At 35.5% G+C, this 57,671-nt stretch carries 47 protein-coding genes (1 of these 47 running past the window's edge); 20 read left to right on the forward strand and 27 right to left on the reverse strand.

What is annotated here, in order from left to right; translation table 11 throughout:
- The first annotated feature begins 142 nt into the window (after positions 1 to 142).
- On the forward strand, positions 143 to 1,759 hold the full coding sequence (pafA, locus tag FLB_RS00575) for an alkaline phosphatase PafA (RefSeq protein ID WP_064714028.1): 1,617 nt from the start codon (positions 143 to 145) through the stop codon (positions 1,757 to 1,759).
- Positions 1,760 to 1,817: 58 nt separating this feature from the next.
- On the opposite strand, the gene lysA is transcribed toward pafA, so the two are convergent.
- The 3 genes from lysA to gltB all read right to left on the reverse strand — a co-directional run bounded on the left by lysA (position 1,818) and on the right by gltB (position 9,202).
- The gene (gene lysA / locus FLB_RS00580; RefSeq protein ID WP_064714029.1) at positions 1,818 to 3,035 is read right to left on the reverse strand and encodes a diaminopimelate decarboxylase; all 1,218 of its coding nucleotides are present in this window, start codon (positions 3,033 to 3,035) and stop codon (positions 1,818 to 1,820) included.
- Between the two features lie 192 nt (positions 3,036 to 3,227).
- Entirely contained in the window at positions 3,228 to 4,682 is a 1,455-nt protein-coding gene (locus tag FLB_RS00585; RefSeq protein WP_064714030.1) for a glutamate synthase subunit beta, read from the reverse strand.
- Between the two features lie 2 nt (positions 4,683 to 4,684).
- Positions 4,685 to 9,202 (reverse strand): glutamate synthase large subunit, encoded by a 4,518-nt coding sequence (gltB, locus tag FLB_RS00590; RefSeq protein WP_064714031.1) that lies wholly within the window; start codon positions 9,200 to 9,202, stop codon positions 4,685 to 4,687.
- A gap of 405 nt (positions 9,203 to 9,607) precedes the next feature.
- Here gltB and sucC point away from each other — a divergent pair, with 405 nt between their 5' ends.
- The gene (gene sucC, locus FLB_RS00595) at positions 9,608 to 10,801 is read left to right on the forward strand and encodes an ADP-forming succinate--CoA ligase subunit beta (RefSeq protein ID WP_024982632.1); all 1,194 of its coding nucleotides are present in this window, start codon (positions 9,608 to 9,610) and stop codon (positions 10,799 to 10,801) included.
- A 221-nt stretch (positions 10,802 to 11,022) separates the two neighbouring features.
- Here the strand turns inward: sucC and FLB_RS00600 are convergent, their stop codons facing one another.
- The 5 genes from FLB_RS00600 to FLB_RS00620 all read right to left on the reverse strand — a co-directional run bounded on the left by FLB_RS00600 (position 11,023) and on the right by FLB_RS00620 (position 15,226).
- Positions 11,023 to 11,679 carry an oxidoreductase gene (locus FLB_RS00600; RefSeq protein ID WP_197488918.1) on the reverse strand — a complete coding sequence of 219 codons (657 nt, stop codon included), beginning with the start codon at positions 11,677 to 11,679 and terminating at the stop codon, positions 11,023 to 11,025.
- A complete protein-coding gene (locus tag FLB_RS00605; protein WP_064714033.1) occupies positions 11,679 to 12,131 on the reverse strand; it encodes a DUF1456 family protein in 453 nt (150 codons plus the stop codon). The genes FLB_RS00600 and FLB_RS00605 overlap by 1 nt, the downstream gene beginning before the upstream one ends.
- 207 nt (positions 12,132 to 12,338) lie before the next feature.
- Positions 12,339 to 13,367: an aminotransferase class I/II-fold pyridoxal phosphate-dependent enzyme gene (locus FLB_RS00610; protein WP_064714034.1), complete on the reverse strand. Its 1,029-nt coding sequence runs from the start codon at positions 13,365 to 13,367 to the stop codon at positions 12,339 to 12,341.
- Between the two features lie 5 nt (positions 13,368 to 13,372).
- Positions 13,373 to 14,383 carry a dipeptide epimerase gene (locus tag FLB_RS00615; RefSeq protein ID WP_064714035.1) on the reverse strand — a complete coding sequence of 337 codons (1,011 nt, stop codon included), beginning with the start codon at positions 14,381 to 14,383 and terminating at the stop codon, positions 13,373 to 13,375.
- 30 nt (positions 14,384 to 14,413) lie between these two features.
- On the reverse strand, positions 14,414 to 15,226 hold the full coding sequence (locus FLB_RS00620) for an alpha/beta hydrolase (protein ID WP_064714036.1): 813 nt from the start codon (positions 15,224 to 15,226) through the stop codon (positions 14,414 to 14,416).
- An 11-nt stretch (positions 15,227 to 15,237) separates the two neighbouring features.
- Between FLB_RS00620 and FLB_RS00625 the strand changes: the two genes are divergently transcribed.
- Positions 15,238 to 15,684, forward strand: a complete 447-nt coding sequence (locus tag FLB_RS00625) for an excinuclease ABC subunit B (RefSeq protein ID WP_317038974.1) — start codon at positions 15,238 to 15,240, stop codon at positions 15,682 to 15,684.
- Here the strand turns inward: FLB_RS00625 and uvrB are convergent.
- From uvrB to FLB_RS00645, 4 genes are all read right to left on the reverse strand, one after another.
- Positions 15,681 to 17,672: an excinuclease ABC subunit UvrB gene (uvrB, locus tag FLB_RS00630; protein ID WP_064714037.1), complete on the reverse strand. Its 1,992-nt coding sequence runs from the start codon at positions 17,670 to 17,672 to the stop codon at positions 15,681 to 15,683. The two genes, FLB_RS00625 and uvrB, sit on opposite strands and share 4 nt — an antisense overlap.
- Before the next feature lie 126 nt (positions 17,673 to 17,798).
- Positions 17,799 to 21,173, reverse strand: a complete 3,375-nt coding sequence (locus tag FLB_RS00635; RefSeq protein WP_231891021.1) for a TonB-dependent receptor — start codon at positions 21,171 to 21,173, stop codon at positions 17,799 to 17,801.
- A gap of 156 nt (positions 21,174 to 21,329) precedes the next feature.
- Positions 21,330 to 22,472, reverse strand: coding sequence for a FecR family protein (locus FLB_RS00640; protein WP_231891022.1), 1,143 nt, complete (start codon positions 22,470 to 22,472; stop codon positions 21,330 to 21,332).
- A 46-nt stretch (positions 22,473 to 22,518) separates the two neighbouring features.
- Positions 22,519 to 23,130 carry an RNA polymerase sigma factor gene (locus FLB_RS00645; RefSeq protein ID WP_064714038.1) on the reverse strand — a complete coding sequence of 204 codons (612 nt, stop codon included), beginning with the start codon at positions 23,128 to 23,130 and terminating at the stop codon, positions 22,519 to 22,521.
- A 559-nt stretch (positions 23,131 to 23,689) separates the two neighbouring features.
- On the opposite strand from FLB_RS00645, the gene FLB_RS00650 reads away from it, so the two are divergent.
- Positions 23,690 to 24,466: a class I SAM-dependent methyltransferase gene (locus FLB_RS00650; protein WP_064714039.1), complete on the forward strand. Its 777-nt coding sequence runs from the start codon at positions 23,690 to 23,692 to the stop codon at positions 24,464 to 24,466.
- Positions 24,467 to 24,487: 21 nt separating this feature from the next.
- Here FLB_RS00650 and rlmF read toward each other — a convergent pair whose 3' ends face one another.
- The 9 genes from rlmF to FLB_RS00695 all read right to left on the reverse strand — a co-directional run bounded on the left by rlmF (position 24,488) and on the right by FLB_RS00695 (position 34,633).
- The gene (gene rlmF / locus FLB_RS00655) at positions 24,488 to 25,435 is read right to left on the reverse strand and encodes a 23S rRNA (adenine(1618)-N(6))-methyltransferase RlmF (RefSeq protein WP_064714040.1); all 948 of its coding nucleotides are present in this window, start codon (positions 25,433 to 25,435) and stop codon (positions 24,488 to 24,490) included.
- Between the two features lie 43 nt (positions 25,436 to 25,478).
- Positions 25,479 to 26,141, reverse strand: a complete 663-nt coding sequence (locus FLB_RS00660; RefSeq protein WP_064714041.1) for a thiamine diphosphokinase — start codon at positions 26,139 to 26,141, stop codon at positions 25,479 to 25,481.
- 66 nt (positions 26,142 to 26,207) lie between these two features.
- Entirely contained in the window at positions 26,208 to 26,654 is a 447-nt protein-coding gene (locus FLB_RS00665; protein ID WP_064714042.1) for a DinB family protein, read from the reverse strand.
- A 232-nt stretch (positions 26,655 to 26,886) separates the two neighbouring features.
- Positions 26,887 to 27,708, reverse strand: coding sequence for a DUF4249 domain-containing protein (locus FLB_RS00670; RefSeq protein ID WP_064714043.1), 822 nt, complete (start codon positions 27,706 to 27,708; stop codon positions 26,887 to 26,889).
- 5 nt (positions 27,709 to 27,713) lie between these two features.
- A complete protein-coding gene (locus tag FLB_RS00675; protein ID WP_064714044.1) occupies positions 27,714 to 30,086 on the reverse strand; it encodes a TonB-dependent receptor in 2,373 nt (790 codons plus the stop codon).
- A gap of 170 nt (positions 30,087 to 30,256) precedes the next feature.
- On the reverse strand, positions 30,257 to 32,479 hold the full coding sequence (locus tag FLB_RS00680) for an NADP-dependent isocitrate dehydrogenase (protein WP_064714045.1): 2,223 nt from the start codon (positions 32,477 to 32,479) through the stop codon (positions 30,257 to 30,259).
- 266 nt (positions 32,480 to 32,745) lie between these two features.
- Positions 32,746 to 33,096 carry a 50S ribosomal protein L19 gene (gene rplS / locus FLB_RS00685; RefSeq protein WP_064714046.1) on the reverse strand — a complete coding sequence of 117 codons (351 nt, stop codon included), beginning with the start codon at positions 33,094 to 33,096 and terminating at the stop codon, positions 32,746 to 32,748.
- A 186-nt stretch (positions 33,097 to 33,282) separates the two neighbouring features.
- Positions 33,283 to 33,960 carry a tRNA (guanosine(37)-N1)-methyltransferase TrmD gene (gene trmD, locus FLB_RS00690; RefSeq protein ID WP_064714047.1) on the reverse strand — a complete coding sequence of 226 codons (678 nt, stop codon included), beginning with the start codon at positions 33,958 to 33,960 and terminating at the stop codon, positions 33,283 to 33,285.
- A 229-nt stretch (positions 33,961 to 34,189) separates the two neighbouring features.
- Positions 34,190 to 34,633 (reverse strand): DUF1569 domain-containing protein, encoded by a 444-nt coding sequence (locus FLB_RS00695; RefSeq protein WP_064714048.1) that lies wholly within the window; start codon positions 34,631 to 34,633, stop codon positions 34,190 to 34,192.
- A 189-nt stretch (positions 34,634 to 34,822) separates the two neighbouring features.
- Here FLB_RS00695 and FLB_RS00700 point away from each other — a divergent pair, with 189 nt between their 5' ends.
- The 8 genes from FLB_RS00700 to FLB_RS00735 all read left to right on the forward strand — a co-directional run bounded on the left by FLB_RS00700 (position 34,823) and on the right by FLB_RS00735 (position 41,733).
- Complete coding sequence (locus FLB_RS00700; protein ID WP_064714049.1) at positions 34,823 to 36,946, forward strand: M3 family metallopeptidase; 2,124 nt, start codon at positions 34,823 to 34,825, stop codon at positions 36,944 to 36,946.
- Between the two features lie 170 nt (positions 36,947 to 37,116).
- Complete coding sequence (locus FLB_RS00705) at positions 37,117 to 37,911, forward strand: polysaccharide deacetylase family protein (protein ID WP_064714050.1); 795 nt, start codon at positions 37,117 to 37,119, stop codon at positions 37,909 to 37,911.
- Between the two features lie 40 nt (positions 37,912 to 37,951).
- On the forward strand, positions 37,952 to 38,518 hold the full coding sequence (locus tag FLB_RS00710; RefSeq protein ID WP_064714051.1) for a PepSY domain-containing protein: 567 nt from the start codon (positions 37,952 to 37,954) through the stop codon (positions 38,516 to 38,518).
- Between the two features lie 151 nt (positions 38,519 to 38,669).
- Entirely contained in the window at positions 38,670 to 39,389 is a 720-nt protein-coding gene (locus FLB_RS00715) for a hypothetical protein (RefSeq protein ID WP_064714052.1), read from the forward strand.
- Between the two features lie 62 nt (positions 39,390 to 39,451).
- A complete protein-coding gene (locus tag FLB_RS00720) occupies positions 39,452 to 39,910 on the forward strand; it encodes a hypothetical protein (protein ID WP_064714053.1) in 459 nt (152 codons plus the stop codon).
- A gap of 18 nt (positions 39,911 to 39,928) precedes the next feature.
- Complete coding sequence (locus FLB_RS00725) at positions 39,929 to 40,279, forward strand: cupin domain-containing protein (protein ID WP_064714054.1); 351 nt, start codon at positions 39,929 to 39,931, stop codon at positions 40,277 to 40,279.
- Between the two features lie 71 nt (positions 40,280 to 40,350).
- Positions 40,351 to 41,283 carry a peptidylprolyl isomerase gene (locus FLB_RS00730; RefSeq protein WP_064714055.1) on the forward strand — a complete coding sequence of 311 codons (933 nt, stop codon included), beginning with the start codon at positions 40,351 to 40,353 and terminating at the stop codon, positions 41,281 to 41,283.
- A 96-nt stretch (positions 41,284 to 41,379) separates the two neighbouring features.
- Positions 41,380 to 41,733 (forward strand): tRNA-binding protein, encoded by a 354-nt coding sequence (locus tag FLB_RS00735; protein WP_064714056.1) that lies wholly within the window; start codon positions 41,380 to 41,382, stop codon positions 41,731 to 41,733.
- On the opposite strand, the gene FLB_RS00740 is transcribed toward FLB_RS00735, so the two are convergent.
- The 3 genes from FLB_RS00740 to FLB_RS00750 form a co-directional block, all read right to left on the reverse strand.
- Positions 41,730 to 42,275, reverse strand: a complete 546-nt coding sequence (locus FLB_RS00740; RefSeq protein ID WP_064714057.1) for an RBBP9/YdeN family alpha/beta hydrolase — start codon at positions 42,273 to 42,275, stop codon at positions 41,730 to 41,732. The two genes, FLB_RS00735 and FLB_RS00740, sit on opposite strands and share 4 nt — an antisense overlap.
- A gap of 319 nt (positions 42,276 to 42,594) precedes the next feature.
- Entirely contained in the window at positions 42,595 to 42,975 is a 381-nt protein-coding gene (locus tag FLB_RS00745) for a PUR family DNA/RNA-binding protein (RefSeq protein WP_064714058.1), read from the reverse strand.
- 64 nt (positions 42,976 to 43,039) lie between these two features.
- Positions 43,040 to 44,818 carry an ABC transporter ATP-binding protein gene (locus FLB_RS00750; protein WP_064714059.1) on the reverse strand — a complete coding sequence of 593 codons (1,779 nt, stop codon included), beginning with the start codon at positions 44,816 to 44,818 and terminating at the stop codon, positions 43,040 to 43,042.
- A gap of 197 nt (positions 44,819 to 45,015) precedes the next feature.
- On the opposite strand from FLB_RS00750, the gene FLB_RS00755 reads away from it, so the two are divergent.
- From FLB_RS00755 to yajC, 3 genes are all read left to right on the forward strand, one after another.
- A complete protein-coding gene (locus FLB_RS00755; protein ID WP_064714060.1) occupies positions 45,016 to 46,119 on the forward strand; it encodes a Glu/Leu/Phe/Val family dehydrogenase in 1,104 nt (367 codons plus the stop codon).
- A 195-nt stretch (positions 46,120 to 46,314) separates the two neighbouring features.
- Complete coding sequence (gene nusB / locus FLB_RS00760) at positions 46,315 to 47,226, forward strand: transcription antitermination factor NusB (RefSeq protein WP_064714072.1); 912 nt, start codon at positions 46,315 to 46,317, stop codon at positions 47,224 to 47,226.
- Positions 47,227 to 47,293: 67 nt separating this feature from the next.
- Entirely contained in the window at positions 47,294 to 47,566 is a 273-nt protein-coding gene (gene yajC, locus FLB_RS00765; RefSeq protein WP_064714061.1) for a preprotein translocase subunit YajC, read from the forward strand.
- An 81-nt stretch (positions 47,567 to 47,647) separates the two neighbouring features.
- On the opposite strand, the gene FLB_RS00770 is transcribed toward yajC, so the two are convergent.
- Together FLB_RS00770 and pepT are read right to left on the reverse strand one after the other, a co-directional pair.
- Positions 47,648 to 48,178, reverse strand: a complete 531-nt coding sequence (locus FLB_RS00770) for a hypothetical protein (RefSeq protein ID WP_064714062.1) — start codon at positions 48,176 to 48,178, stop codon at positions 47,648 to 47,650.
- A gap of 249 nt (positions 48,179 to 48,427) precedes the next feature.
- Positions 48,428 to 49,705, reverse strand: coding sequence for a peptidase T (pepT, locus tag FLB_RS00775; protein WP_064714063.1), 1,278 nt, complete (start codon positions 49,703 to 49,705; stop codon positions 48,428 to 48,430).
- A 129-nt stretch (positions 49,706 to 49,834) separates the two neighbouring features.
- Here pepT and FLB_RS00780 point away from each other — a divergent pair, with 129 nt between their 5' ends.
- The 4 genes from FLB_RS00780 to FLB_RS00795 all read left to right on the forward strand — a co-directional run bounded on the left by FLB_RS00780 (position 49,835) and on the right by FLB_RS00795 (position 53,868).
- Positions 49,835 to 50,857, forward strand: coding sequence for a quinone-dependent dihydroorotate dehydrogenase (locus FLB_RS00780; protein ID WP_064714064.1), 1,023 nt, complete (start codon positions 49,835 to 49,837; stop codon positions 50,855 to 50,857).
- A gap of 145 nt (positions 50,858 to 51,002) precedes the next feature.
- Entirely contained in the window at positions 51,003 to 51,866 is an 864-nt protein-coding gene (locus FLB_RS00785; protein ID WP_064714065.1) for a hydroxymethylglutaryl-CoA lyase, read from the forward strand.
- A 59-nt stretch (positions 51,867 to 51,925) separates the two neighbouring features.
- Positions 51,926 to 52,468 carry a hypothetical protein gene (locus tag FLB_RS00790; RefSeq protein WP_064714073.1) on the forward strand — a complete coding sequence of 181 codons (543 nt, stop codon included), beginning with the start codon at positions 51,926 to 51,928 and terminating at the stop codon, positions 52,466 to 52,468.
- Positions 52,465 to 53,868, forward strand: a complete 1,404-nt coding sequence (locus tag FLB_RS00795; RefSeq protein WP_064714066.1) for a DUF5723 family protein — start codon at positions 52,465 to 52,467, stop codon at positions 53,866 to 53,868. The genes FLB_RS00790 and FLB_RS00795 overlap by 4 nt, the downstream gene beginning before the upstream one ends.
- A gap of 111 nt (positions 53,869 to 53,979) precedes the next feature.
- On the opposite strand, the gene FLB_RS00800 is transcribed toward FLB_RS00795, so the two are convergent.
- Positions 53,980 to 56,490 (reverse strand): cation-translocating P-type ATPase, encoded by a 2,511-nt coding sequence (locus FLB_RS00800; RefSeq protein ID WP_064714067.1) that lies wholly within the window; start codon positions 56,488 to 56,490, stop codon positions 53,980 to 53,982.
- 148 nt (positions 56,491 to 56,638) lie between these two features.
- Between FLB_RS00800 and guaB the strand changes: the two genes are divergently transcribed.
- Positions 56,639 to 57,671, forward strand: partial view of an IMP dehydrogenase gene (gene guaB, locus FLB_RS00805; RefSeq protein WP_064714068.1) — the 5' portion only. 440 nt of this gene lie beyond the right edge of the window; only the first 1,033 of its 1,473 coding nucleotides appear in the window; the start codon lies at positions 56,639 to 56,641; its stop codon lies off the right edge, out of view.

Genomic DNA, 57,671 nt, shown 5'->3' on the forward strand with positions numbered 1-57,671 from the left:
ATGTCGCCGCCTTTCTTTAGTAAAACCCCTTCATCTTATGATGAAGGGGTTTTTTTTATTTTATGTAAATTCAGTATACGAAAATGCTATTTATTGCGATTTTGTTGATTATATCCTTTAAATTTGTCTAAAATATTTATCTATGAAAAAAATAATTGCCTTATCATTTCTGTTTGTTTTCTTTAGTTCTTTTGGTCAGCAAAGACCAAAACTTGTTATTGGAATTGTGGTAGATCAAATGAAAGCTGAATATCTAGATCGGTTTTATGATGATTATTCACAAGATGGTTTTAAACGTTTGATGAGTAATGGTTTTGCTTATTACAATATGAACTATAATTATGTACCAACTTATACGGCTCCTGGACATGCTTCAATTTATACAGGGACTACACCTGCCACTCATGGTATAATTGGTAATGATTGGTATATTCGTGAAACTGGTAAAAGCAGATATTGTACCGACGATGATTCTGTAAGTACACTTGTTGTTGGAACTGAAAAAGAAGGCATGATGTCTCCTAAAAATCTATTTGCAACTACTGTGACGGATGAGTTGCGAATGTCAACAAATTTTAAAGGTAAAGTTATAGGTCTTAGCATTAAAGATAGAGGAGCAATTTTACCTGCAGGGCATTTCGCAAATTGGGCATTTTGGTTTAGTAAATCTGGTGATTTTATTTCAAGTTCTTTTTATGGTGATAAAATGCCTGATTGGGTTACTAAATTCAATAGTGAAAAACGTTATATGAACTACATTCAGAAAGGATGGAGTTTGTTAAAACCAGCTAGTGATTATAATGAGAGTCTTCCTGATGATAATCCTTATGAAGGAAAAATTGATAAATCAAAGGCTCCGGTTTTTCCGTATGATTTGAATAAATTATACAAAGAATCTGGCGCAGATATTCTTAGAACTACTCCTTTTGGTAATGACTTGTTAGCAGATATTGCTTTGCGAGCAATAGAAAGTGAAAATTTAGGAAAAGATAATGACACCGACTTTTTGACGGTTAGTTTTTCTTCAACGGATTACGTAGGCCATACTTTTGGTCCTAGATCAATGGAGATTCAGGATACTTATTTACGTTTGGATTTGACCTTGGCTAGAATGTTTGATTATCTTGATAAAAACATTGGAAAAGATAATTATCTATTGTTTTTAACAGCAGATCACGCTGCTGCTGAGAATCCTATTTTTTTAAAAGATAATAAATATAATGTTACAAATGTACCTTCAAAAGAGACTAGTAAGTCACTTGAAAAGTTTTCGATGGCAACTTATGGAATAAATTTAATTTCAAATTATTCAAATTATAATATTTATTTGAATAGAGATTTAATTAAAACTAAAGGACTTGATTTAAATGCTGTTAAAGGCGCTTTTAAAACTTTTGTTTTAGATTTAGCTCATGTAAAAAGAGTATATACTGATGATGAAATTTTAGCGTCGTCAGGCGGAGATTATTATTTAGATTTTATTTTTAAAGGATTTGACCCTAAACAGAATGGCGATTTAGTTTTAGTTCAAAAAACTGGATTTATGGAGTATAATGAAACAGGAACTACTCATGGTACCCCAAATAGTTATGATACCAATGTGCCATTATTGTTTTATGGTTGGCATGTTCCTAAAGGCGAATCTTATAAGAAAGTCTACATTACCTCAATAGCTCCTACTTTGTCCAAATTACTTAAAATTACTTTTCCAAATGGCACGGAGGCAGAAGTACTCGAAGAACTTTTGAAGAAAAATTAAATACTGTAATGCAAAATTGGCTGTCCAAAAAATGTTTTTTTAGACAGCCAATTTAACTTTAGATAGCAACTTCTATCTGTAGTGGAATTTGATTTTGAAGCAAATCTTCAAATTTTTCGTGAGCACGAATCAAATGTCCTTTTCCATTTAACCACAAAACCTCTGCGGGTTTATATCGTGAATTGTAATTTGAAGACATTGAGAAGCAATAAGCTCCAGCGTTGTGGAATGAAAGAATATCTCCTTCTTTAATTTCAGCGATTCTTCTATTATTTGCAAAAGTATCCGTTTCGCAAATGTATCCTACCACCGAATAGAAGCGTTCTTTTCCTTTTGGATTAGAAATGTTTTCTATATGATGTTGTGATCCATATAGCATTGGACGAATTAAGTGGTTAAATCCGCTATCAATTCCTGCAAAAACAGTTGATGTAGTTTGCTTCACCACATTTACTTTTGTCAAAAAGAATCCCGCTTCACTTACTAAGAATTTTCCTGGTTCGAAAATGAGGGTCAAATCTTTACCATATTCACTACAGAAAGCATTGAATCTTTTAGATAATTTTTTGCCTAATTCTTCAATATCTGTTTCGATGTCGTCTTTTTTATAAGGAACTTTAAATCCGCTTCCAAAATCTAAGAATTCTAAGTTTTTAAAGTTTCTTGCCGCATCAAAAAGAATTTCAGCAGCATATAAGAATACTTCAATATCCAAAATATCAGATCCTGTGTGCATGTGGATGCCCACTATGTTCATTTTTGTGTTTTCTACAATTCGAACAATGTGGGGTAATTGATGAATTGAAATTCCGAACTTACTATCAATGTGGCCTACAGATATGTTTGTATTGCCTCCAGCCATTACGTGAGGATTGATTCGTATACAAACGGGAACATTTGGATGCTTGGTGCCAAATTGCTCTAAGATAGATAGGTTGTCGATATTGATTTGTACTCCTAAAGCGTTTACTTCTTCGATTTCTTCTAAAGAGACACCATTGGGAGTATAAAATATTTTTTCTGGAGCATATCCTGCATGTAATCCAAGAAGTACTTCTTGAATTGAAACGGTGTCTAAACCTGAACCCATATCTTTTAACAACTGAAGTATAGATACGTTTGACAATGCTTTCATCGCATAATTAATGCGCAGTTTTTCAACCTTTGAAAAAGCTTTGGTTAATCTATTGAATTGAGATTGAATTTTTTCAGCATCATACACATAGAGTGGAGTACCAAATTGTTCGGCTAATTGAAGTAAGTCTTTTCCTTGCATTGTGATTTATTTTTTTACAAATTTATTACAGTTTCTATCTTCGACCAAATAAAAAACAAAATATAACAAAATATAACAAAATGTTATTATTAAAACTTTTTATTCTTAAAAAATTATTTTTATAACAATACAAAAAAAATCCCTTGACTTAAAATAATAAAGACAAGGGATTTAAAAAAAAAAATGGTTTGTTTATAAGCTAGGTAAATCGCCATTACCTTTTGTAGGTAAATTGGTGTACCCCATTAAAAATAAATCAACTTCTCTTGCAGCCTCACGACCTTCAGAAATAGCCCAAACAATCAATGATTGTCCTCTTCTCATATCACCAGCGGTAAAAATATGAGGAACATTAGTTTGGTAGTTATTGGCTTTGAAGTTACTTCTCATATCCAATTCTAGACCAAGTTGTTCTGCTAAAGTTTTTTCAGGTCCAGTAAATCCAAGAGCTAGTAAAGCTAAATCACACGGCCATATTTTTTCAGAACCTTCTTTTTCAATTAGTTCAGGACGTTGTCCAGGCACAATTTTCCAAGCTACTTCAACGGTTTTCAAAGCTGTTAGTTCTCCTTTTTCGTTAGCAATGAATTCTTTAGTATTGATTAACCAGTTTCTGTTACAACCTTCTTCGTGTGAAGAAGAAGTTTTTAATTGTAACGGCCAAAAGGGCCATGGTGTAGTTTCACTACGACCAACGGGTGGTTTTGGCATAATCTCAAAATTGGTAACCGATTTAGCACCTTGCCTATTTGAAGTTCCAATACAGTCAGATCCTGTATCTCCGCCACCAATAACGATAACATCTTTTCCAGTTGCTTTAATTTGATTTTGGATTTCTTCACCATACAATACTTTTGTTTGTTGGGTTAGGAAATCCATAGCTTGAACGACTCCTTTGCTATCAGCTCCTTTGGTAGGTAAACCTCTTCTTTCTGTGGCTCCACCACAAAGAACAATTGAATCAAATTCATTTAATTCTTCTACTGAAAAGTTGACACCAACATTTACATTGGTTTTAAAAACGATACCTTCAGCTTCTAAAATAGCAACACGACGATCGATTATTCCTTTCTCTAATTTGAAATTTGGAATTCCGTATCGTAACAATCCTCCAATTGCGTTGTCCCTTTCAAAAACAGTTACTGTATGTCCGGCACGATTGAGTTGTTGTGCGGCCGCTAAACCAGCTGGTCCAGAGCCTACTACAGCAACTTTTTTGCCAGTTCTAACAACAGGTGGTTGTGGTTTAATCCAACCTTCGGCAAAACCTCTTTCAATAATATTTTTCTCGATATTTTCGATGGCAACAGGTTCTTTGATAATACCTAGAACGCATGATTTTTCACATGGTGCAGGGCATAATCTTCCTGTGAATTCAGGAAAATTATTCGTTGATTGCAATATTTCTAATGCACTTTGCCATTCTTCTTGATGTACCATATCATTAAAATCAGGAATTAAATTCCCTAATGGACATGAGCTGTGGCAAAAAGGTATGCCGCAATCCATACATCTTGAACCTTGTTCTTTTATTTTATCTTTTGGTAATGCAATTGTGAATTCATTATAATTGGCAACGCGTTCAACAACAGCTATGTTACCTTCGTCGGTTCTATTAAATTCTTTAAATCCTCCTATTTTTCCCATGACTATTGTGCTATTAATTCTTCAACTTCCTTTTCTGCTGCAATACGTTGTAATGCTTTTTTGTAATCTGTAGGCATTACTTTTACAAAATGCTTGACTTGGTTGTCCCAATCTGCTAAAATTCTCTTAGCTAATGGACTACTTGTGTATAAGGAATGATTTTTTATCAAACGTTTCATTTTTGCGATATCTTCTGTTTCTAATGGGTCAAAAGCTACCATTTCCATATTGCAAAGGGTTTGGTCGAATTTTTTATTTGGATCATAAACATAAGCGATACCTCCACTCATACCAGCAGCGAAGTTTCTTCCAGTTTTGCCTAGTACTACTACAGTTCCTCCAGTCATGTATTCACAACCGTGGTCACCAATTCCTTCAACCACTGCAGTTGCTCCTGAGTTTCTAACACAGAAACGTTCTCCTGCCATTCCATTAATATACGCTTCACCAGTAATGGCTCCATAAAGAGCAACGTTACCTATAATAATATTCTCCTCGGGCTTGAATGTTGCTGTTGGGGGAACTTTTATAATTAATTTACCTCCAGAAAGTCCTTTACCAAGATAATCATTACAGTTTCCGTGGATTTTGAAAGACAATCCATTGGTAGCAAAAGCGCCAAAACTTTGTCCTGCAGACCCTGTAAAATCTACTAGAATAGTATCATCTGGTAGCCCTTGTGCACCGTATATTTTTGAAATTTCGTTACTCAAAATTGCTCCAACTGAACGATCCGTATTTTTGATGTCAAAGGTTACTCTTGTTCTTTCTTTTCTATAAATAGAAGGAATAGCAGCTTTGATAATATCAAAATCTAATACATGCTCTAGTTCATGATCTTGAGGCATTGTATTGTGGTTAGGAACTGTTTTTGCTTTTTCTGGTTTATAAAGAATAGTTGACAAATCTAATCCCATCGCTTTGTAATGTTGAATCGCTTTATTCACGTTCAATTTTTGAGATTGTCCCACCATTTCTTTTAAAGTTCTAAAGCCAAGTTGTGCCATAATTTGTCTTAATTCCTCTGCAATGAAATACATGAAATTAATCACATGTTCTGGTGTTCCTTTGAAGTTTTTTCGCAATTCAGGATCTTGAGTGGCGATACCTACAGGACAAGTATTCAAGTGACAAGCACGCATCATAATACAACCTGAAGCTACTAATGGAGCAGTGGCAAAACCAAATTCTTCAGCTCCAAGCAAAGCGGCAATAGCAACGTCACGACCTGTTTTTAACTGTCCATCACACTCTAAAACAACACGGCTTCTCAAATCATTTAGGATTAAAGTTTGTTGGGCTTCAGCCAAACCTAATTCCCACGGGATTCCAGTATGAGTTAAGGACGTTAATGGTGCAGCACCTGTTCCTCCATCGTAACCTGAAATTAGGATGACATCAGCTTTTGCCTTAGCAACACCAGCAGCGATGGTTCCAACTCCAACTTCTGATACTAATTTTACATTTACTCTAGCTTCACGGTTGGCATTTTTTAAATCGAAAATTAATTGTGATAAGTCTTCAATAGAATAAATATCGTGGTGTGGAGGCGGAGAAATTAATCCAACATAAGGTGTAGAATTTCTGGTAGCAGCAATCCAAGGCACTACTTTTTCACCTGGTAATTGTCCACCTTCACCTGGTTTAGCTCCTTGAGCCATTTTTATTTGAATCTCTTTGGCATTAGTCAAATAATTAATAGATACTCCAAAACGACCTGAAGCCACTTGTTTTATGGCACTATTTCTTGAGTCACCATTCAATTCTTTTTGGAAACGTCTTGAATCTTCACCACCTTCTCCAGAATTACTTTTTCCACCAATTCTGTTCATAGCAATCGCTAGATTTTCATGTGCTTCTTGACTTATAGAACCATATGACATGGCACCTGTTTTGAATTTTTTTACAATTTCAGTCCAAGGCTCTACTTCGTCAATTGAAATTGGATCCAAATTATTGAATTCAAATAATCCACGAATAGTCATCAAATTAGCGCTTTGTTCGTTGACCATTTTAGAATATTCGGCATAACTTTCAGGGCTATTCAAACGAACGGCTTGTTGTAATTTTGAAATGGTTGTTGGATTAAACATATGTTTTTCACCATTTCTTCTCCATCTGTAAATCCCTCCAATTTCGAGCGGTAGCAAGTTGGCTACTTTTGAATTTGGGAATGCTTTTTGGAAACGCTTTTTCACTTCTTTTTCTACTTCCATTAATCCAATACCTTCAATTCTAGATGGAGTGTATGGGAAATATTTGGTTGAGAATGCTTTATTTAATCCTAAAATCTCAAAAATTTGTGCAGCTCTATAGGAATGCAACGTTGAGATTCCGATTTTATTCATGATTTTCAGAATTCCTTTTCCGATAGCTTTATTGTAATTTTTAATGGCATATTCGGCAGTTATTCCAGTAATGTGACCTTTTTTAACTTGGTTATGAATAATTTCATTGACCATATACGGATTGATGGCGCTAGCACCATATCCAAATAAAAGAGCAAAATGATGAGGCTCACGAGGTTCGGCAGATTCAATAACAATTCCAAACTTAGAGCGTACTTTAAGTTGGTTTAAAGTGTGATGAATATAAGAACAAGCTAAAAGCATAGGAATTGGTGCCAAAGTTTCACTTACACCGCGATCTGAAAGAATCACAATATTGCTTCCTTCTGAAACCGCTTTGAAAGTCGCTTGAACACATTTTTCTAAGGCACGCTCTAAACCATTGGCTCCTTTTTCTATTTTGTACAACGTAGAAATAGTAACTGATTTGAAATCTTCGTGCTGAATGTTTCTTATTTTATCCAAATCTTCATTAGAAATGATTGGGTTTTGGATTTTTAATTTTTTGCATTGTTTTGCTTCAATGTCAAATATATTGTAATCTCCACCAATAGCTAAACTAATATCTGTGATGATTTCTTCACGAATTCCATCCAAAGGAGGATTGGTAACTTGAGCAAATAATTGTTTGAAGTAGTTATACAATAATTGTGGTTGATCTGATAATACTGCTAATGGAGTATCATTACCCATAGAACTAATGGCCTCGTTTCCGCTACCGCCCATTGGATTAATTATTGTTTTTAAATCTTCTATTGTATAGCCAAACATACGTTGTCTGGTTTCAAAATCAAGATTCTCAACTGGAATAGGGTTGTCAGTATAAGGAATACAAGCTAATTGTAAAAGATTTTCATCCAACCATTTTTGGTAAGGACGTTTAGTAACTATTGAATGTTTTACTTCGTCATCTTCGATTATTCTTCCTTCGTTCATATCAACCAAGAACATTTTTCCGGGTTCTAATCGACCATGTTGAATTACATCTTCTGGGTTGATGTCAAGTACACCAATTTCTGAAGACATAATTACAAAACCACTTTTGGTCAATGTATATCTTGAAGGGCGCAAACCATTTCTATCCAATAGCGCTCCAATAACATTTCCGTCAGTAAATGGTATAGAAGCAGGGCCGTCCCAAGGTTCCATAATACAAGAATTGTACTCATAGAATGCCTTTTTCTCAGCACTCATCGTTTGATGTTTTTCCCATGCTTCTGGAACTACCATCATCATAACTTCAGGAAGTGTTCTTCCCGTCATTAGTAATAATTCTACAACCATATCCATAGAAGCAGAATCGGATTTGCCTTCTAAAATGATTGGGAATAATTTTTTTAAATCTTCACCAAAAACATCACTTTTCATCAGTTCTTCACGAGCTCTCATTCGGCTCACGTTTCCTCTTAATGTGTTTATTTCACCATTGTGACACATATAGCGGAAAGGTTGTGCTAAATCCCATGAAGGGAAGGTATTTGTAGAGAAGCGTTGGTGTACTAATGCTAATCGAGTAACTAAGTCGTCGTCTAATAAGTCAGTATAATAACGGCTAATGTCTTCTGGCATTAGCAGTCCTTTATATATAATAGTTGTGGTAGAAAAACTTGAGAAGTAAAACATATGACTTTCCGAAGTTTTTGAGCCCCTAACAGCATGTTCTGCTATCTTTCTAGCAGCAAACATTTTGGCATTGAATTGTTGTTCTGTTAAGTCCAAACCATTTTTGCCAACAAAAACTTGTTTTACTGTAGGTTCTTTCTCAGCTGCGATTTGTCCTAGATTGCTAACATCAACAGGAACGTCTCTCCATCCAAGAATTTCTAATTTTTGATCTATAATTGCTTTTTCGAAAGTAGTTTTACAAAAATCAACTTGATTACTACTTTTAGGCATGAATACCATACCAACAGCATATTCTCTAGGCTCAGGAATAGAAAATTCACAAACTTTCTTAAAAAAGGTGTGCGGAATGTCAAAAAGGATTCCCGCTCCATCACCAGTTCTGCCATCAGAGCTGACAGCACCGCGATGCTCTAATTTAATTAAAATATCTAATGCTTTGTGAATGATGTCATTAGATTTTATACCGTTCAGATTACAAATGAATCCTGCACCGCAATTGTCGTGTTCAAATTCGGGCAAGTAAAGGCCTTGTTCTTCAATTTTCATGCTTGCTTTTTTTTTACAAAATTATGTATTTCATGAGATAAACGGGCTAATTGCGGTGTTTGGTTGTTATTTTTGTTATAAAATTAAATTTTGCTTACAAAAATGACAATTGCAAAATTTCGTCCCTAACTAATTATGATTTTCATAATATTTAAGATTGAAAAAAGTAGAAATTACTTTCAAAAAGTACCTTTTTTACTTCCAAAAGCAACAACAAAAAAAAATATCACAAATTTTCGACTAACTTTTATTTTTTTACTAAAATTTATTTGTTTTGTAAGGTTATTTTTAAGTTAAGCTTCTCTTTTTTTAAGAAAAAAAAATAATTCTATTTGAGTTTAATTTTCTATTTTTGTCGCACTTTATTCTGAAACGTTTTCAGAGTTCGGTCAAATATTATATACTATGAACATACACGAATATCAAGGAAAAGAAATTTTAGCAAGCTACGGCGTACGAATTCAACGCGGAATTGTAGCGAATAGCCCTGTAGAAGCTGTTGCTGCTGCAAAACAATTAACTGCCGAAACAGGTACAAGTTGGTATGTTGTTAAAGCTCAAATTCACGCCGGTGGACGTGGAAAAGGTGGTGGTGTAAAACTTGCCAAAGGCTTAGACAAAGTAGAAGGAATTGCAAGCGAAATCATCGGGATGCAATTGATTACGCCTCAAACTTCTGCCGAAGGTAAAAAAGTACACAAAGTGTTAATCGCTGAAGATGTATATTATCCAGGTGAAAGCGAAACTTCTGAGTTTTATGTTTCTGTTTTATTGAACAGAGCTACTGGACGTAATATGATTATGTATTCTACAGAAGGTGGAATGGATATCGAAGAAGTAGCTGAGCATACTCCACATTTAATTTTTACTGAAGAAGTAGATCCAGCGGTTGGTTTGCAAGGTTTTCAAGCAAGAAGAATTGCTTTTAACTTAGGACTTTCTGGAAACGCTTTCAAAGAAATGGTGAAATTCATCGATTCTTTATATAATGCTTACATTGGTTCAGATGCTTCGATGTTCGAAATCAACCCTGTGTTAAAAACATCTGATAATAAAATTATGGCTGTTGATGCTAAAGTAAATATCGATGATAATGCTTTGTACAGACAAGCTAAATATGCAGATATGCGCGACATTCGTGAGGAGAACCCAATCGAAGTAGAAGCAAAAGAAGTAGGATTGAACTATGTAGATCTTGACGGAACTGTTGGATGTATGGTAAACGGAGCTGGTTTGGCTATGGCAACTATGGATTTGATTAAGTATGCTGGTTTTGAGCCTGCTAACTTCTTAGACGTAGGAGGAACAGCTGATGCAAAACGTGTAGAAACTGCGTTCCGTATCATCTTAAAAGATCCAAACGTAAAAGCAATTTTAATCAATATTTTTGGTGGAATTGTTCGTTGTGACCGTGTGGCTCAAGGTGTTGTAGATGCTTACAAAAATATGGGTGACGCTATAAAAGTGCCAATCATTGTACGTTTACAAGGAACTAATGCTGCTATAGCAAAAGAATTAATTGATAATTCTGGAATGCCAATTCTTTCTGCAGTTGAGTTTCAAGAAGCTGCCGACCAAGTTAAAGCGGCTTTGTCTTAATTTACAATCTAGTTATATATTCAAAAGCCTGTTCAGTTATGAACAGGCTTTTTTATTGGTTTTAAATTGAACTCAAAACTATGAACTTTCAGTATATTTTCCTTTAGCTTCTATGTATTACCGCAAATTCGCAAATTTTAAAATAGTCATAATTGAAGTAATTTGCGAATTTGCGGTAAAAATTTGGAGTCCAATCTTTTTGAATTTCAGTTTGTTGTGGTTTAGCTTCCTATGTTTTGAAGTTCATCCGATTCGTAAATGGTGTAGCCTTTTACGTTCGATTGTGCCAAATGATAAATGGCTCTGGCGACAGTAGAACTTTCGATAGGGTGGTATTTTTTTAAGCTTCCAAATAGTAGAAAAGAAAATCCTTTTGAGAAAAAAGCACCTATTTTTTCTCCTAATCTAAACTCAGAGCGATGTCCTAGTAATAATGAAGGTCTAACAATGACAGCGGTTTCAAAATTAGCTTTGGTTAATGCTGCTTCCATTTCTCCTTTGGTTTTTAAATAGAAGTTGTTCGAGTCTTTGTTGGCGCCCAAAGAGGAAACAATCAGGAATTGTTTTATGTTATTCGTCTTTGCAATTTTTGAAAATGCAATTGGATATTCGTAATCTACTTTTCGAAAGGCGGATTGGCTTCCTGCTTTTTTAATTGTGGTACCGATGGTGCAAAATAAATCATCGCCTTTCACCAAATGCTGATAAGTTTCGGGAGCATCAAAGTTGATGATGTGTTGCTCTAGTTTGGGATGTGATTTTCCAGATTCTCTTTTTACAAAAATGACAACTTTTTGATAGTGTTCACTTTCTAAGAGTACATCTACTAGTTGCGAACCAATAAGCCCCGTACTGCCAATAACTAGAGCTGTTTTCATTATGATTTTTTATGCTTGCCGTTGTTAAATTTTACTTTTTCTACCACTTGAATTTTTGGAGCAGCTGATTTATTACTTTTTTTGAAAGGTTTTTTGCTCGCTGGCTTTTTGTCTCCTCGACTTTGTTCTGCATCTTTTGGTTTGGCTTTGAACTCTGGTCGTTTTGCAGTTCCGTCTTTTGCTGGGATTTCAGCTCTGTGTTTGGCTAAAACTTCAGTAGGTACTTTTGGGCTTTCTTTGGTGCCACGTAAGTGAATTACTAATCCGTTAAGGAAATTACGCAATACTTGGTCGCCACATTCCATGTAGTTTTCGTGTTTTTCATCTCGAAAGAAAGCGCCCAATTCGGATTTTGAGATTCTGAAATCTACTAGTTCTAGGATTTCTACTATTTGATCGTCACGCAACATTAAGGCTACGCGTAATTTTTTGAAAATATCGTTGTTGGTCATATTCTTTTAATTTTTTACAAAGGTACAGTTTAAAAATAGAGAGACGTTATATTCGAGTCTGAATTTGATGTTTACAAAGAGGCTAGATGTTTCCCTTTAGCCCCGGTAGTAGCGGCATCCTTTGCTTTTTTTTCTTTAAAAAAGCAAAGATATAGCGGATGACGGGTTCTATGATGGCATAAAAGCTTTTTTTTCTGCTCCTAAAACCTATGAAAAGGAATTTAAAACTTGAACTAGCTGGTCAAGGTCTTCTTTTTGATGATTGGCCGAAATGACGATTCGGTTCAAGGTTTTTTGGTCTGAAGGATAATCAAAATGGGTGATTACGATTTTGTTTTGCAACAATATATCGTAGCTCTTGTTCCAATCTAAGTAAATGGAAGGATAGTTTGCGGTGAAATTGATTTTGGGATTGGGTTGTAAATGTTGAGTGAGATAGTTTAAGTTGTCTTGTAATTTTTGACGTTGCTTTTGCACTAAATGCCCAGTTTCGGCAAGGGTTTGTACATAGGCAGGATTCATTCCAGCGGCCGCGACAAAGGTGTCATAATTTTTGATTTGCTGAATAAAATTGGAGTCACTAGCAGTTACCCCGCCTGTTAATCCAAAAGCTTTGCCAAGTGAGGCGACCAAAATTTTGCGTTTGATGTTAGGATTGGGGATACTCGAATAAATTCCTGACCCGTTTTTGCCTAGGATTCCGATAGAATGTGATTCGTCTATGACCAAAGTGATTTCTTTGTGAGAAGGGATGCTATCGAGAATTTTTAGGTTTATGGGTTGGGTTTCTAATGATGGTACGGCATCTGTGAGCAGGGTAATTTTTTCTTTTTTTGCATCTAAAATTCTAGGGTTTAATTGATTGTTTATAAATAGAGGCAGACTGTCTTTTCTTTGAATAGCAGGATGCGAATTTGGGAAATGGTAAAAAACATCGGTGCTTGTGCTTAAAAAATCTATAGTTATTTTTCCTGCCAGCATTCCTGATGAAGCGGTAAGTACTGCTTCGGATTGAATAAAATTTGCCAGAAAGGTTTCTCCCGTTTCGTAGGCGCTTAATTGGACGTTTGCGTTTCTTGAACTTCCGTATGCGGTGCCCCAACGCTGGATATTTTTGAAGATAATTTCTTGAAATTCGGGTAAAGTTGGTAAACCAAGATAAGCCGTTCCTCCAAAATAAAGGAACGTTTCTTGGTTGATTTCGATTACGCGATTGGGAAATTGATTGACTTTCATAGGAATTATAAAAGTGTCACTCCAGTTCCGTTTCCGTCTGGGTAATCAATTTTGCCATAATTAATGGTTACTCCTGTAGCAATATCTTTATCTAATAGTAGCGCTCCGTCCATATCTACGTAATCTAGTAGTGGTAGTAGGTGGGCTATGGCTGAGATGCCTACTGTAGATTCTGTCATACAACCTACCATAGTTTTTAGTCCTAGTTTTTTGGCTTCTTCTAACATACGTTTGCCTGGAGTAAGACCGCCACATTTTACTAATTTGACATTTACACCGTGGAAATGGTTGTGGCATTTGGCTACATCGGATTCGATAATGCAGCTTTCGTCAGCAATGATGGGCAAAGCGGAGTGTTTGTAGACTTCTTTATGTGCTTCCCAATTATCTGCTTTCATAGGCTGTTCTAAGAATTCCACCCCGAGTTTTTTTAAAGCTATGGAATTAGAAATGGTTTCTTCAACGCCCCAACCGCAGTTTGCATCGATTCTGAAGATGGCGTCTGTGTGTTTTCGTAATTCGGTTACGATTTCGATGTCTTCTTGGGTGCCTAATTTAATTTTATAGATAGGCCAAGGGAGTTCTTTCATTTTGGCGACCATTTTCTCAATAGAAGCGATGCCGATGGTGTAATCAGTTAAAGGATTTTTATCGGTAGTAAAATTCCAAAGTTCGTATAATTTTTTGCCTTTTTTGCGAGCATATAAATCACTATAAGCCAAGTCTAAAGCACAAAGCGCAAACATATCCTCTTTTAAATAAGGATGTACTTTGTTCCAAAATTCTTCGGGAGTTTCGGTTGTTGTGTTTTCTATCAACGAACGAATGTTTTCCAAATCCGCACGCATCATTGGAACCGTGGTGTGATAATACGGGTTGGAGGTTGCTTCGCCAAATCCTGAGTAGCCTTCGCTTTGCAATTCTACAATTAGTGAAGGTTGAAAATCGATAGATTCTCTAGAAATGGTGAAGGTGTGTTTTAATTTTAGGTTGTATTCGCGAAGGATTAGTTGCATAACATAAAATTTTACTGTTCTAAAAAAGGATTAGTAGCCCAACCAAAGTAAGGCTTTTACAAAACCATCTCGCCATAATTTTTCGTTGTGTTGTCCGCCTTTTATTATGGTTTTTTTATTCAAATGTTTACAGGAACAACGCTTGGTATTGATGATGTTTTCCATTGTATTCAAGTCTTTTACCATACTATCATCATCGCCTTCTTTGTCTCCACAAAGGAAATAGTATTTTGCTTTTATCTTTTGGGTTTGTTCTGTTAATGCGATAATATCCTTTCTGTTAATCCAAAAGGCAGGAGAAAAAACGCCTGCTTTGCCGAAAACTTCGGGATACTTTAGCGTAGCGTAAAAAGCGGTCAAACCACCCAAGGAGCTGCCAATTATTAGCGTATGTGTTTTGTCAGTTTTGGTGCGGTATTTTTTGTCGATACTCGGTTTTAAAGTGTTGACAATAAAATCTAAATATTGATTTGCTTTTCCGCCGCCGTATTTTTCGTGAGGATAGGGAGTGAGTTCTTCCAACCGTTTTTCGTTTCCGTGTTCAATTCCCACTACGATTACTTGTGCGCGTAGACTGTCTAGTTTTTCATCAATATTCCATTCTCCACTATAAGAAGTTTTAGCATCAAATAAATTTTGGGCATCGGGCATATAAATCACGGAATATTTCTTCTTGGAAGGGCTATAGTTTTTGGGTAAGTAGAGCCAGATTTTTTTTGTCGTTTGCAACTCTGGAGATACAATACTAAAAGTACTTACTTGAGCAGAAGCAGTGGTTTCCTGTGTCCATCCTTTCGCCACAAGAAAAAAGAAGCAAAAAAATAGGATTGTTTTTTTAGACATAATTGAATTTTGTGGATACATTTAAAAACAATAATTTAGCTAAAAATAAGAAATTGATGAATAGTTTTGAAGAAAAAAGAAGTTTACTTTTAGAAATGATAAGTTTTTCTATTGTAGACGGAAAATTACATCAACGCGAGTTGGATTTTATTTGGATTGTTGCCAAAGAACTGGGTTTTACCAAAGCAGAATATTCTGATTTGTTTCATCAAGAGTTACCTCATTTACCAATTAAATCAGAATTTCAGCGTATTCAGCAGTTCTATAGGTTGGCGCTGATTATGCATTGTGATGGTGTTTTACACGAAAAAGAGTCAGTTGCCATTCGTCAAATAGCCATTGATATGGGGTTAAATCCTGGAGCTACCAAACGAGTTTTGCAAATGATGCAGGAATCTCCTAATGCTATGATTGATGCTAAAGCACTGTTAGGAATGTTCCAAGAACAACACAATTAAGAGAGTTTCTCTTGTAATGCTTTTATTTCATCGCGGAACTTGGCAGCTTGCATAAAATCTAAATCTTTTGCGGCTTTTTCCATCGCTTTTCGTTTTTCACGAATTAATTTTTCCAATTCTGGTTTTGACAGATAAGCTGTGTCTGGTTCTGCTGCTTTTGCAATAGTATGTCCTAATTCGTATTCCACCAGTGGATTTTTAGTAAAAGCACTATCTATTTTTTTATCTAAAGCTTGTGGGACTTTATTGTGTTGAGTGTTGTAATTGATTTGCTTGGTACGGCGATAATTGGTTTCATCGATTGTTTTTTGCATACTTGCTGTAATCTTATCGGCATACATTATTGCTTTTCCGTTTAAGTTTCTTGCCGCACGACCAATGGTTTGAGTAAGCGAACGATGACTTCTAAGAAAGCCTTCTTTGTCGGCATCCAAAATGGCCACCAAAGATACTTCAGGTAAATCCAATCCTTCTCTCAATAAATTGACTCCAATCAATACGTCAAATAATCCTTTTCGTAAATCTTGCATAATTTCGATACGTTCCAATGTATCTACATCGGAGTGGATATAACGACAACGAATGGAAACTTTGGTCAAGTATTTAGCTAATTCTTCGGCCATTCTTTTGGTTAAAGTGGTGACCAAAACACGCTCATCTAATTCGCATCGTACTTGTATTTCTTCGATTAAATCATCAATTTGATTCAAACTTGGACGAATTTCGATAATCGGGTCTAACAAGCCTGTGGGGCGAATGATTTGCTCTACATAAACACCATCACATTTTTGTAATTCATAATCCGCAGGTGTGGCAGACACATAAATGACTTGATTTTGCATAGCTTCAAACTCTTCGAATTTCAAAGGTCGGTTGTCCATAGCCGCGGGAAGTCGGAAGCCGTATTCTACCAAGTTTTCTTTTCTAGAACGGTCGCCACCATACATAGCTTGTACTTGCGACAAAGTCACGTGGCTTTCATCGACTACCAATAAAAAATCATTGGGGAAGTAATCCAATAAACAGAAAGGCCTTGAGCCCGCTTCTCTTCCGTCAAGGTAACGAGAATAATTTTCAATTCCAGAACAATAGCCCAATTCCCGAATCATCTCCAAATCGAAGTTGGTGCGTTCTTCGAGACGTTTGGCTTCTAAATGTTTGCCTATTTCTTTGAAGTAATCCACTTGTTTGACTAAATCTTGTTGGATTTCCCAAATGGCATTTTGTAGCACATCTGGCGAAGTCACGAACATATTGGCAGGATAAATCGTCAATTTTTCAAAACGTTCAATGACTTGAGCAGTTTTGGTATCAAAGCTTTCTATTTCTTCGATTTCATCACCAAAAAAATGAATTCGAAACGCATCATCCGCATAACTTGGATAGACTTCAACCGTATCACCTTTAATTCTGAAATTTCCTGGGGTAAATTCGGCTTCGGTTCTAGAATACAAACTTTGTACTAAGCTGTGTAGCAATTTAGTTCTTGAAATCATTTGGTTGACTTCGATGGCAATTACGTTCTTTTGAAACTCCACTGGATTCCCAATACCATAAATGCAAGAAACCGAGGCGACCACTATAATATCTCTTCGTCCAGACAATAAAGAGGAAGTCGTGCTCAAACGCATTTTTTCTAACTCTTCATTGATTGATAAATCTTTTTCTATAAAAACTCCCGTAACGGGCATAAACGCCTCGGGTTGGTAATAATCATAATATGACACAAAATATTCCACCGCATTGTTTGGGAAAAACTGTTTGAATTCCGAGTACAATTGCGCGGCCAATGTTTTGTTGTGTGCCAGTATGAGGGTTGGTTTTTGTACTTCTTGAATGACGTTGGCAACCGTAAATGTTTTTCCAGACCCAGTAACTCCAAGCAGTGTTTGAAATGCTTCACCAGCAAGGATGCCTTGTGCTAATTTTTCTATCGCTTGAGGTTGGTCACCCGTAGGTTGGTAATCGGATACTACTTGGAAATTCATTTATTTAAGAAGCAAAGTTTTAGAGCAGTAAAGGTACAAAGTTTGAATTCTTTTTTTGCCAAAGTTTTAGTCAAAAAAAAACCATCCTGTTTTAAGAGGATGGTTTAATCTCAAAAAAAAAAGTATTTAGAAATTGAAATTTAATCTTGCAAAAAGGAAACGACCATTTTGACCAAATTGAGATACATTTCTAGAATAAACAAATTGATCTGCATTTGATAAATCTATAGTTGAATTTGTTGTAGGATAGGTAATTTCACCATTTGTTAAAACCGCGTTAGGTCTTTTTGCGGAAACAGGACCATAGTTTTTACTCGGATACACATCAAATAAATTATTAGCTCCTAATGTGATTTTTATTCCTTTATGTACTTCGTATCCAACAGATAAATCGGTAATTATTCTTCCACTCCAAATTGGGTGCTCGTTTTCTACAGCTCTACCGTTTACAATGGTTGCTCCAACCAATCCATCTCCATTAACATCTACTGTATTAGGGTCTGTTACCTGTCCGAAATATACATTTCTTAAGAAAACTTCTAATTTTTTGTAAGAAAAATTATTCATCAATGATGCTTTAAATCTTGGAATAGCTTCTTCTAAGTAAACTCTACTCATTTCAGAATAATACCTGTTTAAGTTTGCTGCTTGCGAAAGTTGTTCAGAAGCTTTTATATCTCCAATTTTTCTAGTTTGCGATTGTGTAAGTGCTAAATCTGAATTTAACGTTACATTTCCTAAATTTGCTTTATGAGAAATAACGGCTTCAATTCCTTTTGTTTCTGTATTAATAGCATTAGCAAAAAATGTTGCAGCAGTTGCATTGGCAGAAGAAAACAAACTTGCATTTGTTGCATCTGGAGCAAATTGGTCTGTTAAAACTACTCGATCATCAATAGTAATTAAATATCCATCAACTGTAAAAGTTAAATTGGCTGAAGGAATTTTTGAAGTAAAACCAGCAGAATAACTTCTTGATTCTTCTTGTTTTAGTGTTGGAATTCCTAAGTTTCGTGCAAGTGAAGTATCATTAGAAAACGTTCCAACTTCAAAAGGAACTCCACCAACAAATTGTGTACTTGTGGCATTAAAATACAACTGAGCCAATGAAGGAGCTCTAAAGCCAGTAGCATGAGCAGCTCTTAAAGCAAAATTATCTGATACTTTATATCTAGAAGCAATTTTGTAATTGAAAGTTGATCCAAAATCCGAATAATTTTCAAAACGTATCGCAGCACTTACTAAGAGTTTTTCGGTTATATCCAATTCAGAATCTAAGTACAAAGCAAATGAATTTCTGCCTTTATCCGTTTGATTTGCAGGTCTAAATCCAGGGAAAACCTGAGCTCCACCCGGTCTTCCACTACCAAAGAAATCTGTTGGTTTAAGATTATTTGCTGTGGTAGCGGTTTGAATGTTACCATTAATATCATACAACGCATAAGAAGCTTCTTCACCTGGGTTGATTTTATAGTTTTCATGTCTGTATTCAGCACCAAAAGCAATATTTAATCCGCTTAAATAATCTACATTTTTAGTAAAATCAAGATTGGTAGTGTTTTGACTGAAGCCTAATCCACCTGCATCAAAAGATGTTTTGGATGGGTAGACACTACTTGCATTTACGGTATTCATAATGGTGTAATCGAAAGTGTTTCTTCCAAAAGTATTAGAAAGATCAAAATCAAGTGTTCCTAATTTTCCCTTAACACCTGCTGCAAAAGAAATGTCTTTTACTTTTGAATCAATTTCTGGTAAAAATCCATTTATAAAAATAGAGGTCGCTGTTCTGTTTTGATTAGGTCTTCTGTAAAATCCAGCAGCATTACCATTTCTATGTGAATATCCTCCAAACGCATAGGCTCTTATATTGTCTGTAAGCCCAAATTCTGAGTTTAAGAAAAACTGCACACTAGTTAGTTCAGATTGCCCCACTCTCATGTTAAAATCTTTTCTATTTAAACCACGAGCGGCTAGTTCGTTATCAGTTACATCAAAATTTAATGCAGTTTGCATTGCTCCAATTGTAGTAGCATTTGCAATAGCAGTTTGTTGTGCGGGTGTAAAATAAGAAACACTTGGTGCAAAATTTTTGATATGTCCTAGTATAGTGGCGCTGTTAGGGGTGTTGGTAATGTTTCCAAATAACGAAGAAATGTTAATTCCTTTGTCCATAGCTCTTCCTTCTATAGCATTATAAGCGTTAAAAATGGTTCCTGTGGTAGTGCCTGCTCTGCTCGTTAAATCTCTTTTTTGAAAAGATCCAGTAAAGTTAATAAAACCATCTTTAAAAATTTTGGTTCCATAGTTAAGGTCTAGTTGTGTTTTAAAACCATCGGAACCTCCTGTATTGTCATTCGCTCCTTCACTAAAATTTGCTCCGGCAGTTACGTTGGCTTGGAGTTTACCAGTTCCTTTTTTCATGACTAAATTGATTACCCCAGCAATAGCATCAGAGCCGTATTGTGCAGCAGCACCGTCTCTAAGAACTTCTAGTCTATCAATCGCAAATGAAGGAATAGAGTTTAAATCTGTACCTACACTTCCTCTACCAGGTGTTCCGTTTACGTTTACTAAAGACGAAGTATGTCTTCTTTTTCCGTTTAACAAAACAAGCACTTGATCTGGGCCAAGACCTCTTAATTGAGCTGGGTCGATGTGGTCAGTACCATCAGCTACAGTTGTGGAATTAGAAGTAAATGAAGGGGCAACGTAATTTAAAATTTGAGTTAAATCTGTTTGCGGTGTTGCAGATGCCGTAGAGCTTAAATTGATTACATCAATAGCTACTGGAGTGTCAAGAGCTACCCTCCCTTTTTTTCTAGAGCCTACTACGACTACATCTTTTAGTGTTTCTCCGCTTCCTGTTAAAGTAACGTTTACTGTGGTTTCTTTTATAGTTACTGTTTTAGTTTCAAGTCCTACATATGAAAATTGTAATACATCTCCAATTTCAGCACTGATGGAATAGTTCCCTTCAAAATCTGTTGTTGTGCCTTTTGAAGTTCCTTTTACAAGGATAGTTACGCCAGGTAAAGGCTCTCCTTTTTCATCAACTACTCGGCCTTTAATGATTTCAGCTACTGCATTTTGATTTAAACTAGAGAAAAGGTCTTCATTAATTCCCTTTTTAGCAACTCCTTCTTTTTGTAAAATAATTTGATTGCTTACTTCAGTATAATTAATTTTTAGGGGTTTTAAAATACGAGTCAGTACGCTTGATAGCACTTCATTATTGGCGTAAATGCTAACTTTTTGATTCAATTGAGTCATTCTCGAGTTATACGAAAACTTAACGTGTGCTAATTTTTCAAGTTTAGACAACGCTGTGTCTAAGTTCAAATCTGTCACGGTAATGGTTACCTTGGTGTCTAGCTTTTTTTGACCTCTTATATTATTAGCAATTGTTACACTTGAAAAGACAAGGGCTAAAACAAATTGAAATAGGGTTATTTTCATAATTCGAATTAGTAATCGTTGTTTAAAGACGGTTTTTTTCATAGTTTTGGTCTGTTTTTATTAATATTCTTTAGTGTGGTATTGGTAAAACATTGCAATAACTCTTTACAGAGAGTTATTGATTTTATTCAGGACGTCGAGAATGTTACAGCATTTTCGGCGTTTTTTTGTTTATTTTAATTCATAGGCAGTTAATCGTTAGTTGCATCCATCTGACATGATTATTATTTGGTTTCCATTCATTTCATAACTTGTGTTGTTTCCAAGGCTTTTGCAAATAATTTTAAGTTTTTCAGGCAATGGCTGATCGCTTAAAGATGTTGTTAGATAGCAGTCCTTTAATTTTGTTTGTGGATAATCAATTTTGACTATATAGGCCTGTTCAATGGTTTTAAAAATTTGTGAAACAGGAATGTCTGTAAATTCAAATCCCAATTGCTCAATGTTACTTGTAGAATGACTCAATGATTCATCTTGAGTTATATCAGTAATTTTATTGAAACTTAAGTTTTTTCTAACAAATCTTAGGGCCTGATTGGGTAGCAAAACGATCAGCTCGTCTTTTGATTTTGAGATTAATTCATTGGGACGTACTTTTACTTTTCCGGTTCGGACTACAACTTCAACATTTGGTTGATTGGTGTATGCTTTTATTTTAAAACTAGTTCCTACTACTTTTGTAACAATCTCATTTGCATAAACAAAAAACGGCTTTTTAGCATCCTTGCTAATTTCAAAAAAACCTTCGCCTGAGAGGTATACTTTTCGTTCATTACCCACAAATATTTTTGGATAACTTAATTTACTGTTGGGTTGCAATAAAACAGAGCTGCCATCTGATAAGGTTATTATTTGTGGTTTATCTGAGTTATTGGTTTGTTCAACTAGTCCTTCCTCATTTTCATTGATCAATTCATTATAGCTAAGTATGGAGTTTTTGTTGAGATTGCTATGTTCATATAGCCAACCTGATAAAAGGCTCAAAACCAAAATAGCTGCAGCAGCGTTGAACCATCTTTTTCTCAATAATGTAAGAACTGGTTTTTCTTTTTTCTTTTCTTCAGCGTTTTCAATTTTTTTCCAAGTTGCTTCCAAAGCACTTTGTACGTCAATTGAAGTTACATTAGTATCAGGAGCTTTCATTGCTAATAACCATAAACGGGCTTCCTCTAATAATTTAGCACGACTGGAGTTTTCTATGGTCCACTCTTCCCAATCTTGTTGGTCATCATTGAGATACACCCACATTCGGAATGATTCATCTGCTAAAAAGTGCTCTATTTCGGTATAATTATTACGGTTTTGCATCAAATAAGGGGTTACGATGATATAGAGGATCATTTTTTTAATTGATACTCACTAAATAGTTTTTTTTTTTTTTTGAAGACTACAATACAGATGAAAGCAGCATTAAAATAACGAAGATGTTTTCTTTCCACTCTTTGCGTAAGTTCAATAACGCGCGGTGTAAAAGATTGTTTGCAGATTGATAGTTAATATCAAGTGTGTCTGCAATTTGATCTACAGTTAGTTCCTGTGTGTAGCGAAGGTACAAAGCTTCTTTTTGTCGAGATGGCAAATCATTAATAAGATGATTAAGATGCAACACTTTAGAGGCTGCGGTTTCATCAGAAATAAGGTGGTGTTCGATTGAAAAATCAAATAAAAATTCAACTGTGTCTATTGAACTGCTAAAACGAAATATACGATCTCGCTCTAGTGATCTTGTAATACGTTTTCGAACGCTGGCTAATAAATAGGCTTTTACAACCACATTATCACTCAATTTTTCTCTGTAAATCCAAATATCTGTAAATACGTCTTGAACGCAGTCTTGTACTTTTTCTGGAAATGGAAGGAATGAATTTCCGTATTGTATTAAGTGAGGATAATGTCTTTTGAAAAGTAAGGAAAAAGCATTTTCATTCCCCTCCTTTAAGCTGTTCCAAAGCGCGGAATCATCAAGTATTGCGGAATAAATTAGTTGCTTTTTTACCATTTGGTTAACTTTAGTACATTGATTTTAGGTGAAATTTTGATTCACGTTTTGTTTAACATACCAAAAAAAACGAAAAAATATAATTGGGTCGCTATTTTTATTTAATGGTATTTTTTAGGATTTACGATTTGATTAGTTTTTTCAATGAATCGTATAATGTTTTTTAATCATATAATGATTTATTTGGCAAACTTAATTAGAATTATGTTAAGTTTCAATGTTTTTATTAAAAAAATAGAAGAAAAGCCCTTTTATCGTGTGTTGTTTTGTTTGTGTAATATAAGTTTTGGTATTGATTTTACAATGCAATTTCCATAAAGGACTAGAGTAAAATTAATCGTAAGGAAGTCATTATACTAAATGACTTTCGCGTCAAACAAGGGATTGTCAACTATCGTCGTTGTTGATTCGCCATTTGCTTTTTTGTAATCACTTAAATACTATGTTTCAGATAAATGACTGTACTAAGTTTTTTTGAAATAATAATTCGTGATTTTTTTATCTTTTTTATTATTTTTTTTTACTAAATTCCCTCTTGACATCTCTTAATCTATTGATAATGAATATGTATGATAATCCTGACACAGTATCGCACTCTTTTGACGAAAAGTATCTTTCTCCTTATTTGATTCAAGCACAATGGGCAGAATTTATTGCATTAAAAGAAGTTATTTTTGAGCTAGCAGACCGTTTACAACGCCCAATTCGTATTCTAGATATTGGTGTGGGGAGTGGAAGAATCATTCAAAACTTACATGATATTGCTGAAATATGGCAGCAAGTGTTACACTATACAGGAACAGATAATGCTGTCTTATGTTTGAATTTAGCTTCGAAAATGGTAAATGATTTAGGTATTAATGATAAGGTGACACTTCTGGATTTAGATGCTATAGCATTACATCAACTAACAGAGAAGTATGATTTGATTGTAACTACTTGGTTTACAGCGGGTAATTTTTATCCCAATGATTTTGATTTTAAAGGATATTCAACAGCGACCTCAAAATTAGATTTAACGATCAATTCTAAGTTTACCACTATTTTTTCTCAAGCCTACAGTTTGCTAGCTCCAGAAGGCGAGATCGTTTTAGGGGCTTGTTACAAAGACAACAATGCTACTAGAATCAAGCAAGAACGTAGCTATGAAAAAATGGGAATGACAATAATTACTTCACCTGAAGATAGTTTTACAGCGACTCAAGAACGATTTTGGTCGCAACGTTTTACAAAAGAAAAAATTCATCGTTATTTTCCTTTTGTACCTGTTTCAAAAATAGCATTCAAAGATTTAGATACTTATGATTATGCTATGCAAGTAAGAATAAAAAAGTAAAATAGTAATACGCAATGATTACTATTCAAACTTCCATTCTTTTTGTTGTTTTTCAGTCAAAAATGTCCAAGCTAGAATGCGGCTGGTTTTTTGGCCTTGCGCCATATCGATTGTGGTGATGTTAGCTGCATTTACTTTGTTTAAGGTTTTGCGCAAACTATTGAGATGCGCTTGTTTGGAAACCAAAGTAGTGTACCAAAGACAATGCATTGGATATTTAGCGCTTTCGTAAATCATTTGAGTGATAAACCCTAATTCGCCCCCTGGACACCATAACTCAGCGTTTTGTCCACCAAAATTTAACGTTGGAATAGTGGTTTTATTGGTGCTTAAATTATTGACTTTTCGTAAGGCTACTTTTGTGGCTTCTTCTTTAGAATTATGAAACGGAGGATTGCAAATGGTAAACGCGAATTTATCCTCAGACTCCATTATGTTTTTGAAAATAAAACGAGGTTCTATCTGTAGCTGTAAGCTAATAGCATCGATTAGTTTTGGATTTTTTTCGATAATTTTTTTGCAATTTTGAATCGCTTTTTCATCGATGTCTGTACCTACAAAATTCCAACCATATACAGCATTTCCTAAAATTGGATAAATGCAATTCGCACCTACACCAATGTCTAAGCCCTGAACAGCTTCTCCTTTTGGGATCACGCCATTATTACTTTGGGCTAACAAATCGGCTAAGTAATGAATATAATCTACTCTTCCTGGAATGGGTGGACACAGAAAAGAAGTAGGAATCTCCCAAAATTGAATATCGTAGCAGGATAGTAATAACGCTTTATTCAATGCTTTTACCGCTTCAGGATTACTAAAATCTAGCGTTTGAATTTGATGTTCGTTGATGCCTACTAAATTTTTGAGTTCAGGCAATATCTGTATTAAGGAATCAAAGTCGTATCCTGAACGGTGCTGATTTCTTGGATGTAGGTTTTTTTTCTCGGGCTGCTTGGTACGTTTCATTTTCTAAATTGTGGTGCAAAGATAGGTATTCCTTTTTTGTAAATTAATCCATACATTCCATCAATAATAAATCTCCTTCAGAATGTTCAATAGTGACCAATCCATCGCAAGCGACAGCATTGCTACTCCCAGTTCTATACCCAATAGTCAAGGTGTCATTTGCTAAAGGATACACCAAGTTTTGAGAATGAATGCCTTTTACGACACCAATTGGGATTAGCGAAATAGGAGTGCCTGCCGTGTACCACTTTTTGAATTTGTTGGGTAAAAGAAATATTTTGGAATGGTCGTCCAAAATCACAATTTTGATTAAATCGCGATACCGTACAATATTAGTAAGATTGGTTATGGTGTGGTCGGCTCTTTTTCCAGTAGCCCAAACAATATTGACTGAGGGAATTTTTCGCTCGATTAAATAGTCTAATGCCTTTTCTAAATCGGTTTTGTTTTGATCGGGCGTGTGTACAATTTCCAGCGGATATTGTTTGGTTTTGTACAGCTCTGGGTCAAAATCACGATCAAAATCACCTAAAAGGACATCTACTTTTATGTCTAACGAAATCACACGTTCTATAGCAGAATCAAGTACTACAACTAGGGGGGACCATTCTAATAATTGACCTAATAATTCGGGTTGACAAGCGGCTCCATTGGCAATGATTAAAGCGGGTTCTTGGTCGTCGCGAACGATGTGATGTGAAGACATTTTTTGGATTTAGATTTAAGATTATTCGAAACAAATGTACAAAAGTTATTGTGCTAGTTCATTTGTTTACGCATCAAGTAGTCTGCGATGGTAACTAATTTGTCCTAAATGATAGGCTAGATGTGAAGCAAGATGCACCAAGAAAAAATCATAAGAGGTCTTTTTGTCCAAAACTAGCAGTGGATATTCTGTTTCTAAATCTTCTTCTCGTAATAGGTCAAGTGACTGATGAACAACAGTTATTGTTTCATCGATTTTTTGAATCAATTCTGATTTGGAAATGTTTTTCGCAGAAAATTCTAAGTCTCTATTTCTAACATAATTTGTTTTACCAATTTCGGCTCCAATGTAAGTATTGAGATTGCCAATAAGATGCAAGCATAAATTGCCTGCGGAATTATTGATTTGTTGGTCAGTAGACCAGATAGCAGCCTCGTTTTGATAGGCATTTATTTCTCTTTTTAAGGAAGTCAAATCCCTTTTGAAAAGTGTTTGTAAGGTCTGAATTAGCATGAAAAAATATATGAAATTAATCCGTAGGGTGAAATGATTTTTTACCACATAGAATCATAGAATTTGTAGTTTTTTAAGTGAAACAAATAGACGTTTTACTGTTCACATAGTTATCTATTGTGGAAAATAGAGCTATTTCTGTTTTTCCTATGTTTATTTGCTACTAATCTATGGCTCTATGTGGTTAAGTTTTTATTTTATTTGAATTCCACTCAACAGGTTTAAATGAGTATTATTGAATCGTATAACTTCTAAAGTCAATTTCACTTAAGGAAAAATAGCCTAACGGATAATTGGCTTTGTCTGTTGTATTGATGATGTTACCACGAACAGTTGCTGGAGGAGATTGAAATGGAGCTCCGCCATTATTTCCTGCAATGCTTAATAATATACTCATGTAGTTATAGTAAGATTTTGAGATCCCGTAGTGGGTGATTTCAATTTTATCTCCTTTTTTAAGGTCGTCATTTTGAGAAATACTAAAAAACTCATTGCCGTCAAAAAATTCATCTCGATCCACATAAAGATTTGATTTTACTTGATTGGAATATACATATTTGTACAAATAGTAGTTCGGTGTAGTTGCAGGATCATTATAAAAAGCTTTAACTTTTATTTCTTTTCCTGTAAATCCGGCATCGTTTTTTTGTTCTAATCTAGTAATTGGTGCTACGGCTTGAAGTGTTTCTGTTGCAGTATAAGTTTGTCCTTTGCTAACAACAGACAATGTGTAGGTTTCATTGATTACAGGAACAAAATTCGAACAGAAATACTCTCCTGTATTTGGCATTTCAACAAAATTAAATACAGTATTGGCACTGTTGGTAATGGTAACAATTGCGCCAGAAACTTTAGGAATTGTATTGCTGAAATAATCCGTCGTTGTGGTTAATTTTATTCGTTGTTGATTGCCTGTTGTTCCTTTTTGCCAATTGATGGAGGCTTCAATTACTAATTTTGGCGGGGCGGTATTGAGGTCTACCTCTACAACATCTTCGCAGCTTAATGATAGGAATGCTAATATAAAAACGAGAAAGAAAGTGATCTTTTGCATGATGCTTAAAATTTAAAATTATAACTCACAGCAGGAACCATTCCGAAAATAGAGGTTCTTACCGCTTCATTGTTGCCGGTGTCTACATTTTGTCTAAAGTTGATTGAGGCAGCATTTCGTCTATTGTAAAGGTTGTAAATGCTAAAAACCCATTGTGTTTTGTAGTTGCGATTGTTGTTTTTCCGTGGCGTCAATGTTGCGGCTATGTCTAAATGATGATAAGCTGGCAAACGGTTTTCGTTGCGCAATCCATAACTAGGAACCGTCATGCCAAGATAGTCATATTGTCCTTCTGGATAGGTAACGGGCTGTCCGCTTTGTAAAGCAAAATTAGCTCCAAAGCTCCATTTTTCATTTAAAGTGTAGGAACTGGTCACAGCTAAATTGTGTAACTTATCATAAACAGATTTATACCATTGACCATTATTGATTCCTGTTTCGAGTGATGTTCTACCTGGAGTACGTTGTTCTGATCTTGATAAAGTATAAGAAATCCAACCGTTGAGTTTGCCTTCATTTTTCTTTAGCATAATTTCTAGTCCATACGCTCTCATTTGTCCGTTCAAAATGACTTGTTCCAAAGCTTTGTTAGCAATTAATTCGGCACCATCAATGTAATCGATACGGTTTTTGATTTTTTTATAATAAGTTTCTACTTCTAAAGAGTACATTCCGTCACTGAAGTTTTTGAAATATCCCAATGCTACTTGGTCAGCAATTTGAGGTTTGATGAAATTATCACTAGGTGTCCAAACATCGAGTGGAGTAGGTGATGAGGTATTCGAAACCAATTGTAAGTATTGCACCATGCGGTTGTAACTTGCTTTGATCGATTGATTTTCATTCAGTTGGTAGGCTGTAGAAAATCGAGGTTCGAAGTTGTCAAAACTTTGAATGACATCGTTTTTGCCATAGAATTTAGTGTCTATTGGTGTTGCTTTTTCATACAATTTTAGGTCACTATTGAAAAGAACAGGATTGTCATTCGCATAGATATTTACTGTTGATTGTCCTAATCGATAAAATAAACTGTAACGTAAACCATAAGACACGCTTAGTTTTTTACTTAAATCATGATCGGCACTGATGTAGAGCGAAGGTTCAAAAGCATACTTTTTATCCAATTGATCGGAGTTGATTCCAGAAGTGCTATTGGAAGGAACTATAGTTCCTGGATTGAAATCGTAGTATATGGCGTTCAGTCCGTAATTCAATTTGAACGAGTCCGTTAAGTAACTTTTGAAATCGTATTTGATATTATAATTTTTGATACCCGAATCCCATTTGAATCCTACAAAATCTAAGTCTAATCCATAATAGTAATCACTGTAAATTAAGGAAAGATTGGAGAATAGTTTGTCAGAGTACAAATGATTCCAACGCAAGTTTAGGGTTGAATTGCCATAGATGTTGGTGAAACTTTTGTTGATACTAAAAACGTCACGGCCAAAATAACCTGACAGGTATAAATTGTCATTTTCGGTTAATTTATAACTGAATTTTGCATTTAAATCATAAAAATAAGCGGCATTATCTTTTTGTTCAGGGGATAATTTTAAAAATAAATGAGCGTAAGAAGCACGACCACCAATCAAGAAGGAACCTTTGTTTTTTACCAGAGGCCCTTCCGCTAAAAGGCGACTTGATATTAAACCAATACCTCCATTCATGTGAAATTTTTTGCTGCTTCCGTCTTTTTGATAAATATCTAAAACTGAAGAAGCTCTTCCTCCAAATCGTGAAGGAATTCCACCTTTGTAAAGTCGAATATCTTTGATGGCATCGGGATTAAAAACAGAGAAAAAACCAAAAACGTGCGAAGAGTTAAAAATAGTAGCTTCGTCCAACAAAATCAAGTTTTGATCCGCTCCACCACCACGTACGTTAAATCCAGAAGCACCTTCGCCAGCATTGGTTACTCCAGGGAGTAATAAAATTGATTTTAAAACATCAACTTCTCCTAAAACCACAGGCATTTTTTTAATGGCCGAAATCGAGAGTTTATTGACACTCATTTCGGGCTTTCTAATGTCGGTTTTGGTTCTGTCGTCTGTGATGATGACTTCTTTGAGCACGTTGTCTTCATTGGATAAAGGCCAGTTGTATTTGGTGTTTTGCGTCAATTCGATGGTTTCATTTATCGTTTTGTAGCCCAAATAAGAGATTTGAACTTGGTGTTTTCCTTTGGGCAATGTGATAGAGTAAAAACCATATTCATTGGTGGTTACACCTGTTTTTAATTCAGGAAAAACAATATTGACACCAATTAGCGTTTCATTACTGTTTTGGTCGGTAATGGTACCGCTTAACGTAAATTTTTCTTTAGATAAAGGAATATTACTTTTTTCTTGTGCCAAAAAAAATTGGCTAAACAACATACATAGTATAACACAAACGGTTATGTAGTAATTTTTCATAGGTTAGTTTTAGAACTACAAAGTAGACGATTTTTTAAGTTATTTGCTACAGCACAAATGTTAATGATTGGTTAACAAAAAAAGACAACCGTTATAAGTTGTCTTTTTTGCAAGTATATTTATTTCTAAAACTATGCGATTTTTGCTAAGATCGTATTGAAAGTAGTACTTGGTCGCATCGCTTTACTCGTTAACTCTGGATTTGGTTGGTAGTATCCTCCGATAGTTTGAGGTTTTCCTTGAGCGCCAATTAGTTCGCTGTTGATTTGTGCTTCGTTAGCAATAAATTCAGCTGCAATAGGTGAGAAAATTGCTTTTAAATCAGCATCTTTATCTTGAGCGGCTAAAGCTTCAGCCCAGTACATTGCCAAGTAGAAATGAGAGCCTCTATTGTCAATTCCGCCTACTTTTCTCGAAGGCGATTTGTCATTTGCTAAGAATTTTTCAGTAGCTACATCCAAGGCTTCTGCTAAAACAATCGCTTTTGAATTGTTTAGGGTTTGTCCCAAATGTTCTAATGAAGCGCCCAAAGCCAAAAATTCACCTAAGGAATCCCAACGTAAGTAGCCTTCTTCAATAAATTGCTCTACGTGTTTTGGAGCAGAACCTCCTGCACCAGTTTCAAATAAACCACCACCATTCATCAATGGAACGATAGAAAGCATTTTGGCCGAAGTTCCTACTTCTAAGATTGGGAATAAATCGGTTAAGTAATCACGCAATACATTTCCAGTTACAGAGATAGTATCTAAGCCTTTGATGATGCGCTCTAAGGTGAAATTAGTCGCTTCGATAGGGCTTAAAATACGAATGTCTAACCCTGTTGTATCGTGATCTTTTAAATATTTTTCAACTTTTACAATCAATTGGCTGTCGTGCGCTCTGTTGCTGTCCAACCAGAAAACCGCTGGAGTAGCTGATAGACGTGCTCTGTTTACGGCTAGTTTTACCCAGTCTTGAATTGGAGCATCTTTGGCTTGACACATTCTGAAAATATCATTTTTAGCCACTTTTTGTTCCATCAATACGGTGCCTTCTGTATTTACAACACGAACAACGCCTTCACCTTGAATTTGGAAAGTTTTATCGTGTGAACCATATTCTTCAGCTTTTTGAGCCATAAGACCAACGTTAGGTACACTTCCCATTGTAGTCGGTACAAAAGCACCGTGTTTTTTACAAAAATCAATGGTTGCAGTATATACACCAGCGTAGCAACGGTCTGGAATGATGGCTACAGTATCTTGAGCTTTTCCTTCTTTATTCCACATTTGTCCAGAAGTACGAATCATTGCAGGCATAGAAGCATCTACAATTACATCAGATGGTACGTGAAGGTTGGTGATTCCTTTATCAGAATTCACCATTGCCAAAGCAGGTCCATTAGCAATTGCGGCATCAATAGCTGCTTCTACTTCCGCTTGTTGTGGATGTCCGGCTATTTTTGCGTAAACGTCACCTAAACCGTTACGAGTGTCAATATTTAATTCATTGAAAAGCGTTGTATATTTTTCAAAAACAGCGGCAAAATACACTTCAACTATGGCTCCAAAAATGATAGGGTCAGACACCTTCATCATGGTAGCTTTTAAGTGAACAGATAATAAAATATTTTGTGCTTTTGCTTCTTCAATCGTTTTGGCTACAAAACTTTTTAGAGCAGCAATATTCATTACAGAACTGTCGATGATTTCGCCTGCTTTCAACGGTGTACTTGCTTTAAGAACTGTTGTGGTTCCGTCTGTTCCTACGAATTCAATTTTTACATCAGTTCCTTCACTAACAGTAACTGATTGCTCACTTCCGTAAAAATCGCCTTGTTCCATTGAAGCCACGTGTGTTTTAGATTCAGAAGACCAAGCTCCCATAGAATGTGGATTGGCTTTGGCGTAATTCTTAACAGCTTTTGGTGCTCTACGATCAGAGTTACCTTCACGCAAAACAGGATTCACAGCAGAACCTAATACTTTTGCGTATTTAGCTTTATTGTTTTTTTCTTCTTCAGTTTGTGGGTCTTCTGGGAAATCAGGTACGGCGTAACCGTGTGCTTGAAGTTCTGCAATAGCCGCTTTTAATTGCGGTACAGATGCAGAAACGTTTGGTAATTTAATAATGTTAGCCTCTGGAGTAGTGGCTAGTTTCCCTAATTCTAATAAGGCATCACTTGTCTTTTGATCTTCTTTTAAAAATTCTGGAAAATTGGCTAAAATTCTTCCAGCCAGCGAAATATCTCTTGTTTCAATTTCTATATCCGATGTGGCAGTAAATGCTTGAACAATTGGTAAAAAAGAGTAAGTAGCCAACAATGGCGCTTCATCTGTAAGGGTGTAAAAAATTTTTGATTTTTGTGTCATTTTTCTATTTTTTTAATCGAAATCACTTAGATGTACGTCTTAGTTTGCGAATTGTGCAAAAAATAAGGCGGACAAATATATGTAAATCGAATGTAATTATTCCCTGATTTTGCTATAAAAATATCATAATTCTTGGGCTTCTTGTGATATTGCGAAATCGTTATTTTTAATGGGGAAAAACCTTTAAAATAATAATTTTTTTGACGATATACTGCCAAAAAAAAAGTCCCGAATCATCGGGACTTTTATATTTGAAAGAAAAAAGATTATCTTCTTTTGTCTTTGATTTTTGCTTTCTTACCAGTAAGTTCTCTAAAGTAGAAAATTCTAGCTCTACGAACTGCACCTTTTTTGTTGATTTCAACTTTTTGTAAAGCAGGTAAGTTAACTGGGAAGATACGCTCTACTCCAATAGCTCCTGACATTTTACGAATAGTAAAAGTTTCAGTGTTTCCTGAACCTCTTCTTTGAATCACTACTCCTTTAAAAAACTGAGTTCTTGTTTTTTCACCCTCTTTAATTTCGTAGTAAACTGTGATAGTATCTCCAGCTCCGAATTCAGGGAAATCTTTTCTTGTAACAAACTCGTCTTGAACGAATTTCAATAAATCTGCCATGATAAATGTTTAAGTATGGTTTAAAATAGAGCAACATTCACGGTTCTCGCCAGAGGTTGGTCTAATGTGGGTGCAAATGTAAACAAAAAAAGAATATTTAAAATCCAAATTCCAATTTTTTTTATGGGTAAATAAAATTGTTTTTTATTTTTGGGATTTGGAATTTAAATGTTGATTATTAGAGTTTTATTCCTCCAACAAATCGGGTCTCCTATTTTTGGTGTGCTCATAAGCCATGTCTTCTCTCCATTTGTCAATTTTTGCAAAATGGCCACTCAATAAAACATCAGGAACTTTCCAGCCTTTGTAATCGGCAGGTCTCGTATAAATTGGACCCGACAATAATCCATCCTGAAAACTATCGGTCAAAGCTGAGGTTTCGTCACTCAAAACCCCTGGAATCAGTCGAATCAAGGCATCACACAAAACCAAAGCGCCCAATTCGCCTCCAGACAAAACATAATCGCCAATAGAAATTTCTTTGGTAATAAAATGATCTCTTACCCGCTGATCCACTCCTTTATAATGCCCACACAAAATGATAATGTTTTCATACATCGACATCGTATTGGCCATTTTTTGGTTCAGCGTGTCTCCGTCGGGCGACATATAAATGATCTCGTCGTAGGTTCTCTCGCTCTTCAAATGCGTGATACAAGCATCAATGGGTTGTACTGTCATCACCATACCCGCGCCTCCGCCAAAAGGATAATCGTCTACACTTTTTTGTTTGTTGGTCGTGTAGTCTCTCAAGTTGTGAAAATGCACTTCCACCAACCCCTTGTCGATAGCACGTTTCATAATCGAAGCCTCAAAAGGACTTCTCAATAATTCAGGCAAAACGGTAATAATATCAATTCTCATTGTAGTATTTTATATCGTGCAAAGGTACAAATTAAATTAAAGGACACGAATCAAGTGATGTATCCTAATAGTTATTTGGGCGTGACCCCGAGGTACACGACTTTGCACAACCAAAAGTCCCTGCTCCTCGGGGTCGGGCTATCCGCTATATCTCTTGGGGCGAACCCCGCCCCAAGAGGATGCCGCTGCTATCCCTCACGCAATCCCTGCAAATCAAGACACTTTTCAGTTACACCCCAAACTGTCTCAAATGATGATCCAAATGTCTGTACATCAGTTTGTCCCAATCTTCATAACTCATCTTTCCCCAAAACGGATGATACATTACCGTAATGACCGAAGTTCCTTTGGCAAATTCTTGAACACAATCTATAAGTTGTGCTTGACTTTTTTCAAAATCTGAATGAGCAGTGATACGGAATTCTTTTGCCGTGGGACTATTCTTTCCAAAGTCACTGTTAAAGGCTTTGTTTTTCAATAATCGTCCCAGCAAACGCATAGGGAAACTAATTGTTAAATCTTGTTTCGCAAACGCTACATTTATGACAGCAATACAGTGTTCACACATTTGATCTACACTCATTTTGCCCCAAAGTGGAGTAGAGGAGGCGTTTAATTTCTGAATCCTATTGATTAACTGAGTGTTGTCTGAAGTGTCGTAAATAGAAGCCATAATGTATTCATTTTTAGGTAGTATCAAAAGTAATGTTTTCGCTCTAAATTCTGGTTGTTTTATTGTTATTCAGTTGTTTTTATTCAACATCTTAATTGCTGTTGTTGTTTTCTTAATAAAAGGAACTTTTGTCTGCAATACTGTTTTTTTTAGTACTTTTAAAACCTAATAATTTGTAAATTTTTCAATATGAATTCTTTTTCAAAAATAGCTAGCGCAGGCTGTCTTTTGTTGTTCAGTACGCTGCTAGTAGAGAACGTTAATGCCCAAAATACTACTGCTCCTATGAACAATCCTCTTTTGCAACGCAGTACTTTACAGTACCAAACGCCACCTTTTGATAAAATTAAAGACGAACATTTTAAACCTGCTTTTGACTATGGTTTAAAAGTACACGATGAGGAAATCGAGAAAATCACGAATAATACGGCAAAACCGACATTCGAGAATACCGTTTTAGCGCTAGAAACTTGTGGTGTAGATTTAGGTAGAGCAACTGGAGTTTTTTATAATCTTTCGGGGTCTAATACTAATCCAACACTTCAGGCGATTGAAGCAGAATATGCACCAATTTTTTCGGCGCATAACGACAAAATTTACTTGAACAGTAAATTGTATAACCGCATCAAATGCATTCCATTGTCGAGTTTGAAGGGAGAAGATAAAAAACTAACCGAATATTACTTGCAACAATTCGAATTAGCAGGAGCTAATCTTTCGGAAGCCGATAAAGAAAAAATGAAAAAAATCAACGAAGAGTTGGCTACATTGAGTACTTTATACAGCAATAAATTATTAACTGCTCGTAAAAATGCTGCCGTGTTTTTTGATGCAGCCTCAGATTTGGCAGGTTTAACACCTGATGAAATTGCAGCTGCCAAAGCCAATGCTACTGCGGCTGGACAAGATGGAAAATATATGATTGCGATTATCAATACCACACAACAACCTGTTTTGATGAGTTTGACCAATCGTGCCTCTAGAGAGAAGGTTTTCAAAGCTTCTTGGTATCGTGCCGAAAAAGGAGATGAAGGCGATACTCGCGAAACCCTTGAAAAAATGGCCAAATTGCGTTTGCAAAAAGCCAAATTGATGGGTAAAAAGAGTTTTGCTGAGTGGAAATTACAAGATCAAATGGCACAAACGCCAGCGCCTGCAATGGATTTGTTAGCCAAAATTGCAAAACCAGCAGTAGCCAAAGCCAATGAAGAAGCCAAAGACATTCAAGCCTTAATTGATGCCCAAAATGGAGGTTTTAAATTAGAACCTTGGGATTGGGATTACTATTCTGAGCAAGTGCGTAAAGCCAAATACGATTTGGACGAAAGTCAAATCAAACCGTATTTTGAAATCGGATCGGTGCTGGAAAAAGGAGTCTTTTTTGCAGCAAAACAAATGTATGGGCTGACTTTCAAAGAAAGAAACGATTTACCAGTGTACAATTCTGATGTAAAAGTGTATGAGGTTTTCAATGATAAAGGGACTTCAATCGCGATTTACTATTTGGATTTTTATGCGAGAGACAATAAAAACGGAGGCGCTTGGATGAGTAATTTGGTGAATCAATCGCATTATTTAAACCAAAAACCAGTCATTGTCAATGTGTACAATTTTGCAAAACCAGTTAATGGTAATCCATCTTTAATCAGTTTTGATGATGTAACGACATTATTTCACGAGTTTGGACACACCTTACACGGATTGTTTGCCAACCAAAAATATGTAACACTTTCTGGAACGGCTGTACCGAGAGATTATGTAGAGTTTCCGTCGCAAATCAACGAACACGCTGCTTTAGACCCAACGGTTTTGAAAAATTACGCCGTGCATTATCAAACCAAACAAGCTATTCCTCAAGAGTTAATAGACAAAATTAAAAAAGCAGACACCTTCAATAAAGGGTATGTGGTAACCGAATTGTTGGCTGCCGCAACACTAGATATGGCTTGGCATAGTGTAGAAAAAGAGTCGGATTTTAAACCTACTTTAGATTTTGAAAAAGAGGCTTTGCAAAAATATGGTTTGTTAGTGAATGAAGTGCCTACTCGTTATCATTCTCCTTACTTTGCTCACATTTGGGGAGGTGGTTACTCTGCAGGATACTATGCTTACACTTGGTCTAAAACTTTAGATTATAATGCTTACGATTGGTTTGAAGCTAATGGTGGAATGACCCGAAAAAATTGTGATCGTTTTGTGAAATACATCTTGTCTGTAGGGAACAGTGTAGATTTGAATAAAGCTTTCAAAGAATTCATCGGTCACGACATGAAGATTGAACCGTATTTAAAAAATGCAGGATTAACTAAATAGTTTACTGGTAATGTATTACTAAGACTTAAAAATGACATTCGAAAGGATGTCATTTTTTTTAGTGTTTATGCTTTCTATGTTGACTTTTTTCTCTTTGAATAAAAGAATTTTGAATACATTTACTCAACAAGTTTCTTGGTTGAAACTATTTATTATTCAAAAAAAGCATTATGAATTTTTATAAAATAGTGGTGTTGGGTTGTATTCTAGTACTCTCTTTTGAGGCTTTGGCTCAAACAACATCAAGACAATGGAATGGCAAAAAGTGTGCGGTTGTACTAACTTATGATGATGCCTTGAATGTGCATTTAGATAAGGTGATTCCAGCGTTGGATGCTTTCAAGTTTAAAGGGACTTTTTATTTAATTGGATCATCGCCAGTAGTCTCAAAACGTTTGAACGAATGGCGTGCGGCTGCTAAAAAAGGGCATGAACTAGGTAATCACACCTTAAATCATCCTTGTGATGGGACTTTTGCAGGAAGAGATTTCGTTACTCCCGAAGACGATTTGTCTAAATTTTCAGTAACTCGAGCCATCAATGAGATCAAAGTTACCAACACACTTTTAGAAGCCATCGACGGCAAAAAAGAGCGCACTTTTGCTTATCCGTGCGGGGATCGTAAAATAGGAGATGTTTATTTTTATGATTTGCTAAAAGAAGATTTTGTGGCAGCGAGAGGAGTCGAATCGGGGTTGTTGCAAAAACAACAAGTTGATTTAGCAAATATCAATTGTTTTGGACAAAGCGAATCTACTGCTGTGCAAATGATTGCGCAAATAGAAGCTGCAGAAAAGTCAGGTTCGTTTGCTGTACTTCTATTTCACGGTGTTGGAGGGGAACACGGACTTAATGTCTCTGCGGAAGAGCATCAAAAAGTATTGGTCTATCTTAAAAAAAGAGAAAAAGATATTTGGGTTGCTACTATGGTTGAGGTGGCCAATTATATCAAAAAGAGCAAATAAATTTTTAAAGTAGTTTCTTGTCTGTTTAATAGTTAAATGTATGATCGAAAGTAATAAAAGAAAAAGTCAGGCTAAAACATTGAGAGTATTTAGAAAAGTGCACCGAACCACGGGCGCTTTTTTATTTATTTTCTTTTTCATTATATCCATAACTGGATTGCTTTTAGGGTGGAAAAAGAATAGCGGTGGCTTACTATTGGCTGATTCGCGCAAAGGAACCACAACCGATTTGAGGCAATGGCTCCCTGTGGATAGTTTACAACAAAAAGCCTGTTATTATTTGCAAAAGGAAGTCTCACCTAATGTTTCTTTAGCATTGAATAGAATTGACATTCGTCCCGATAAAGGGATGGTGAAGTTTGTTTTTGAGGAAGACTATTGGGGCGTTCAATTGGATGGAGCTACTGGAGAACTTTTGCATCTAGAACGTCGAAATGCTGATTTTGTCGAAAACATTCACGATGGTTCCTATCTAGATGCGTATTTCGAAACGGGAAATGGGATTTTTAAATTGATTTATACCACTGTAATGGGACTAGATCTTTTGGTTTTTACCATCACTGGTTTTTGGCTTTGGTATGGGCCTAAACGAATGCGTGTTGCTTAGCTTTAATTTGAAACTACTTTATTAATCCAAATCAATTTTGTTTTGTAGTTTTGTTAAGTTGTTGTTTTTTTAATCGGTTGTGTTTTATTTGTAAATGCGAATAACACACTCTAAGCCCTTATTAATCACTATAATTTTAACAAATAAAAATATGAAAAAAGGATGGGTAGTTTTCGTTTTGCTCTTTTTGTCTCAACTAACTTTCGCGCAAAAAGAATGGTTTTCCACTTTTGCTGATTCGACCGCTTTGGTCAAACAAGCCAATCAGATTTCATCAACGTTTATTAAGGACATTGCCAATGTCAAACCAACATTGGTGTTAACTCTGAAAACTAGATTGAATACCACGCCTTATCTTATTTATTATGATGATGATGGTAAACAAAAAACAGCCAATTTGCCTTTATGGGAGCAAGTAATTCCCGAACAAAAAGCTTTTTTCTATGAAGTTGCTGGGGGAGAAGTAGAGGGTAAGGAAGTTTTTGGATTGTTTTTTAACGGATTTTATTTGCCGCATGAGCTAGGACATGCCTTGCAACATAAGATAGAAGGGAATGTGCTCGGCTCTTATGAAAGTGAGTATTTTGCAAATGTTGTTGCTATGCTTTGGTGGAAAAAACAAGGGAAGAAAAAAGAACTGGAACAATGTTATCGCTATGCCAAAAAAATGTGGGCAAAACTACCTAATCCAATTCCGGAAGGAATGACTATAGAAGCTTATTTTAAGGCTAATTACCAGCAAGCTTCTCAAAATCCGTATACTTATGGTTATATGCAATTCAAGCAATTTATTTTGGTTTATGAAGATAAAAACTTGCCTACTTTTGATGAATTTGTGAAAAACTATTTGATTTCTAAAGCTAAGTTTTAGTCTTAATTTTTTTCTTCTATTCAATTAAAAAAGTGTAGTATTGTTTAGTAAATAAAAATGAAATGACTCCATTATTCAAAAAATTAAATTTTAAAAATCATAAAGCAATTTTAGTTCTGAATGCCCCAACATCTTTTGTCTCAGAAAAAGAGGCAATGGCAAATGAAACTGTTTTTTATAACAACGAAAATGAAATAACAACTATTGATTTTGTTATGGTTTTTGTCACGCAATTGCAAGAAATAGAAACAGCGATTACGACACTTTTTCCAAAAATTAACGGAGATGCTATTGTTTGGTTTTGTTATCCAAAAGGGACTTCCAAAAAATATAAATGCGAATTTAATAGAGATAATGGCTGGGCAGTTTTAGGAAATTTAGGTTTTGAACCCGTTCGTATGGTTGCTGTTGATGAAGATTGGAGTGCTCTACGATTCAGAAAAACGACCTATATTAAAACGCTTACTCGTAGTTCTAGTTTTGCGATTTCTGCTGATGGAAAAGCAAGAACCCAGAAATAATTTATCTTAAAATAAAAAATGAAGCAGTCAACAACTAGCGCTAAATTTCTTTTAGCCAAAGAGCAAGAATGGGAAAATGTAGGAGAGGGAATTCAGCGGCAGATAATGGCTTATGACGAACGGGTAATGCTCGTCAATGTAAAATTTGAAAAAGGAGCTGTTGGTGTACTTCATGAGCACTATCATACTCAAGTTACTTATATAGCAGAAGGGATTTTTGAGGTAACTATTGATGGTGAAACTCAAACGCTAAAAGCTGGCGATAGTTTTTATATTCCGCCGCATGCTATTCATGGTGTAGTTTGTTTAGAGGCAGGTCTTCTGGTTGATGTTTTTAGTCCCATGCGTGAGGATTTTATGAGCCAATAAAATTAATAATAAGCAAAAATTGATATCGCATTTATTTTCGTAAATTTGCGCCTCAATAAAAATAATTTATCATGGAAAACGGAATATACGCTAAATTCAATACCTCAAAAGGATCGATTTTGGTAAAATTGACGCACGATTTGACTCCAGGAACTGTTGGGAATTTCGTGGCTTTGGCTGAAGGAAATATGGAAAACAAAGTAAAGCCTCAAGGTGTAAAATACTATGATGGTTTATCTTTTCACAGAGTAATTCCTGATTTTATGATTCAAGGGGGATGTCCAAAAGGTACAGGAACAGGAGATCCAGGTTACAAATTTGATGATGAGTTTCATCCTTCTCTAAAACACGATCGCCCAGGGGTTTTGTCTATGGCTAATGCTGGACCTGGAACTAATGGATCCCAGTTTTTTATTACACACGTTCCAACTAGCTGGTTGGATAACAAACACACTGTTTTCGGACACGTAATCGAAGGACAAGAGGTTGTAGATGCTATTGCACAAGGAGACCAATTGGAGACTTTAGAAATTATTCGTGTTGGTGAAGAAGCGCAAAACTGGAATGCTATCGAGGCTTTTATCGGTTTAAGAGGTGCTAGAATGAAAAGAGAAGCAGCTTTGAAAGCGGAAGCAGAAGCAAAAATGGAACAATTGGCTGCTGGTTTTGAAAAAACAGAAAGTGGATTACGTTACCAATTTATTCAAAGAGGTTCTGGTAAAAAAGCAGAAAACGGTAAAACAGTTGCTGTGCATTATGAAGGTTCTCTTGAAAACGGAAAAGTATTTGATTCTTCTTACCCAAGAAAAAAACCAATCGAATTTCGTTTAGGACAAGGTCAAGTGATTGAAGGTTGGGACGAAGGTATTGCTTTGTTGCAAGTAGGAGATAAAGCCCGTTTTGTAATCCCATCAGATTTGGCTTATGGCCCAAGTGGAGCAGGAGGAGTTATTCCACCACACGCTACTTTGATTTTTGATGTGGAATTAATGGATGTGAAATAAAAAAAACGGTATTCGATTTATAGATCCCAAAACAGTCTAATTAGCTGTTTTGGGATTTTTTTTGTAGTATTGAATAAGAAACTAAATACATTTTTTATGAACATAGAAAATACAGCTTCTCTGAATTGGGAAGAATTCGAAAGAGTTGAGATGCGAGTAGGAACTATCTTAGAAGTTAATGATTTTCCTGAGGCCAGAAAACCTGCTTATCAACTCACTATTGATTTTGGTACTATTATAGGTATTAGAAAATCTTCTGCTCAAATTACGCAACGATATTCCAAAGAAGTTTTAATTGGTCGTCAAATTGTAGCGGTAGTTAATTTTCCGAAAAAGCAAATAGGTAAGTTTATGAGCGAATGTTTGGTGCTTGGCGCAGTTGGTGAGCAGGGTGATGTGGTTTTGTTGTCTCCTGATTTTACAATTGAAAACGGATTAAGAATCGCTTAGTTTATCTTTTGGATCAAAAGTTTTAAAATTGTTTGTCCTTCTTCCCAAAGACCCAGATTCATTTCGGAATTGATATGTCCTTTTTTGCCAATATTTATGAAGTCACTTCCCCAGTTTTTGGCCAATTCTCGAGCTCTTTCCAACGTCATGTAAGGGTCGTTTTCGCTTCCAATTACGATTGATGGAAATGGCAGTGAATGCAAGGGAATTGGAGCAAAATTCCAAATGCATTCTGGAGTGTGTACATGGGAGTCAACATCAGCGGGTGCAACTAATATTGCTCCTCTGATGTAGGCATTATGGTTATTTTTTGCCCAATGTGCGACTAAGATGGTGCCTAAACTATGCGCTACCAAAATGGTAGGTTCTTGAAGGGTTTCAATGGTTTCATCTAAACGTTTGAGCCAGTCACTGAGTAAAGGTTGGTCCCAGTTGTCGTGGGTTACTTTGATGGTATTCGGGAAGTGATGCAGCCAAAAGTTTTGCCAATGTTTAGTTCCTGAGTCGCCTAATCCAGGAATAATGAGAATTTTTGGGTTCATTGTCTTTTTAATATTGTTCTATTCTTCTTTTCAAAATTTTTTTTTGCCAAAAAATGGTGAAAGCCAATTAGTGGTTTTCGAGGATTATTTTTTATTCCATAAATATATGATTTTTAGACTTTTATTTGGAAGATGTTATGAAAAATAGACCTGATTTTTAGCCCTGATGGGAGCGGCATCCTTGTTGGGGCTCTTTTTTGAGCCTCAGCAAGATATAGCGTACAGCAGGACGAGGCGTGAAGGATTGCGTGGACTTGTGCTCCAAAAAAAAATCCAAAAATCAGTTGACTTTTGGACTTAGATAATTGTTTAATTGATTTTAGATGTCATCAAAATCGATATCCGTAAAACTAGATACTTTTGGGGTATTTTCGCTTTCTACTGTTTCGTTTGAGAAATCTCTTTTGAAATCTTTTTGGTGTCTTTCCGAAATTACTTCTTCGCCTTTGTGGTTTAAAATGTAAGAAGTCATGTCGCTTAAAATTTCTTCGAAGGCTGCAAAATCCTCTTTGTACAAGTAAATCTTGTGTTTTTTGAAATGGAAAGAGCCATCTTCTTCAGTAAATTTTTTGCTTTCGGTAATGGTAATGTAGTAATCGTCAGCCTTTGTGGCTCTAACATCAAAGAAATACGTTCTTCTTCCAGCGCGAAGCACTTTAGAGTAAATTTCTTCTTTTTCTAGCATGTCATTTTCTCTCATAATTCTTTCGATCCTTTTATAAATAGCAATCAAAAATCATAAAAAATTATTGATAAAACAACATTTATTGTAATTCTTTTTCTGAAAGTTGTTTTAAATAGAGCGCTGCATAATAGCCTTTTTCATTTATTAATTGATTATGAGAGCCTTGCTGGATTATTTTTCCGTTTTCAAGAATGATGATTTTGTCAGCATTTTTTGCGGAAGAAACTCTGTGGCTTACAATTATGGTGGTTTTGTCTTTGCAAATTTCGAATAGATTGTTCAAAATTGCTTCTTCGGTTTCGGTGTCTACTGCTGAAAGACAGTCGTCAAAAAGTAAAATCTCTGGATTTTTGATGATGGCTCTGGCTATAGAAACGCGTTGTTTTTGTCCGCCAGACAAAGTGATGCCGCGTTCGCCCAAAATGGTGTCGTAGCCTTTGTTGAATCCTTCGATATTGTCATGAACAACAGCGCTTTTGGCTGCTTCAATAACTTCGTCGTCGGAGGCATTTTCTTTACCAAACTTGATGTTGTTTTTGATGCTATCCGAGAATAGAAAGGCGTCTTGAGGTACAATTCCGATGCTGTTTCTTATGTCGAATAAATTCAATTGACTGATTTCTTTTTCGTCAATTTTTACTTGGCCTTCGGTTACGTCGTGCATTCGAGAGATGAGCGACAAAAGGGTTGATTTTCCCGAGCCGGTTTTACCAAGTATAGCCAGTGTTTCTCCTTTCTTTACGGTAAAAGAAACGTTTTTGAGTGCTTCAATATTGGTATCTTCATAGGTGTAGCTTACGTTTTCGAAAGCGATTTGACCTTCTATTGTGCTAGAATTTGGATTGTTATTTTGAATGTCAGGAACGATTTTTAAGAACTCGTTCAATCGTTTTTGAGAAGCCTCAGCCTCTTGTACCATAGACGAAACCCAACCCAAAGAAGCAACTGGCCAGGTTAACATATTGACATACAGGATGAATTCTGCGATGGTACCAATGCTTTTTATGGTTCCGTTGATGTATAACATTCCACCAAAATAGATAACCACTAAGTTACTTATGCCAATCAAAGCTAGCATCAAAGGTCCAAAAAGGGATTGTACTCTCGCTAGATTCAAACTTTTACTTTTGCTTTCTTCTGCTAGCGAGATGAGGTTGTTTTGTTGTTGATCTTCTAGTGAATAGGCTTTGATCACTCGAATTCCTGAGAAAATTTCTTGAGTAAAACTCGAAACTTTAGATAAATATTGTTGAAAAACGGTACTGCGAATGTTGATTTCTGAACTTAGTTTGAAAATGGCATACGACAATAGAGGAAGGGGGAGCAAAGTGTAAAGCGTTAACCTAGGCGAAACATTGTACATATAAGCAATTACAATGGCAAATCGAATAAAGGTATTGATGGTATACATGACCGCCGGGCCAACGTACATTCGCACTTTTGAGACATCCTCACTGATACGATTCATCAGATCGCCTGTGCGGTTTTGTTTGTAGAAGTTTTGTGAAAGGTTTTCGTATTGGCGAAACACTTCGTTTTTTAAATCAAATTCAATATGGCGCGACATAACAATTAGTGTTTGTCGCATTAAAAAGGTTAAAAAACCTGCCAAAATTGTTGTAGCAATAATTAGTAAAACGTTGTGAAGGAGTTCTTCACGATATTGACCAATCACCATTGTAGATGATTTTTCTATAGTAGAAAGTTTATCGAATTTTTCGATAGCATCAAGAGAGCTGCTAATCAATTTTGGAGTAAATAAGGAAAATATTTGTGCGATAATTGTGATTAAAATACCAATCGAAAAACTGTATTTGTATTTTAAAAAGTATTTGTCTAAATAGCGTAATTCTTTCATTTTTTTTGAGATTCGGACTTGTTTCTTATTCTATTGTTACTTTTTTGTTAAAAAAAGTAAAGCGATTACTTCGTAGTGTCCGCTAAAAATTTATGATATTATCAAAATATTGTTTTTAAATTAGGTTATATTTTATTATTTTATATTTTTGAATCGGAATTTTATCAAATTTGTAAAATAATAAAATCAACACGCTTATGAATGCAACAATAGCAACTGCTAAGGAAATTCAAAAAATGGATCCTGTTTTTGGTCAAATATCATTCGACGACCATGAACAAATTGTATTTTGCAACGACAAAGATACTGGATTAAAAGCAATAATTGGTATTCATAATTCGGTAATGGGGCCAGCTTTGGGTGGTACAAGAATGTTTAATTATAGCAATGAGTGGGAAGCTTTGAATGATGTTTTGCGTTTGTCACGCGGAATGACTTTTAAATCAGCAATTACCGGTTTAAATATTGGTGGAGGAAAAGCAGTAATTATTGGTGATGCCAAAACGCAAAAAACGCCAGAATTGATGCGTAAGTTTGGTGAGTTCGTACATTCTTTAAGTGGAAGATATATCACAGCAGAAGATGTAGGGATGGAAACCGCCGACATGGATCTTGTGAGAGATGTCACGCCTTATGTAACTGGAATTTCAGAAGAAAGAGGTGGGGCAGGAAACCCTTCTCCTGTAACGGCTTTTGGAGTTTATATGGGGATGAAAGCAGCAGCTAAACAACAATTTGGTTCTGACGTATTAACTGGTAAAAAAGTTTTAGTGCAAGGAATTGGTCACGTTGGAGAAGCTTTGGTTGAATATCTAACCAAAGAAGGAGCTTTAGTAACCATTTCAGACATCAACGAAGAACGTCTATATGAAGTAGGAAAAAAATACAATGCAACTGTTTATTCAGGAAATGATGTGTATGCTGAAGAGGTTGATATCTATGCGCCATGTGCAATGGGAGCTACTATTAATGACGCAACTATTCATAAAATTAAAGCAAAAGTAATTGCAGGAGCTGCTAATAATCAGTTGGCTAATGAAGTAGTTCACGGTGCTATTTTGCAAGAGAGAGGTATTTTGTATGCGCCAGATTTCTTGATCAACGCAGGAGGAATCATTAATGTATATGCAGAATTAGCGCATTACGGTAAAGCAGAAATTATGGCTAAAACCGAAAATATTTACAATACTACTTTAGAGATTTTTGATTTTGCAATTGCTAACAAAATGACCACACACCAAGCAGCATTGACTATTGCGCAACAACGTATTGCGGAAAGAAAACTAGCGAACAGCAAATAATAGCTTTTATAAATTTTTAGTGTCTCAATTATGAAGAGGTTTTTTTTGAATCTTTTAGTAATTGGGACACTTTTTTATTTATAAAATAAAATTCTCTTCAAATTTTCATTTCAGCGATGAAATCCTTAATTTTGCGGACTAATTTTTAAAAGTTCTTACAAGGTGGTAAACAGAAGACACATACGCGTTAAAGTCATGCAATCTATTTATGCTATGCATCAAAACGGCTCTGATAATCTAGAAAAAGAAGAGAAATTTCTTTTTTATAGCATTGATAATATTCTAGATTTATACCTTACAATGGTGTCATCATTATTAGAAATTTGTAAAAAAGAACAAGTCTTTTTGCATTTATCAAGTCAAAAACACCTTGCGACTCCTCAAGAACGCAAACCCAACGAAAAATTTATCAAAAATGCTGTTTTTCAGATTTTGGCTGAAAACAATTCTTTGAGCATTGCTATGGAAAATCGCAAAATTAATACTTGGTCATTGAATGATGATTACATTATTATTTTGCTTAATGCGATAAAAGAAAGCAAATTGTATGCTAAATACATGAGCAATGCGGTCAATACTTTTGAAGAAGATAAAGAATTTATTGCGGCTGTTTTTGAAGAAATTATCGTGCCTAATGAAAAATTATACGAGTATCTAGAGGATGATAAATTGACTTGGATTGATGATATTCCGATGGTGAATACTCAAATTTTGAAGCAATTAAAAGCATTGAAGCCTTTAGAAGAAGATAATTTTAGAGTACCAAAATTATACAAGGATACCGAAGACAAAGATTTTGTTCGTGATTTGTTCCGAAAAACGACGCTTAATGAAAGAGAATTAGCTAAGGCTTATGATGACAAAACGCCTAATTGGGATAGTGATCGTATTGCAGAAATCGATACCATCATCTTGAAAATGGCCATTTGTGAGTTCTTAAAATTTCCATCGATTCCAGTAAAAGTTACTTTGAATGAATATTTAGAAATAGCAAAAGAGTATTCTACACCAAAAAGTAGTATTTTTATCAACGGTATTTTAGATAACCTAGTGAAAGAATTGACTGAAAGCAAGAAATTGGTAAAAGTTGGTCGAGGGTTGATGTAGTCTATTTCAAGCAACTTTTAACGTTAAATAAGCAAAAACAAAAAAATAACAAATTAAGATTTTTATTATGGGACAATTACAACAGTTTTTACCGTTTTTATTGATGTTTGTGGTGATTTATTTCTTCATGATTAGACCACAACAAAAGCGTGCTAAAAACGAAAAAGAATTTGAAAGCAGTTTAAAAGTAGGAGATAAAATCGTTACCAAAAGCGGATTGCATGGAAAAATTGCTGAATTAGCTGAAACTACAGTGATAATCGAAACCATGTCAGGAAAATTAAAAATGGAGCGTTCTGCAATATCTATGGAAATGAGCGCTGCATTGGCTAAGAAATAGTAGATTTGCTAATCGAATAAAAAAATCCCAAATTCTAATTAATTAGTAATTTGGGATTTTTTTTAGTTTGGAACAATTAGTTTATTTCTTTTTGTTCTTTTTGTTTTTCTTAGCTTTTTTTGCCTTTGCTTTTGCTTTTTTCTCTTTAGCTTTAGCTTTTACTTTTGCCTTTTTGGCTTTGTCTTTTTTGGTCTTTTTGGCTTTCTTGGCTTTTGCTTTAGCCTTCTCTTTTGCTTTAGCTTTTTTGGCTTTTTCCTTTTCCTTTTCGCTCATTTTTACTTTGTTTTTTTTCTTTTTTTTGTCTTTTGACTTTTCTCCTGCCTTTTCATCCGTACCTATTTCTAGTTCTTCTTTTTTTTCTTCTTCTACACTACTTGTTGCCGGAACTGAAGTACTGGTGTTGTCTTGAGTAGTAACTTTTGCTTTGCTTGCTCTAGGTTTTGGAGTTGCAACTGCTGTTTTTGTTACTTCAGGTTTGTCAGTGGTTGCTGTTGTGGTTGTAGTTCGCGCAGTTCTTCTTTTTTGGACAACAGTTTTTTCAACTTTAGGTATTTCTGTTGTTGCTGAAGGTGTTGTTTCAGAAACGGGATTATCTTCTTTTTTTTCTATCATAATGTGGTTTGTTTAATGGAGAGCTTTATGTTGAAAAAACACTAATTATAACTTAATGTTAATACAATATTTCTTAATCGTTAACAAATGTAATCATTTTAATACGGTTCCAATGTTAAGTTTTTAATTGGGTTTAGAATAAAAATGGGACTAACAATAATAAAAAAAACCTCCAAAAAGTTCATTGACTTATTGGAGGTAGTAATTTCGAAGACCATCTTGATCTTTGGGCCAGAAATATGTTGTTAATTATCTTTTACGTCTGGATTTTGGTGCGGGATTCTCAAAATCAGTACTTGAGGTAAGCTGGGCAATTTTTACAATAACATCAATTGCTTTTTGCATGCTTTCTACAGGAACATATTCGTATTTACCGTGGAAGTTGTGACCACCTGCAAAAATATTTGGGCAAGGCAATCCTTTATAGGATAATTGACAGCCATCGGTTCCGCCACGAATAGGTTTAATAATTGGTTTTACTCCAACTTGTTTCATGGCTTCTTCCGCAATGTCTACAATGTGTTTTACGGGTAACACTTTTTCCTTCATATTGTAGTATTGATCTTTGATCTCAGCTTTGGCTATGGGTTCGCCAAATTGTTTAGCAAATTTTTTATTGATTTTTTGCACCATCTTCTCGATCAACTCTTTTCTTTTTTCAAACTTTTTCTTGGAGTGATCTCTGATGATTAATTCTAAAACGGTTTCTTCGATACTACCTTTTAAATGGTGTACATGAAAAAAACCTTCATAACCTCTGGTTTCTTGTGGAGTTTCCCCTTTTGGTAAATCCGAAATAAAATCATTAGCGATAAGCATTGAATTGATCATTTTTCCCTTAGCATAACCCGGATGTACGCTTTTTCCTTTGAAGGTAATTTTAGCCCCTGCGGCATTGAAATTTTCATATTCTAATTCGCCAACTTGGCTTCCGTCCATCGTATAGGCCCAATCTGCGCCAAATTTTTCTACGTCAAAATGATGAGCGCCACGGCCAATTTCTTCATCTGGAGTAAAACCAATTTTGATGGTTCCGTGTTGGATTTCTGGATTTTGAATTAAAAATTCCATAGCGGTAACAATCTCGGTGATTCCAGCTTTGTCATCAGCTCCTAGAAGCGTAGTTCCATCAGTGGTGATTAAGGTTTGTCCTTTGTATTGCAACAAATCTTTGAAATATTTTGGAGAAAGAACGATGTTTTGTGCTTCGTTTAGTACGATGTCTTTTCCGTCGTAATTGCGTACAATTTGAGGTTTTACATTGGCACCAGTGAAATCTGGCGTAGTATCAAAATGAGCAATAAAGCCAATAGTTGGAACTTTTTTGTCAATATTACTTGGCAAAGTTGCCATAATATAAGCTTTGTCATCAATAGTCACATCTTGTAGTCCAATTTGTTGGAGTTCCTCCACTAGTTTATGGGCAAGATCCCACTGTTTGGCACTACTTGGGGTAGTTTCAGAATTTGGATCAGATTCGGTATCAACAGTTACATAACTTACAAAACGATCAATAATGTGTTGCATGGTGATTATTTTTGGGGGCAAAGATAAGTATTTTGAGTCTTTTTTTTGATTAAAAGCAAGGCTTCAATGTTACTTTTTTGTTCGTTTTTGAAATCATTTCTTTACTTTTGCACTACACAACTTACTACTATGTATAAATTACTGATTCGCCCGATACTTTTTTGTTTTGATCCAGAAAAAGTACATTATTTTACCTTCTCCTTAATTAGAATAGCTTCTAAAATCCCAGGATTTAAAGCAATTTTTAGAGCACTTTATGAAGTGAATGACACGCGTTTAGAGACCGAAGTTTTTGGTTTAAAGTTCAAAAATCCAGTAGGTTTAGCCGCAGGTTTTGATAAAGATGCTACGCTTTATAAAGAACTTTCGAATTTTGGTTTTGGATTTATCGAAATAGGTACCTTAACACCAAAAGGTCAAGAAGGAAATCCTAAAAAAAGGTTGTTTCGATTGAAAGCAGATCAAGCCATTATTAATCGAATGGGATTTAATAACGGAGGTGTTTTAGAAGCAGTAGAGCGTTTAAAGTCAAATACCAATGTGCTTATTGGAGGGAATATTGGTAAAAATAAAGTAACGCCCAACGAAGAAGCTACTTCGGATTATGAAATTTGTTTTGATGCTTTATACGATTATGTGGATTATTTTGTGGTCAATGTAAGTTCGCCTAATACTCCAAATTTAAGAGCGTTACAAGACAAAGAACCGTTGACGCAATTACTACAAACATTACAAAATAAAAACGTAGCTAAAGTAAATCCTAAGCCAATTTTACTAAAAATTGCACCTGACTTAACAGATGAGCAGTTACTAGATATCATTGATATTATGGCCGTAACTAAAATCGCGGGTTTAATTGCCACCAATACTACGCTTTCTCGCGAAGGCCTTTTGTCTGAAGCGAAAGCGGAAACAGGTGGATTGTCAGGTAAACCCTTAACGAATCGCTCAACAGAGGTGATTCGTTTTTTGGCCGAAAAAAGCAATCGTGCTTTTCCAATCATTGGGGTAGGGGGAATTCATTCAGCCGAAGATGCAATGGAGAAATTAGCTGCTGGGGCTAGTTTGATTCAATTGTACACAGGTTTTATTTATGAAGGCCCAGCTTTGGTAAAAGCAATCAATAAAGCTATTTTGGAGCAAAGGAAATAGTGTTTCTTTTTCGAAAAATTCAGATAAAATCAATACAAATGTTTTGTTTTTGGTTTGTTCTAAAATTTTAGCTAAACACCAATTGCTAATCACTTTCTTACTTTTCGGCTTTGTACTTTAATTCCTTTTTTTATCTTTGAAGTATATGGAGCCAATTAAAATTATCGAATGCCCACGTGATGCGATGCAAGGAATAAAAACATTTATTCCTACTGCTAGAAAAGTGTCTTATATTCAGGCATTATTACGGGTGGGTTTTGATAGTATTGATTTTGGAAGTTTTGTTTCTCCAAAGGCAATTCCTCAAATGCAAGATACGGCTGCGGTTTTAGAACAACTGGATTTATCCAAAACGGACAGTAAATTGTTAGCCATTATCGCCAATGTTCAAGGAGCTAAAGATGCCGCTTCCCATCAACCCATTCAATATTTGGGTTTTCCTTTCTCGATTTCTGAGAATTTTCAAATGCGAAACACACACAAAACCATTGCTGAGTCTTTGGTTACCTTACAAGAAATTCTCGAAATTGCAGAACAACACAATAAGGAAGTGATTGCCTATCTTTCTATGGGATTTGGAAATCCTTATGGTGATCCTTGGAATGAAGAAATTGTGGGCGAATGGACGGAACGTCTGGCGCAAATGGGGGTGAAGATTCTTTCCTTGTCTGATACGGTTGGTAGTTCAACGCCTGAAGTTATTACGCATTTGTTTTCCAATTTGATTCCGAAGTACCCATCAATAGAGTTTGGAGCACATTTGCATACTACTCCTGATAAATGGTTTGAAAAGATAGATGCCGCTTATCATGCTGGTTGTAGACGATTTGATGGAGCGATTCAGGGTTTTGGTGGTTGTCCTATGGCTACTGATCGTTTGACAGGAAATATGCCAACCGAAAAATTGCTTTCTTATTTTACCTCAAAAAAAGAAAACACCAATTTGAGCGCTATGAGTTTTGAAAGTGCTTATAACGAAGCCTCGAAATTGTTTGGGGAGTTTCACTAGTAAAATGTACTAAACTAATGATCTATTCGTTTGGAATAGAAGTAAATAAAAATGAAATAATGAAAGTAACCCAAACCCTACTCGGATTTTTTGCATTGCTATTTTCTTTATCGTGTAGTAGCGATCTCGATTTTAATCAAGTAAATGACCTAGAGTTGCAACCTGTGGTTGTCGCTAATTTATCAAGTTTTGATGTGGCTGCGAATAAGCTTGTAAATAACGGGACAGAACAAGCTATTTCTATTGATACGCCTGATGTGGGTGTGTTTAATGGTAGTTTTTTAAAAGATAATTTGGTCAAAGCTGATTTGTGTTTCGAAGTAAATAATACCATAAACAGAGCTTTTGTCTTACGGCTTGTTTTTCTAGATAAAGCAAACGCTCCACTATTTTCAATACCAATAGACATTCCAGCTTATGCAGGAGCTACTAATGTTACAATAAAAAACGAAACTTTTGTAGGCGCTAACCTAGATGCCTTGAAACAAACCAAAAAAATTGCTTTTGTTGTTGCCTTACTTCCTGGGCCACCACTAACTAGTACGAGTACAGGGAATTTGAAATTACGTTCTAGTGTAACCGCCTATTTCGATATTCAATGAGAAAAATAACAACGATTGTACTGCTTTTTTTTGTAACTGTTTTTTTGGCTCAAAACAAAGCCGTTTTGTATAATTTTAAGGCAATCCCGCAATCCCTATCTTTAAATCCAGGGGCTGATGTATCGTATAGATGGTATGCTGGCATTCCTTTGTTGTCTGGGATTTCAGCTAATGTGGGCTCGACTGGTTTTTCGGCCTATGATTTGTTTGCAAATAATGGCGTAAATTTTAATACCAAATTGCGTAATGTCATTTTTTCAACTTCAAGAAATGACAAAGTAAGTTTGAATCAGCAATTGGAGGTTTTTCAGGGAGGATTTAAAGTAGGTGATTGGAATAATACCGCGTATATTTCTTTTGGAATGTATGAAGAAGTAGATGTGTTGAGTTATGTTCCAAAGGATCTAGCAATTTTAGCCTTAGATGGTAATCAGAATTACTTAGGAAAATATTTTAATCTAAGCGATTTGAGTGCACGAGCCGAAATGTTGAGTGTTTTTCATGTGGGATACAATAAAAAAATCAATAAAAAAATAATTGTAGGTGTTCGGGGGAAGATTTATTCAAGTATTTTCGATGCTCGTTCTACCAAGAACTCAGGCTATTTGTTCACGGTTCCTTTTTCGGGAAATACAGTGTATGAACAGATTATCTCTGCGAATATGCTCTTAAATACCTCTGGAATTGCAAAATATGATGACAAAGGAGACGATTCAGATATCGTTAAGGACATACAAAAAAGAGCATTTTTAGGAGGGAACCTAGGTCTGGGTTTTGATGCTGGAATAACATATTATCCCAAAAAAGACATTCAAATTACAGCTAGTATATTGGATATAGGCTTTATTCGTCATACAAAAGAAGTGGAAAGCTACACGGCTAAAGGGATCTATAAATATCAAGGAATACTTCCTGATTTTTTTTCTGGGACAGGTGGCAATAATGTTACAGAAGAGTTTGAAAAGGCCTTTCCGAGAGATACGCTTTATGGAAGTTATACTTCTTGGAGGCCGGTTAAATTTAATGCTTCGGCACAATATTCTTTCGGGCAGACTGAAGAAGAAAGCTGCAATTGTAAACCAGACGATGGAACTGAAAATTACAATAACTCCGTTGGATTACAATATTTTGCTATGTCTACACCAAGAGCGCCAATGATGGCTTTGACCGCTTTTTATAGAAAGAAACTTTTTACGGGTTTAGAGGCAAAAGCTACGTATACAGTAGATTCTTTTTCGAGTAGGAATGTTGGTTTAGGATTGTCAACTCAAATGGGTCCCGTCAATTTTTATTTGATGGCAGATAATTTACTAGAACTTCAAGATGTGGCCAAGGCTCAGGGTGCCTCTTTTCAATTAGGATTTAATCTTATTTTTGACGAGGAAAAAGAAGGGGAATAATAATTGAATAAATAAATTCCAAATTCTAAATGAATCCCAAATTCTAAATCCTAAATAGTTAATCCCAAATTCCAAAATCATAACTGGAATTTGGGATTTTTTTCTTGAAATTTAGATTTTTAAGCTCTTCCTTCTTTTGAAGAATTTATAAATTTCAATCCAAAAGACTGCAATTACTGCTACTAGCGTGCACCATCCGATTTGAATAAATGTAATTTTTTCGAATAGGAAAAATTTAGATAATGCTGGAATAAAAAGTAAAAGTGCAGTAATGAAAAGTGTGATGCCAATGATCAATAGGACTAGATTATTCTTGTATTTCCAAGTAGTTAGTACCGAATAATAAAAAGAGCGATTGGCTAGTGTTAAGAACACGTTCGAAAAAATCAAAGTCAAAAATACCATAGTTCGGGTACTGCTTTCGCTATACTGATTGATTACAGCAAATTGGTAAACGACCAATAATCCTGCAGTAATCCATAGTCCTTGAATTAGACTAATGGTAATTTCTTTCCAACTAAAAAAAGTAGTGCTTAGCGGTCTTGGTTTTTGTGTCATGAGATTGTCTTCCATGGGTTCATTTTCATAAATGATAGAGCAGGTAGGACCCATGATCATTTCTAAGAAGATAATGTGAACAGGCGAGAATATGTTTGGGTACAGCCATCCTAAAGCTAAGGGGATAATCACAATTAAGATAATAGGAATATGGATAGAGATAATGTAGCGAATGGCTTTTTTAAGATTCATATAGATTTTTCTTCCCATCGCAATGGCGTCTGTCATTTTAGAAAAATCATCGTCAACCAAAATCAAGTTTGCGGCTTGTTTGGCAATTTCTGTTCCTTTTTTGCCCATAGCAATTCCGATGTGCGCTGATTTTAACGCAGGGCCATCGTTTACACCATCTCCTGTCATAGCTACAATTTGATTATTGTCTTTTAGCGCTTGAATGATTTTGAGCTTTGCCTCTGGAAACATTCTCGTAAAAATAGTAGTTTCCATTACTTTTTCTTTCAATGTAGCGGGACTCATGGTCATTAATTCGTCTCCATTGAGTATTTTTTCAGGGTTTTTAAAGCCAATTTGTTTCGCAATGGTGGCTGTGGTTTCGGCATTATCTCCGGTAATTATTTTTACGGCAATTCCAGCTTTGTAAAAAGTTTCTAGAACTGCTTTGATGTTCTTTTTTGGAGGATCATAAAAGGCAACTAGCCCCTTGAAATTTAGCTCGAATTCTTGTTGTATTTTAGGGAAATTGGTTCCCTTAAAATCAGTTGTTCCAACGCCCAACACTCGAAAGCCCTTTTTTGTCATTGAGAGAAAAGCTGTGTTGATTTTTTCTTTTTCAGATTCCGATAGTTTTGAATAGGCAATTATAGCTTCTGGGGCTCCCTTGGCTGCAATAATTCGCACTCCTTCTTTGTTTTCGAATAAATGTGTCATCATGGGTGGTTTTCCACTCAAAGGATATTCGTGAATCATTTTATATAGAGGACGTTCGTCTGTTGCAATGGAGTTGGTGTAGGCTTCATGCAATGCTATTTCCATAGCGTCAAACGGAATGGGTTCGCTCGCCCACATTGCGGCCTTAATAAGTTCTTGTTCTTTGGGGTTTAAATTGGGATGGATTTCGGTTACAGTTGTGGTGTCAAGCGTAAACCATTCTGCAAGACTCATTTTGTTTTCGGTGATCGTGCCTGTCTTGTCAGTACATATTACGGTAGCACTTCCTAAAGTTTCTACTGTTTTGGTCTGTTTTACAATAATTCCCATTCGAAGTAATCGCCAAGCGCCAAGCGCCATAAAAGTGGTGAAAGCTACAGGGATTTCTTCGGGGATAATACTCATAGCGAGGGTTAATGCTTTAAGTAAGCTGTCTAAAATTAGTTTAGAATTCCAATAATTAATTCCCCATACAATGATAAAAGCCACCAAACCAATCAAAGAAATATAAGTGACAAAATTGCTGATTTGAATTTGTAAAGGTGTTTTTTCTTCGGTGATGTTATCTAGACTTTTCCCAATTTTACCCAATTGCGTTTGACTTCCAATGGAGGTAACTTGGCAAATAGCTAATCCGCTTGCTACTATGGTGCCTTGGTAGACCTGTTTGTCTTCGGAAAGTTCACTTTTAAAAATGGATAAAGACTCCCCTGTTAATATGGATTCATTAACCGAAAAGTCATTGGATTGTATGATGATTCCATCGGCGGGAACAAAAGTTCCTTCTTCAATCTGAACATAATCATTTAGTACAATTTCTTCACTCGGAATTTCAACAACAACACCATTTCGAATGACTTTGCTTTTGGGTTGTGTTAGTTTAGATAATGCTTCAATGGCATTTCTGCTTTTGGATTCTTGAAACAAAGAAATCGATACGACTAAAATAATAGCCAGAAGCATAAAAATTCCATTATTGTATTCAGTAGTAATAAAATAAATGCTAGTAGCTGTAATCAATAATAAAAACATGGGTTCCTTTACTAACTCAAAAAGTGATTGTAAAAAGTTGTTTTTTTCTTGATGATCGGTTGTATTGGTACCGTTTTTTGTTCTAGAAGCAATTACATCTTCTGAGGAAAGCCCTTGAATTGCGATAGTATTGGATTCAGTCATAATGATCGAAGTTTTTTGGATTTTGACTTTTGAAAAAAATAGTAGCAAAAGTTCCAATTCCTGCAATTTAATCAATTAATGTGTAGTTTAGGTGTTTTTTTGCTTAAGATTATCTATATTTGCACGCAATTCAACTAGAAATTGCACCATGAAAGCACACAATTCCAAGATTATCGGCGAAGGTTTAACTTACGATGATGTATTATTAGTTCCTAATTACTCTAGCGTTTTGCCACGCGAAGTGAGTATCCAATCACAATTTTCAAGAAACATAACTTTAAACGTGCCTATTGTATCTGCTGCTATGGATACTGTAACGGAAAGCGCTATGGCTATTGCTATGGCTCAAGAAGGAGGTATTGGTGTGTTGCATAAGAATATGACCATCGAGCAACAAGCAGCCAAAGTGCGAAAAGTAAAAAGAGCAGAGTCAGGAATGATTATCGATCCGGTTACTTTGCCTTTGACCTCTACCGTTGCTGATGCTAAGATGGCGATGAAAGAATACGGTATTGGCGGTATTCCAATTGTGGATGAACATAAAATTTTAAAAGGAATTGTTACTAATAGAGATTTGCGTTTTGAAAAAAATACTTCAAGACCTATTGTGGAAGTAATGACCAAAGAAAATCTAATTACTGTTGCAGAAGGCACTTCTTTAGAACAAGCTGAAGTAGTATTGCAAGGTCATAAAATCGAAAAATTACCTGTAGTTAATGATAAATATGAATTAGTAGGTTTGATTACTTTTAGAGATATTACTAAGTTGACTCAAAAACCAATTGCTAATAAAGATATTTATGGTCGTTTGCGTGTAGCTGCTGCTATTGGAGTTACTGGAGATGCGGTACAAAGAGCCGAGGCTTTAGTTCATGCAGGAGTAGATGCTATTATTATTGATACAGCTCACGGTCATACCCAAGGAGTGGTTAATGTATTAAAAGAAGTGAAATCTAAATTCCCTCAAATTGATGTTATTGTTGGAAATATAGCTACTCCTGAAGCTGCTCAGTATTTAGTTGAGAATGGTGCTGATGGTGTTAAAGTTGGTATTGGTCCGGGGTCAATTTGTACGACTCGTATCGTTGCTGGAGTTGGTTTTCCACAGTTTTCTGCCGTGCTTGAAGTAGCAGCTGCGATTAAAGGTTCTGGTGTACCAGTTATTGCTGATGGTGGAATTC

It is taken from the genome of Flavobacterium succinicans, from assembly GCF_001662485.1.
Lineage (GTDB): Bacteria > Bacteroidota > Bacteroidia > Flavobacteriales > Flavobacteriaceae > Flavobacterium > Flavobacterium succinicans_A.

Excerpts from the sequence above, each read along its gene's own strand:
- pafA (WP_064714028.1), top strand. The coding sequence starts at position 143 with ATGAAAAAAATAATTGCCTTATCATTTCTGTTTGTTTTCTTTAGTTCT.
- lysA (WP_064714029.1), bottom strand. The coding sequence starts at position 3,035 with ATGCAAGGAAAAGACTTACTTCAATTAGCCGAACAATTTGGTACTCCA.
- FLB_RS00585 (WP_064714030.1), bottom strand. The coding sequence starts at position 4,682 with ATGGGAAAAATAGGAGGATTTAAAGAATTTAATAGAACCGACGAAGGT.
- gltB (WP_064714031.1), bottom strand. The coding sequence starts at position 9,202 with ATGAAAATTGAAGAACAAGGCCTTTACTTGCCCGAATTTGAACACGAC.
- sucC (WP_024982632.1), top strand. The coding sequence starts at position 9,608 with ATGAACATACACGAATATCAAGGAAAAGAAATTTTAGCAAGCTACGGC.
- FLB_RS00600 (WP_197488918.1), bottom strand. The coding sequence starts at position 11,679 with ATGAAAACAGCTCTAGTTATTGGCAGTACGGGGCTTATTGGTTCGCAA.
- FLB_RS00605 (WP_064714033.1), bottom strand. The coding sequence starts at position 12,131 with ATGACCAACAACGATATTTTCAAAAAATTACGCGTAGCCTTAATGTTG.
- FLB_RS00610 (WP_064714034.1), bottom strand. The coding sequence starts at position 13,367 with ATGAAAGTCAATCAATTTCCCAATCGCGTAATCGAAATCAACCAAGAA.
- FLB_RS00615 (WP_064714035.1), bottom strand. The coding sequence starts at position 14,383 with ATGCAACTAATCCTTCGCGAATACAACCTAAAATTAAAACACACCTTC.
- FLB_RS00620 (WP_064714036.1), bottom strand. The coding sequence starts at position 15,226 with ATGTCTAAAAAAACAATCCTATTTTTTTGCTTCTTTTTTCTTGTGGCG.
- uvrB (WP_064714037.1), bottom strand. The coding sequence starts at position 17,672 with ATGAATTTCCAAGTAGTATCCGATTACCAACCTACGGGTGACCAACCT.
- FLB_RS00635 (WP_231891021.1), bottom strand. The coding sequence starts at position 21,173 with ATGAAAAAAACCGTCTTTAAACAACGATTACTAATTCGAATTATGAAA.
- FLB_RS00640 (WP_231891022.1), bottom strand. The coding sequence starts at position 22,472 with ATGATCCTCTATATCATCGTAACCCCTTATTTGATGCAAAACCGTAAT.
- FLB_RS00645 (WP_064714038.1), bottom strand. The coding sequence starts at position 23,130 with ATGGTAAAAAAGCAACTAATTTATTCCGCAATACTTGATGATTCCGCG.
- FLB_RS00650 (WP_064714039.1), top strand. The coding sequence starts at position 23,690 with ATGAATATGTATGATAATCCTGACACAGTATCGCACTCTTTTGACGAA.
- rlmF (WP_064714040.1), bottom strand. The coding sequence starts at position 25,435 with ATGAAACGTACCAAGCAGCCCGAGAAAAAAAACCTACATCCAAGAAAT.
- FLB_RS00660 (WP_064714041.1), bottom strand. The coding sequence starts at position 26,141 with ATGTCTTCACATCACATCGTTCGCGACGACCAAGAACCCGCTTTAATC.
- FLB_RS00665 (WP_064714042.1), bottom strand. The coding sequence starts at position 26,654 with ATGCTAATTCAGACCTTACAAACACTTTTCAAAAGGGATTTGACTTCC.
- FLB_RS00670 (WP_064714043.1), bottom strand. The coding sequence starts at position 27,708 with ATGCAAAAGATCACTTTCTTTCTCGTTTTTATATTAGCATTCCTATCA.
- FLB_RS00675 (WP_064714044.1), bottom strand. The coding sequence starts at position 30,086 with ATGTTGTTTAGCCAATTTTTTTTGGCACAAGAAAAAAGTAATATTCCT.
- FLB_RS00680 (WP_064714045.1), bottom strand. The coding sequence starts at position 32,479 with ATGACACAAAAATCAAAAATTTTTTACACCCTTACAGATGAAGCGCCA.
- rplS (WP_064714046.1), bottom strand. The coding sequence starts at position 33,096 with ATGGCAGATTTATTGAAATTCGTTCAAGACGAGTTTGTTACAAGAAAA.
- trmD (WP_064714047.1), bottom strand. The coding sequence starts at position 33,960 with ATGAGAATTGATATTATTACCGTTTTGCCTGAATTATTGAGAAGTCCT.
- FLB_RS00695 (WP_064714048.1), bottom strand. The coding sequence starts at position 34,633 with ATGGCTTCTATTTACGACACTTCAGACAACACTCAGTTAATCAATAGG.
- FLB_RS00700 (WP_064714049.1), top strand. The coding sequence starts at position 34,823 with ATGAATTCTTTTTCAAAAATAGCTAGCGCAGGCTGTCTTTTGTTGTTC.
- FLB_RS00705 (WP_064714050.1), top strand. The coding sequence starts at position 37,117 with ATGAATTTTTATAAAATAGTGGTGTTGGGTTGTATTCTAGTACTCTCT.
- FLB_RS00710 (WP_064714051.1), top strand. The coding sequence starts at position 37,952 with ATGATCGAAAGTAATAAAAGAAAAAGTCAGGCTAAAACATTGAGAGTA.
- FLB_RS00715 (WP_064714052.1), top strand. The coding sequence starts at position 38,670 with ATGAAAAAAGGATGGGTAGTTTTCGTTTTGCTCTTTTTGTCTCAACTA.
- FLB_RS00720 (WP_064714053.1), top strand. The coding sequence starts at position 39,452 with ATGACTCCATTATTCAAAAAATTAAATTTTAAAAATCATAAAGCAATT.
- FLB_RS00725 (WP_064714054.1), top strand. The coding sequence starts at position 39,929 with ATGAAGCAGTCAACAACTAGCGCTAAATTTCTTTTAGCCAAAGAGCAA.
- FLB_RS00730 (WP_064714055.1), top strand. The coding sequence starts at position 40,351 with ATGGAAAACGGAATATACGCTAAATTCAATACCTCAAAAGGATCGATT.
- FLB_RS00735 (WP_064714056.1), top strand. The coding sequence starts at position 41,380 with ATGAACATAGAAAATACAGCTTCTCTGAATTGGGAAGAATTCGAAAGA.
- FLB_RS00740 (WP_064714057.1), bottom strand. The coding sequence starts at position 42,275 with ATGAACCCAAAAATTCTCATTATTCCTGGATTAGGCGACTCAGGAACT.
- FLB_RS00745 (WP_064714058.1), bottom strand. The coding sequence starts at position 42,975 with ATGAGAGAAAATGACATGCTAGAAAAAGAAGAAATTTACTCTAAAGTG.
- FLB_RS00750 (WP_064714059.1), bottom strand. The coding sequence starts at position 44,818 with ATGAAAGAATTACGCTATTTAGACAAATACTTTTTAAAATACAAATAC.
- FLB_RS00755 (WP_064714060.1), top strand. The coding sequence starts at position 45,016 with ATGAATGCAACAATAGCAACTGCTAAGGAAATTCAAAAAATGGATCCT.
- nusB (WP_064714072.1), top strand. The coding sequence starts at position 46,315 with ATGCAATCTATTTATGCTATGCATCAAAACGGCTCTGATAATCTAGAA.
- yajC (WP_064714061.1), top strand. The coding sequence starts at position 47,294 with ATGGGACAATTACAACAGTTTTTACCGTTTTTATTGATGTTTGTGGTG.
- FLB_RS00770 (WP_064714062.1), bottom strand. The coding sequence starts at position 48,178 with ATGATAGAAAAAAAAGAAGATAATCCCGTTTCTGAAACAACACCTTCA.
- pepT (WP_064714063.1), bottom strand. The coding sequence starts at position 49,705 with ATGCAACACATTATTGATCGTTTTGTAAGTTATGTAACTGTTGATACC.
- FLB_RS00780 (WP_064714064.1), top strand. The coding sequence starts at position 49,835 with ATGTATAAATTACTGATTCGCCCGATACTTTTTTGTTTTGATCCAGAA.
- FLB_RS00785 (WP_064714065.1), top strand. The coding sequence starts at position 51,003 with ATGGAGCCAATTAAAATTATCGAATGCCCACGTGATGCGATGCAAGGA.
- FLB_RS00790 (WP_064714073.1), top strand. The coding sequence starts at position 51,926 with ATGAAAGTAACCCAAACCCTACTCGGATTTTTTGCATTGCTATTTTCT.
- FLB_RS00795 (WP_064714066.1), top strand. The coding sequence starts at position 52,465 with ATGAGAAAAATAACAACGATTGTACTGCTTTTTTTTGTAACTGTTTTT.
- FLB_RS00800 (WP_064714067.1), bottom strand. The coding sequence starts at position 56,490 with ATGACTGAATCCAATACTATCGCAATTCAAGGGCTTTCCTCAGAAGAT.